The following is a 57,671-nucleotide window of genomic DNA, read 5'->3' as shown; positions in this document are numbered from 1 at the left end:
TCCGGTCGTGAGACCGCCATCCGCTCCCTCCAGGCTGCTGGCCTCGAGGTCTCGAGCATCCAGGACAAGACCCCCATTCCGCACAACGGCTGCCGCCCCAAGAAGCGTCGCCGCGTGTAACTGAAAGGATCGTATCAATATGGCAATCGACAGGACTCCTGTTCTTAAGCGCTGCCGTCAGCTCGGGATCGATCCCGCTGAGCTCGGTTACAGCAGCAAGAAGGAATCTATCCGTCAGCCCAAGCGCCGTCGCAAGGAATCTGAGTACGGCATGCAGCTGCGCGAGAAGCAGAAGGTCAAGTTCATCTATGGCGTTCTGGAGAAGCAGTTCCACGGCTACTTCAACAAGGCCCGCAAGATGAACGGCGTCACCGGTGAGAACCTCATGATCATCCTTGAGTCTCGCCTTGACAACGTCGTCTTCCGTCTTGGCTTCGCCCGCACCCGCAAAGAGGCTCGTCAGTCCGTCCGTCACGGTCACTTCACCGTGAACGGCAAGCGCGTGGACATCCCGTCCTACCGCGTCAAGGCCGGCGACGTCGTCGCTGTCGGCGAGAAGTTCCGTGACCTCCTCCCCATCAAGGAGGCCCTGATTTCCTCCGAGCGCTTTGAGGTCCCTGGCTGGCTCGAGGTCGATATCGAGAAGCTGTCTGGTAACGTGCTCGCTCTGCCGACGCGTGAGCAGATCAGCGGTGATATCAACGAGCAGCTCATCGTCGAGCTCTACTCTAAGTAGTCCATCCGGGCTGCTGAGGCTGGAGGTAATACATGTCAGAATTCATTAGGCCTCAGGTTCAGGTCGAAGAGATCAACGAGACGTCTGCTCGTGTCTCCGTTGAGCCGCTCGAGCGTGGCTACGGCGATACGCTGGGTAACTCCCTTCGTCGCGTTCTTCTGTCCTCGCTCGAGGGTGCCGCCGTCGAGGCTATTCAGATCGATGGTGCGCAGCACGAGTTCATGACCATCCCTAACATGGTCGAGGATGTCACCGACATCGTCCTGAATGTCAAGGGTCTTGTCTTCAGGGCTCTCGGCACGACCGACGAGGCGACCGCCACCATCTCGGTTGACGGCCCCTGCGAGGTCACCGGTGCGGACTTCTTTATTCCGTCCGAGTTTGAGCTGGTCAACCCCGAGCAGCACATCGCTACGCTCACCGAGGGTGGCCATCTAACCATGAGCATGCGCATCGGCTATGGCCGCGGCTATGTTTCTGGCGAGGCTAACAAGCGCGACAACGATCCCATCGGTGTGATCCACGTCGACTCGCTGTACTCGCCGGTTTCCCGTTGCGCCAAGCTCGTTGAGGCTTGCCGTGTCGGTCAGCACACCGACTACGACCGCCTTGTCCTCGAGATCGAGACCAACGGCTCCATCGCCCCGCGCGACGCCGTGGTCCAGGCTGCCAATATCATCAACCAGCATATGGCCGCCTTTATGAACCTTGCCGAGACCCCCGAGGTCGAGGAGGAGGCTTCGATCTTCGCTCCCGAGGTCACCAACGACAACGCCGAGCTGGACAAGCAGATCGAGGATCTGGACCTTTCCGTCCGTTCCTACAACTGCCTTAAGCGCGCCAGCATTCACTCGGTCCGTCAACTCGTTGAGTTCTCGGAGAACGATCTGCTCAACATCCGTAACTTCGGTGTTAAGTCGATCGAGGAAGTGAAGGACAAGCTTGAGTCCATGGGCCTGAGCCTGAAGGCTTAATGCTTCGCATATTTGAGGAGAAACTAGACCATGCGTCACAACGTTAAGAAGGGCCTGAAGCTCGGCACCGATGCGAGCCACACCAAGGCCATGAAGAAGAGCCTTGCTAAGGCCCTCTTCGAGAACGACCGCATCAAGACCACCGAGACCCGCGCTAAGGCGCTGCGTTCGGTCGTCGATCCGATCATCACTTGGGCCAAGAAGGGCGACCTGCACTCTCGTCGTCTGGCTATCGCCAAGCTCGGCGATAAGCAGCTCGTTGCCGAGATCTTCGACAAGGCTGCTCAGGGCATGTGGCAGGACCGCAACGGCGGTTACACCCGCATCATGAAGCTCGGTAACCGCAAGGGCGACAACGCTCCCATCGTTATCATGGAGCTCGTCACCGAGCCTTGCACGCCTAAGGCCAAGAAGGCTGCTCCGGCCCCCAAGAAGGCCGCTGCTCCCAAGAAGGTCGAGGCTGTCGAGGAGACCGCTCCCGAGGAGGCTCCTGCTGAGGAGACCGCTGAGTAGACATTCCGTCTGCATAGGCTATATTCGAGGGGTACGTTCGCGTACCCCTCTTTTTTTGTCGCGATACCGTTGCTTGTTTGTTGGGAGCGCCCATGACTGCGCCGTCTGATTTCAATTCGATTTCCGAGCTTGACGCCACGCTCGTATTTCGCGTGGCCTATGATGGCTCATCGTATAGCGGATTTGCCGAGCAGCCGGGACAGACGACGGTTGCGGGTGAGCTACGTCGAGCCATCGAGACGCTGCTTCGCCGCCCGATCGATCTGACGTGCGCGGGGCGTACCGATGCCGGCGTGCATGCCGTGGCTCAGTACATCAGCGTGCCCGTAACGGACGCTGAGCTCGCCTGTACGCGCCGTAGGTGGCTGCGGGCTATGGATGCCCTCCTGCCTAAAGATATCGCCATAAACGAGGTCTACAAGGCCCGTAGAGGCTTTTCTGCACGTTTTGACGCGCGTTCCCGTACGTATACGTACCGTATTGCCGATCGAGATGCGCGCCCCGTGCTGTCCCGCGGTGCCGTGTGGTGGCATCGCTATCCCTTGGATGTAAAGGCTATGTCTGCTGCCTGCCCCGCTCTGCTGGGCGAGCAGGACTTTAAAAGCTTTTGCAAGGTTGCCTCGGCCGTTGGCAAGCCCACGCATCGCTGCGTGATGCGTGCCGAATTTGGCCATGAGGTTGCGTTTGGCGAGGACATCCTGACGTTCACCATCGAGGGCAATGCGTTTCTGCATTCGATGGTCCGTACGATCGTGGGCACGCTTGTCGAGATTGGCATGCATCGCCGTGAACCCGAGTGGATGCGTGAGGTTATCGATGCTTGCGACCGTACCACTGCGGGCCCCACGGCTCCTGCCTGCGGCCTTACGTTTATGGGCGTGGATTACGATCCCGCCGAGCTTGTCGTGCTCGACTAGGGGAGGGCTCGACGTCTCGTGCGTCGACACCTGTCATCTGTGGGCTGCGCGTGTGCAACATCTGTTCTTGGCGTGCAATGCAACCGGTGTCTCATTGCTTTTATTGCCGGGGTGTACCATGAACCACGGTTTGATTCATTGCTGTCGAGAGGACGGATAATTTGGTTCGACGTGGCTCGCATCCGCGACTTTCGGTGATCCTTGTGGTAGAAGGCTCGCCCAGCTATGCGATGCGTGCGCTCGAGAGTATCCAGAACCAAGACCTCTACGATTTGCAGATTGTCGTTGTCTGCCGCGATGCTGCGCCCGGTGTGCGCCATTCGCTTCAAGTTGCTGCCGACAGGGACATCCATATTGATTTGATTGACGTCGAGGACGCGAAGCACGGCGCTTGTCTTCGTGCCGGTTTTGCTGCCTCGCGCGGCTCTCAAATCATCGCTATGAACGCCGATGAGTGGTTTGCTCCGCAGTCCCTTTCCAAGATGGTCGATATCGCGTGCGATACTGCGGCAGACATAGTGTTCCCCACGGTGTCGCTCGACCGCTATGATGCACATCGAGAGCGCCATTCGCGTGTCTTGGATGCTGCCTCTATTGTCATTGAAGACAAGTCTTCGATGGTGGCCGGGCTGCCCCAGTTGATTTTAGGCGGCTTGGTTGCTCAAGTTTCTGGCGTGATGTACAGCCGTCCGCTGTTTGAGGCATGTCTTTTGTGCGATAAGACGTTTCGCACGGTTGGGTTTATGGCGTGTGCGCTCTCGCAGGCACAGCGCGTCTCCGGATGCGGCGACGCTTGTTTCCACGCGGCGGCGCCTAAGCTTACAGATGCCTTTGATCCCACCATGTATGCCAAGGTATCCGATGACACCCGGGCGCTCGACGAGCTTGCGGACTCACTCTCGGAAGCAGATAGCGGTGGTCGGCTCAAGCTGGCAAGCCAAAAGTTCTACTTTGCCGGACTGGTCGCCTGCATCGAGAATTTGTGTCTGAGCCCGCATGGAGTGTCGTCAATCGAGCGTTCCGCCCGCATGCGTGATATGCTCGAGGCGCCTCGAACCCGTCAGATGGTCGCCGCGCTCAAGGACAACCATCGGGGACTCGGTCTGTTGTTTGGGCCGATCGCCAGCGCCAAGCCTGCGCGCTGCGTGATGTGTACGCATCTGGCAGCTTTTCTTAACCGGACGGGCGCAAAAACCGCCTAAACGGCTCATTTCGAAACAAATTTGCATAGAATTGTTTCGAAATGCGTTCTTATACACAAAAGCCTTCAAATAGCGTTAAACTATTCAATCACTGATTGATTGTCTCCGCCATCTTTTGGAGAGAGGGTTTGTATGGCTAAAAAACGCAATGGGCGCCAGGATGCCATTAGAGTTATTGTGCGCAATAAGGACGTCCGCACGCAGCGCGTGCTGGTCGATGAGCTCCGCGCTATGGGCTTTGATTGCACGCAAGCGACTGTCTCTCGCGATATTGCCGATATGGGGCTGCGTAAGCTCCCTGAGGGCATCTATGTTCTGGCAGAGGACCTACACCTGCAGCGTATGGTTTCCGAGCTCGTAACGGGCGTTCTGCGTACCGATAATCTGGTTATGATCAAGGCTCAGCCTGGCACGGCTTCCGGCATCGCCGCCGCCGTTGATGCGGCAGAGTTGCCCGATGTGCTTGGCTCGCTTGCCGGCAACGATACGATTTTGGTTATTGCCCAGACGGCCGAGGACGGCGAGCGTCTCGAGGCGCTGATCAATAAGCTGAGCAATTCTCGCAAGTAGGCGTGCGGGTCGTGCGCTCGGCACTGCGTGCGCTTACATAGTGGCTTGTAAGGGGTATCGACGTTGGTCGGTACCTCTTTTTGTTTGCCGGTATAAAGACCGCCCACCAGGTCGCTTCAAACTAAAAGGCCCCGAGCAGTTCAATAAGCTGCTCGGGGCCTTGTTGGCTTTAGTCGCGTACTTCTTAGCCGACCGTATCGTCAGGCGTGGGCGAGGGGTCGGGAGTGGGCGTAGGCGTAGGCGTGCCGCCATCGCCGCCGGTCGAACCACCAGTGGAGCCGCCCGTCGAGCCACCGGTCGTACCGGTGCCGCCGGTGGTGTCGCCGCCCGTGGTCTCGGTGGTCGTGGTCGTCGTGGTAGTCGTTGTGGTGGTTTCCTCTTCCTCTTCCTCTTCGTCCTTGTCCTTGTCGTCGTTCTCCGACTTCTTGGTGTTGTTGGTGCCGTAGAACTTCCAGACGCTGTTGTTCTTGTAGGTGGGCGCCGTTCCGGTCGCAAACTCCTCGCGCTCGGTACCGGTCAGAACGGTGTTCATAAACCGCTTAAAGACAGGCAGGTTGGTGCTGTCTCCCAGCAGGTCCGTGCCGTACTTTTGGATGGGGATCTCGCCCGCGGAATAGCCGGTCCACAGGGCGCATGCCAGCTGCGGGGTATAGCCGCAGAACCACAGGTTGGTGGTGTTGTCGGTGGTGCCCGTCTTGCCGGCATAGGGCTGGTTGACACTCAGGGCGCCGGCAGCACCCGTACCGCTGCCCTTCATGACGCCGGACAGAACATCGGTGACCGCGGCGGCCTCGCCCTCGGTAAGCACCTGTGAGGGATTGTCGGTGTGCTGGTACAGCACCGAACCGGTACGAGAGTCAATCTCGGTGATGGCGATCGGCTGGCGATAGTAGCCGCCGTTGGCAAACGTCGCGTAGGCGGCGGCCATCTCGAGCGGCGAGATCGAGCCGGTGCCGAGGGTCATGACGGGAACGTCCTCGATGTTGTCCTTGGCGGGGTCGATGCCGAGCTTTTTGACGAGCGAGATGATCTTGCTGTTGCCGACGGCTTCCGCCACCTGGATGTAGCCGGTGTTGGAGGAGTATGCCGTCGCCTGCTTAAGCGTGATGTTGCCATAGCTCTGGTTGGCGTAGTTTTGTACCTCGGTTGTGGTGCCCTTGGCCTTGAGCGGCGAGTTGCAGTTGAGGGTGACGTTGGGGTTCATGCCGTTTTGGATGGCAGTTGCCAGCGTAAAGGCCTTAAAGGTGGAGCCGACGGGACGCTTGGCCGTGGCATGGTTTACGTGGTTCTCGTCGGCGTTGTAGTCGTAGCCGCCCACCATGCACTTGATGTAGCCGGTCTTGGGGTCGACGACGACCATGCCCATGTCCAGGCCGTCAAGCGAGAGCGTGTCGAGCTGCTCGCGGACGGCATTCTCTGCCACCTGCTGCATCGTGGGGTCGATGGTGGTCTTGACGGTCAGGCCGCCCTTAAAGAGCACGTCGGTCGAGAACTCCTGCTCCAGTAGCTGCTTGACGTAGGAGACAAAGTAGGGCTGCGAGTATACGTCGACGCCGCTGCCCGAGATTTCGGTCACGTTGAGGGTGATGGGCTCGGCCTGTGCGGCATCGTGCTCCTCCTGGGTGATGTGGCCCAGGCGCAGCATGTTGTCGAGAACCTTGTTGCGGCGAGACAGTGCCAGATCGGGGTTGACCGTGGGGTCGTACTGCGAAGGCGAGTTGGGAAGGCCGATGAGCAGCGCGGCCTCGCTGAGGGTGAGGTCGGCGGCGCTCTTGGACAGATAGGTCTCGGCTGCGGCCTCGATGCCGTAGGCGCCGTGGCCGTAATAGATGGTGTTGAGGTACATCATGAGGATCTCGTCTTTGGAGTACATGTCCTCCATCTTGATGGCGATGTAGGCCTCGCGCACCTTACGCTCAATGGTCGAGTCGAACTGCTCCTCCTGCAGGATGGTGTTGCGCACAAGCTGCTGGGTGATAGTCGAGGCGCCTTCGTGCCCGCCACCGAGGGTTGCCACCGCAGCACGCGCGATACCCCACAGGTCGATACCGCCGTGCTCGTAGAAGCGCTCGTCCTCGACGTCAACGGTGCCCTGCAGCACGTAGGGGGAGACCTCGTCCTTGGTGATAGACTTGCGGTTTTGCGTGTAGAAGCTCGCGATCTTGTTGCCGTTGCAGTCGACGATCTCGGTGGGCTCGCTCACCAGATACGCGTTGGCGTCGGTGTAGTCGGGCAGATCGGACAGCCAGCGGTTGACGTTGCCGACCATGCCGATGCCAAATGCCACGCCCGCAATCAGCAGAAAGCCCAAAAACGAGAGCAGGATTATGGGCAGAGCATGCGTCTTTGAACGGCTGCGTCCCTGTCGTTGGCGAGGACCCATATATTGACCTCCAGGTATGTCGTGCCGGACGGTGGATGTGCCGTCGGGGCAGGATGGACATAAGTTATTACACGATAAACCAAACGGGGCGCGCGAGGCCTCGTGTATGCTGGAAGACGGCATTTTTCAGAGTGAATGCATACCTTGGTAAGGAGTTTGTCGATGGCGATTCGGACGATGGGGCCGAGCGGACAATACGAGACTGGATTGGATGCTGCCGGTGCGGCGCTGCCCGAGCTGCTGGCGCCGGCGGGCGGACTCGACCAGATGCTTGCGGCCATCGCCGCGGGTGCCGATGCCATCTATGCGGGGTTGGGCGGCTTTAACGCCCGTGTGAGCGCCCATGGCTTTACGGATAACGAGTTTGCGCGCGGCTGCGCCGTGGCGCATGCCCATGGCGTGCGTGTGTACGTAACGCTCAACGTGTTCGTGTTTGACGATGAGTTGTCCGACGCGGTGGCGTTGGGAGCTCATGCACTGGAGCTGGGCGCCGATGCTCTGATTGTCGCCGATGCCGGGTTGGCCTGCGCGCTGCGCGCGGCGATTCCCGGGGTCGAGATTCACCTGTCCACGCAGGCGGGCGCTCATAGCGAGGGTGCCGTGCGGCTTGCCGCCGATGAGCTGGGGGTCGAGCGCGTGACGACGGCACGCGAGCTGACGGTCGACGAGATTGCGGCGCTATGTGCCACGGGCGTGCCCATCGAGGTATTCTGCCACGGTGCGATTTGCATCGGCTATTCGGGGGCGTGCGAGTTCTCGGTCCTGCGGCGTGGGCGCTCGGCGATGCGCGGCGACTGCACGCAGCCGTGCCGTCTGGCGTACGACCTAGTGGACGAGGCGGGACAGAGCGTTGTCGCCGTCGAGGGGGATCGTCTACTGTGTCCGCGTGACTATCTGGGTATCGCGCACCTGCCCGAGCTTGTTGCCGCCGGCGTGGCATCGCTCAAGATCGAGGGACGCATGAAGAATTCCGATTACGTATTCAACGTGGTGAGGGTGTGGCGTCGGGCACTCGATATGCTGTGCGACGGCGCGTGGGACTCCGGTGCCGTGGAAGAGCTTGAACGCGAGCTGGGAAGGTCGTTTAACCGTGGGTTTACCGATGCTTACCTGCGGGGTCGTTCGGGTGCCGAGCTCATGAGCTTTGAGCGCGCGATCAACCAGGGCGTGCGCGTGGGCCACTTGGTGGCGGTGGGTCACGAAGAGGTGACGGTTGAGCTTGATGCCGCCGTGGCGGCGGGCGATACGCTCGAAATTCGATTTTACCCGGGTGCCGACGCGCGTCCCGATGTGCCCAAGCGCTGGCCACAGGTGCCTTGCCCCGTGGATGCCGCTGCGGGAGAGCGCATCGTCGTGCATTGCAAACGTAAGGTGGACGCGGGCTGCGAGGTCTATCTGATTCGCAGCGCCGGCGTGTTGGATCAGGCGGCGGCGGTGTTGGAGCGCATGCGGGCCGAGGCGGATGCGATTGCGCCCGTTGCGCGTGCCGTTGAGGTGCTGCCCTTTGAGGACGCTGCGGTGGATGGCGGTGCGTCGACGGAGTTGGCGGGGTCGGCGGGGCCGGCAAAGCGCGAGGATTTTGCTCGTATGGTCTTTGCCTGGGAGCTGATGGATGTGGGTCCGTGCGATGAGCGAGATCTGTCCGATACAACGGTGGTGCTCGACGAAGTGTGCCGCGCGGGCGACGCCGAGCGGACTCGGGCGCTTATGCAGCGTGCCGGGCGCGTCGTCTGCCGCAATCTGGGACAAGTGGCGATGGCCCGCGAGCTGGGCACAACGTTTGACGTGGCGGCGCCGGTGTTCTGTGCCAATCGGGCCACGCTTACCTGGCTGCGCGGACTCGGTGCGGGGCGGGTGTGCTTGTCGGCCGAGTTGCTCGGCAATGATGCGGAGCGTGTTGCCGAACTTGCCGCTTGCCCCGGTGTCTTGGGGCCTGTCGATGCCGACCGTCCCGAGCTCATGGTGTGCGAGCACTGCTTGCTGACTGCCGAGGGCGCCTGCGCCACGGATGCAACGGGGCAGGTCCGTTGCCGTGACTGCTCGCGCCGTCAGCAGGCGCGCTTTTTGGTCGAACGTGACGGCACGCGTTTGCCGGTCGTTATCGACGCGTGCGGCAGGACGAGGATTTTCCTGTCGTAGGTGCCGCGTCGCGCTGTTTTGGTTATTATTAGTGGGTTTATGAACTTCCAGCACCGCCGTATCCGGTGAGGGTGCTATAGCAAAAGGAGGATACCCAATGCTGTCTGTTGACGAGCAAATGCGTATCATCACCTCGGGTGCAGCGCAGATCGTCCCCGAGGCCGACCTTCGCAAGAAGCTTGAGAAGGGCGAGCCCCTCAACATCAAGCTCGGCGTCGATCCCACCAGCCCCGACCTGCACCTGGGCCATGCCGTGCCCCTGCGCAAGATGCGTCAGTTCCAGGACCTGGGCCACAACGTCACCCTTATCATCGGCAACGGCACTGCGCTGATCGGCGACCCCTCGGGCAAGAACTCCACCCGCCCGCAGCTTTCGCAGGAGCAGATCGAGGCCAACGCCGAGACCTACGTGAGCCAGGCCATGAAGATCCTGGACCCCGAGAAGACCACCATCGTGCACAACGGCGACTGGATCCTTTCGATGGACCTGGCCGGCCTGCTGCAGGTGTGCTCCAAGTTCACCGTCGCCCGCATCCTCGAGCGCGACGACTTTACCAAGCGCTACCAGTCCCAGACGCCGATTGCCCTGCACGAGTTCCTGTACCCTGTGATGCAGGCCTTCGACTCCGTGCAGATCAAGGCCGACGTCGAGATGGGCGGCACCGACCAGCTCTTTAACCTGCTCGCCGGCCGCGAGCTCATGGAGAAGATGGGCATGGAACCGCAGATCGCGCTCACCATGCCGCTGCTCGAGGGCACCGACGGCGTCCGTAAGATGTCCAAGTCCTACGGTAACTACATCGGCCTGACCGATGCTCCCAAGGATATGTTCGGCAAGACCATGTCCATCCCCGACGAGATGATTGGCAAGTACTATCGTCTGGCCAGTTCGCTCACCCCGGCCGAGGTCGACAAGATCGATGCCGCCCTGGCCGATGGCTCCGCCGACCCCTACGAGCTCAAGCGCGCTCTAGGCCGCGACCTGTGCGACACCTACCACGGTGCTGGCGCCGGCGACGAGGCTCAGGCCGAGTTCGACCGTGTGTTCAAGGAGGGCCAGCTTGCCGACTTCCCCGAGAAGCACGTTGAGCTGACCGTCAACGACGAGGGCCAGATTTACCTCGCTGGCCTGCTCAAGGACCTGGGCCTTTCGGCCAGCGCCGGTCAGGCCCGCCGCGACATCGACGGCGGCGGCGTCAAGATCAACGGCAAGGCTGTGGCTCCCAAGAGCTACAACATCGATCCGAGCGCCCTCAAGCTGGGCGACACCCTCTCAGTAGGCAAGCGCAAGGGCTTTAAGTTGGTCTAGCAAGTAGGTCAACCTAACATGTGCAATAGGGCCGCAGCCGGAACGATTCCGGCTGCGGCTTTTTTGGCACTTGGGGACGTTCCTTTTGTGCCGGCACTTTGGGACACTCCTTGTCATTGGTGCAAAGTAACCTGTCCCCATTGCGCCAAGCGGCGTGTGCCGTTAAGCGGACGGGGTGTTAGCGGGACCTTCTTTTGGGCATACAATTGCTATTGGCTTGCTGCGGTGAAGGCTCGTCCGCTCCGCAGTTATTTCTACAGTTAAAGGAGAATGTATGTCCGTTGAGGTCATGAGGTCTGTGATCGAGGCCGCCGAGGGCCGCGTGCCCGTCGACACGCTGTTTACCAATGCGCAGATCGTCGACGTGTATGGCCAGCGTGTGGCGCCCGGTAGCGTTGCCGTCAAGGGCGGCGTAATCGTCGGCGTGCTCTACGACGGTCGCGACGATGCCGCTGGCACCTACGAGGCAACTGAGGTCGTCGACTGCCAGGGTCGCTATCTCGCCCCCGGCTTTATCGACGGACATCTGCACATTGAGTCCTCGAACATCCGCCCCGCCGAGTATGCGCGCATGGCGGCGACGCGCGGTACCACCACCGCCATTGCCGACAGCCACGAGATCGCCAACGTGGCGGGGCTCGACGGCCTGCGCTTTATGATCGAGGACGGCCGCCGCGCACCCATCTCCATCAAGTACATGATGCCTTCGTGCGTGCCCGCGCTGCCCGACGAGCAGGCCGGTGCCGTTATTTCGGCTGTCGATATGCAGGCGTTTTTTGCCGAGCATCCGGGCGATGTCTTTGGTCTGGGCGAAATGATGAACCTGCCGGGCGTCTTTATGGCCGACCCCGAGACCTGTGCTCGCATCGATGCTGCCAACCAGACGCCATCCAAGCAGGTTGACGGCCATGCGCCACTCGTTGCCGGTAAGGACCTCAACGCCTATGCCGCAGCGGGCATTATCGCCGACCACGAGTCGACGATTCCCGAGGAGGCGCTCGACAAGCTGTCCCGCGGCATGTATGTGATGCTGCGTGAGGGTACGTGCAGCCACGACCTGGCCAATTTGTCTCCGATGCTGCTGGAGAACCCTGCCCGCGCCCGCCGCTGCTGCTTTGCGACCGACGACCGCGCTCCCTCCGATGCTCTTTCGGCCGGCATGATCGACAATGCCTGCCGCGTGGCCATCGAGGCCGGCATCGACCCGGTGGTCGCCATCTCCATGGCGTCCCTTTCCACGGCTGAGGCATTTGGCCTGGACCACGGCTGTCGCGACCCGCATGAGCTCCGTGGCGCGATCGCCCCGGGCAAACGCGCCGACCTGCTGTTGCTCGATGACCTGACGTTTGCCAAGGCTCCGCATCGCGTATATGCCGCCGGTGCTCTGGTGGCGCAGGACGGCACCTTTGTGGGCGAGATCGCACCCGAGATGGCCGAGGTTGCGGCCCTTGCCGATGAGCTGCGCGCCTCCGTTAAGCTGCCGAAGCTTTCGCTCGACGTGTTTGACTATGCCTTTAAGCCGGGCGAGGCCGTTATCGATGTCATCCCGGGTATGGCTATCACGGGTATGGCCCGCCCCGAGAGCGCCGAGGACTTGCGCCGCATTATGCTGATCGAGCGCCATGGCCGCGGCGTGTCGCTGCAGGCCGAGGGCGCCGATGGCGACGGCCCCGCTGGCTTGGGCCTGGTCGGCAAGCATATCGGTCGCGGCTGGGTGCGCGGTTTCACCATCACCGGTGGTGCCATTGCCTCCACGATCGGCCACGACTCGCACAACGTGTGCGTGGTGGGCGACAATGCGGCGGATATGATGGCTGCCGTTGAGGCCGTGGGCCAGGGCGGCCACGTGCTGGTGCGTAACGGCGAGGTCGTGGCGCGCATTCCGCTGGCGCTCGGTGGCCTTATGAGCGAAGGCACGGCCGAGGACGTTGCCGCGCAGCACGACGACTTTATGGTCAAGGCACGCGCCATGGGTATTGAGCCGCCGCTCGACCCCATCATGGGCATCATCTTCCTGCCCCTGCCTGTTATCCCGACGCTCCGCATCCGCCCCGAGGGCATGTTCGACGTTACAACCTTCACCTACGCCGACTAGTCATCGGGGACGTTCTTAAACGACTAGTCATCGGGGTGGCGTGTCGCCTGACGCCGCGACCGTGAGACCTCTGGCATGTGTGAGCTATTTGCCAGGTCCTTGTAACGTTTACGCCCGCGGAGTCTTATTTGAGCTCCCTTTGGGTACGTTGGAATCGGATACACGTTCGATTCCAACAAGCCCGAAGGGAGCTTTTCTATGTTTAAACTGATTGCATCCGATATGGACGGCACGTTGCTTGACGAAAACGGCCAGGTGCCTCCCGAGACCTACGAACTGATTCTGGCGCTACACGAGCATGGAGTGCATTTCGCCGCATCGTCAGGTCGTCGCTACGATCGCCTGTGCGAGTTCTTTGCGCCCGTTCGCGACAAGATGGACTTTGTCGCCGCTAACGGCGCCCAGGTCTACGCCGACGGTAAGATGGTAGACCGTGAGGTGTATTCCCACCTGGCGATTCGAAGGCTCGCCCAAGCCGTCAGGACGTTTCCCAATCTGCATCTTGCGCTCTTTGACCGAACCAAGTCCTTCCTGCTCGATGACGAGTGCAAGTTCGTGCGTGAGGTCGATAAGGACCTTCCCAATGCCGAGCGTATTTGGGAGCTGCCCGATCCCAGCGTAAATATCATCAAAGCGAGTATCTTTTGCGACGACAGTGCGGTTATGGACAGTGCGTACGTGCTACAGCGCGAACTTGGTCAGCTCTTTACTTTTGCGCCTTCGGGCAACGCGTGGATCGATGCCATGCAGCCTGGTGTGTCGAAGGCCTCGGGTATCGCGCAGCTCGCGGAGCATTACGGCATTGGGCGCGACGAGGTCATGGCGTTTGGCGACTCGATGAACGACTACGAGATCATTCGCTTTGTCGGCACGGGCTGCGCGATGGAAAACGCGCGCCCCGCGCTTAAGGCGGTGGCCGATCGCGTGGTGGGTTGCAACCGCGACCACGCCGTCCAGCAGGAGCTCCGTCGCGTGCTGGAGAGTCTCTCCTAATCCGGCAGATGGGGACGTTCCTTTTCTGCCGACAGTGGGGGACAGTCCTTGCAGCTTTTTGCGAAGAGTGTCCCCAGTGACTAGTCGTTTAAGAACGTCCCCAATGACTGACCAATGACTAGGCGAGGGCGGCCATGATGGTGTGGGCGACGCCGTCGTGGTCGTTGTCGTATCCGGTGACGGCGTCGGCGGCCTCGCGGTCTTCGGGCTCGGCGTTGATCATGGCCATGCCGTGGCCCGCTGCCTGCAGCATGGGGATGTCGTTGATGTTGTCGCCGAACGCCCAGGCGTCGGCGAGACGCTCGCCCAGGTGCTCGCATAGCCACGTGAGGGCCGTTCCCTTGGTGGCGCCCTCACCCATGACCTCGATATTCATGGCGTAAGAACGCGTGACCTCAATGCCTCCGAGCGTGTCGAGCTCAGCCGCGATGGCGTCGCGATCGGCCGGGTCGTGCCAGTACATGGCGATGCGTTCGAGCGTCTCGACCCAGTCGATCTTGCTGTCGATATCCATGTCGATCGGTGTTCGTGTGCGCTTGAGCGAAGCCGCGATGTGGGGGTCGCCGCCGCAGAATTCGTCCAGGCGCGTGTAGAGCGAGCGGGGGAGGAAGCACTGCCCATCCGCGAAGATATCGAAGGTCACATCGTGGCCGGCGGCGATGCGATGGACGCGATGAGCAATGCCGCGATCGAGCGGACGGCTCAAAATGCGCGTGGCGCGCGAGGCATCGTTGGGCACATCGTCGTCGAGCTGCCAGACGCTGGCGCCATTGGCGCAGACGGCATAGTGCACGGAGGGATGGGCGAGGATGGGCTCAAAGATGCCCGACAGCGGACGTCCCGTGCAGGGCACAAATTCAATTCCGCGTCGAGCGAGTTCGTCGAGCATCGACCAGGTGGCATCGCTCATTTGCTTATCGCTCGTCAGCAGCGTTCCGTCCATATCGGAAAACACAATCATTTGATACAGCCCTTTCTGCTGGCATAAAAAGCGTGGCCGAGGGCGGCGATGCCCTGGCCACGCTCGAGTTCTATAACGGTTCGCGTCCTAGCGGTCGGCGAGCGGCTTGTACGCTAGCGGCTCGATCACCGGACGATAGGCCGGGCGAATAATACGGTGCGCGCAGAAGAGCTCTTCCATGCGGTGCGCCGACCAGCCTGCCATGCGGGCGACGGCGAACAGCGGCGTAAAGAGCGTCTCGGGTACGCCGAGCATCTTGTAGATAAAGCCCGTGTACAGGTCAATATTGGCGCAGATGGGCTTGGTCATGCCATGGTCGCGCATGACCTGGGGCGCCAGGCGCTCGATGCGCTCGATGAGTGCGAACTCTTCGCCCAAGTCCTTCTTGGCTGCCAGTGAGCGCGCGTAACGGCGGCAGACCTCGGCGCGCGGGTCGCTGAGCGTATAGACGGCGTGGCCCATGCCGTAGATGAGGCCGGTGCCGTCGAAGGCCTGCTTGTCGAGGATCTTGCCCAGGTAGGCCGCGACCTCGTCCTCGTCCTCCCAGTTGGAAACATGCGCGCGGATGTCCTCGTGCATAGACACGACCTTGGCATTGGCACCGCCGTGGCGCGGGCCCTTGAGCGAGCCGATAGCCGCGGCGTAGGCGGAATACGGGTCGGTGGCCGAAGACGACAGCACACGGCAAGCGAAGGTGGAGTTGTTGCCGCCGCCGTGCTCGGCATGCAGCATGAGCATCACGTCGAGCAGCATCGCCTCATCGCGGGTGAACGCCATGCCGCCGCGCAGGACCTGCAGAATGGTCTCGGCGGTGGAGAGGCCGGGCGTGGGGTGCGGCACGTGAACCTCGGAGCCGCGAAGCTTGGCAATCGAGGCCATGTGGGCGAAGGCGGCGATGCGCGGGAGACGTGCGAGCATGGAAATGGCGACGTCGATTTCGTGCTCGGGCGTGATCACGTCTGGTTCGGCATCGAAGGCGTAGAGCAGCAGCACGGCGCGCTGGAGCACGTTCATGATGCTCGACGACACCGTGGTCATAGGGAACTCTTTGACGTACTCGTCGCTCAGATGTCTAAAGGCGCCCAGGCGCTCGCAAAAGCCGTCGAGCTCTTCCTTGTTGGGCAGCGAGCCCGTGATGAGCAGGTAGGCGACCTCTTCGTAGCCATAGCGATTCTCGGCCTGGGCATTGTTGACCAGATCCTCGATGCTGTAGCCGCGAAGCGTGAGCTTGCCCTGATCGGGCACGACCTTTCCGTCGACCTTGTTGTAGCCGTGCACATCCGAGATGCGAGTGAGGCCCGCGACCACGCCCGAGCCGTCGGCATTGCGCAGGCCGCGCTTGACATTGTGCTCAACAAACAGGCCCTCGTCATAAGGGTCGGTCGGCAGGCCGTGGTAGAGGCTTTCGCTCTCAGGCGAAATCTGGCGGCTTGCTTCGTAATCCAGAACCAGGCGGCTCAAGTGGTCATCGAAGCGGTAATAGATTTTCTTGGCGTCGTAGGCCATGCGCGCTCCTCTCCGGGCCGCATCGGGGTGACTTGCATGGGCATGCGCGCGTCAGGCTATCCCCAGCGGCCTGTTCGCTACAGGCGGTACATAAAGTTAAAGACGTCCTCGCGCTGAATGGACACGTTGACGCCCGAAAGCTCGCCGGCCTCGGCCAGGGCCTTCTGCAGCTCGGCGAAGTCGAGCTTGGACTCGGCGGTGTCGGCCAGCATGGTCATGGTGAAGATGTCCTCGATAATGGACTGCGTAATGTCGCGGATGTCGACATTGGCTTCGCCCAGGACACGGGTGACGCCGGCGACGATGCCGGGGCGGTTCTTGCCAAGGACGGTGATGACGATACGGGAGGACGAGATCTCGGCCATGGGAAACCCTTTCGCGTGTTGGCGGCGCGCGACGGCGCTCCGCTACGGTACAGTGTTCATCATTGTACCTGTCTGGCGCAAAAAAGGCGCGCTCGCTGCGGCGTTACATGCCTGCAACATGAGCGTAAGGGGGAAGGCCGTACGGGGAAGAGCCGTCTGGCGCGTGTCCGGCTCGTGTTGGGTTGATTTCCGATCTCAGCCGAACACATTGAGCGGACAGGCCGTTCCCGCAGTCAGCCGAACGCCTCCGACGGCTGATTCCGAACTGGAAGCGGAGGGCATCCCCGCCCTTCGGTAGGGGATACCGCTCCGCGGCGCATGCCGCGGGCGGCGCCCCTATCGGACCACCGTGACATCAGTTGGGATGGGCCCAGCACTGCCGCGTACTCGGTGAGCTAGAGCCAACTGTTCGTCTTCACGTCGCGTATGGCGATATTTCGGTCGTCCGGCTCGGTGATGCCGTAGCCGAACGCCTGGATCCTCTGTTGGAACATGGGACCCGGATCGACCCTCGGCCCGAGGTGCCCGCGCCAAAGGCACGGCGTGGCGCGCAGCATGTTATGGATTTTGGAGATGGGCTCGATGTCGGCGTAGACGTTGAGCGTCGCCATGGCGTCCTTGTGGCCGAGGATCGATTGGAGCGCCTTGATATCGCCGCCTTGGCGGATCCACTGCGTTGCGAACGTGTGGCGAAGGCCGTGGAACGTGATCAGCTCGTCGTTGGTGCCCATGAGGCCGTTGGTCTCCGAGAACGTCTTGAACGCCCTGCGGATATAGCTTGTCGTCGCGAAGGTCGCGCCCGGCTCCGACAGGATGTAGCAGTCCCCGATCTCGACTGCCCCGGTAAGGCCGCGCAAGCGCAGCTTTCCGCAGTCGATCTCGTGGGTCTCCTTCAGGAAGGGGAGTAGGCCGACCAGGTCGATGGGGATACCCCTGGCGTCATGGGTCTTGGTGTCCTTGATGAACGAACCCATTCCCTTCGCGTACGCCACCGAGTGTCTGATCGAGATCAGGCCTGTCTCGAAATCCACATCGCACCACCGAAGGCCGCAGACCTCGCCGATTCGCATCCCCGTGTGCAGGGCGAGTACGACCGCCCTCTAATCCTCGGCGGACCAATCGAGTCCGAACTCCTTTCGGGCATCCTCTTCGCTCATGACTTCGAGAAGGTCTCCGGGTTGGCAACGAAGGGCGAGGCATAGCTGCTCGAGTGTGTTGAAGCGAATGCCGCGAATATGCCCTTTTTTAATACGGGACAGGTTCACGGGCGTGGTTCCAATCCTTTCGGCAAGTTCGTTCGAGGAAATCTTTCGCTCGGCCATGATCTTGTCGAGGCGAACAATTACGGGCATGGCGTTTCCTTACGCAATCTCGTCGGAGTCGAGGTACAGCTCTCGGGCGTACAAGAAGAGCTGGGAAAGCATGAACAGGACGATGCCGAGAACCAGAGAGGTCCAATCGAATGATGAAGCGATCTCTTGGGCGCCGACGGCCCCCTCGCCGCCAAACATCGAAACGGAGGTTTTGAGTGAGCCGGCGTAGAGGCTGGTGGCAGCTTGAACAACGAAGAGAATGCCGAGCACCTTCAAGCATGTCGCAGACCCTTTCTTGAAGGGGTCTCCGCTCTTGATCGTCCACACGAGAACGGCGCTGAGGATGGTCGTAGCGATACCGATGACGGCAGGGACCAATGTCGAGATCGCAAGGGCTGGATACGCGGGGGAGTCTGCAATTACAGGGTTGTCGAGCGCTTCGATTGCTGGCTTTAAGGAGAACGCCACTTGTGCGATGGCGGTGGCGCAAAGGGTCGCAGAGGCTATCGCACATGCGATGCGGAAGGAATGAAGCCGGGGAGTGCGATTGTCGGAACTCATAATAACCTCCGAAGAATTTAAAAAACTCAGGTTACTTTTTAATAGTTTATGTTAAATTGACTTTGCCGGCAAGTAATAAGGGCCGAGCATTTTGTTCGGCCCCTCTGTTCCGACTGGATGAGGTTAAGGTTGGCGATGAATATGCTCAAAATCTCGAAGGCGATCTTTAGGTCGCTTCTCTCCTCCAGGTCGCTCTGTGTTGTCGTTGTTGCGTTGATGGTTCTTTGTGCTCTGCCCGTCTTCAGGAGCGCGGCTGGCATCGACGGACGGGTCGAATACCTCGAGTCGGGAATAACCCGTGTTGAGCAGGAATTGTCAGCATCCTATGCGGATGCGCTTGTGAATGCGGGGGAGGACGGTGTCTATACCTCTTCATCAAGCATGCCCGCGCTTCTGTACCCTCTTGCCGCGGGACGTCTTATCTTGGCACCGCTCTCTCCCCTACTTCCGTTTCTGCAGATATCGGATGGAGAGTACACCTATTATGACGGATCGAAGGAGTACTTGCTATGGGTCGCAACGGCCGTTGCCGTCTCGTTCCTTGCCGCGCGTCTTAACAAACGTGAAAAGCTCATCATCCAGGCACCGATGGGCGAGCTGGGTAGACTTGTTGCATCGAGCGTATGGGCGAGTGTTTTTGCAATGCTTGCCGTCCTCGCCATCAATCTTCCAGGGATAATCGCCGCGCTTGTGAAGAATGGCCCGGGCTCGCCGTTCTATCCGATAGGCTACATTCAATATGCGACTCCGGTTATCAAACCGGCTTGGCTGGTGTTCGCGCAGACGGCCATCTTGCAATTCTTGGTGGCAGCGTTCATCTCGCTTGTCGTTCACCTTGCCGTGAAGATTGCCAATAACCCTACGCTTGGAATCGTGTTCGTATGTGCCCTGATGGGGGTGACGATGGTTCCCGGGTATTACGGAAGATCCATCGCTTTACGTGAGTTCGCCCTGTTGAATCCCCTTACGTATGCGAACACTGAGTTGACCGTCGGCGCCTATAGCCCGTACCCGACAACGCAGATAGTGAATCTGCCTGGACTTTGCTTCGAGCGTGGCGCGATTGCCCTCGTATGCGCAATCGGGATCGAGGTGCTGGCAATTAGCCTGCTTTGCGTTGCTGGAAAGAGCGGCTGCGCGTGCCCGATATCCCCGATTTGTCTTGAGAGAGGTTCCTTCACTGCATCGAGAACGGCAACTCGTTCGAGCGCTTGTGCCTCCGCCGTTGCATACGTAAGAACGATGGGGAAACTGCTCCTGCGTTCTCCTACCCTCGCCGTATGCGCGATTGCAATGTCGACGACGATGCTGGCCCCGGCTCTGGTCGAGATGTTTCCTGACGCTGATAACGTTTCCGCTGTTCGGTATAGGGATGGGGAGCTCCGTTCAATAGATCGGTATCTAGAGCAGAACGCTGCGAATATGGACGTCGAGGGCAAAGCGGCCCTGGAAGACATGCGGGATGCTCTTTCGGGTTTCGTGTACGCGCCTATGCCTGCGGAGGGGTTTCGAAGCCTTGCGACGTACGAGCGCGCTCGAGGTGAGCTGGGCGCGGCAGATGCGACTCTCCTGCAATCGATCGGAATCGAGCCGGAGACTCCTTCTCGTGCGGAGGCGCGCGCCCTTCTGCTTGAGTCGATCGCGAGCTTGCCGGACCCCAAGGTTTACGAGTTAAGTACGAAGATGCCCCTATTAATCCTCCTTTCGTATCTCCAGGCAGCGCTTCCCTCCTTATTTTTGCTGTTGCCCGTGGTTGTCACATCGCTCGCGTGCACCCACCTGCAGTGTCGTTCCCTTCTGGTTCTCCAGATCCCCGCAACAGCGCATGTGCGTTTTCTGACGGCTGTTGCGCTGGCTCTCCTGCTTGGCTTGGTGCTGCTTTTGGTGTCGATGGTTCCCGCTGTCGTTGTGTCCGTGATTAAGAACGGTGCGGGTGGATCGGAGTATCCCGTCGCTCTCATTCGGGCGGGAGCTTCGACAACGTCCATGGTGGGGGAGGCGGTGTTGTGCAGTATTCCGTTGCTGGTCATGGCATACGGCGTGATTTCCGTCGTCGCTGCGTTGACAGCAGCGATTAGCCGCAACCCCGTTGTCACCGGAATGGTTTGCGCGGTTCTCTTGGTGTTGGGTTCGTTGAGCGCTCATGTTGAAAGCGTGGGCATGGGCGTCGCGCTGCTGGCTCCATTCGCCTCGTTTGATCCCGCTTCCCAGGTGGGGACGATTGGGTTCCTTGGGCGAGGGACGAACGCGATGCCTTTTGGAGAGGTCGTCGGCGCATCGGGCGCTCTGCTGGTGGTCTTGGGCGCCGTATCTCCGTTGATGGTGTGCCTGAGTGTTCCAAAGATCGAAAGGGGATGATCTCGATGATTGACCTTCAAACGCTGACGATCTCTTATGGAAAGAAGGTGCTCGTAGATTCGGTGAACGCTGAGTTTGCCCCGGGTACGGTCTACGGTCTCGTCGCTCCGAACGGGCATGGAAAGACGACGTTGCTGCGTGCGATGGCAGGTTTGCCGGGTCCTCGCGTGGACGGGAGCATCGTTCTGGATGAGGTGCAGGGTACGGGTGCGAGAGAGGTCCGTTCTATGATCTTCTATGCACCTGGTGAGGGGACGCTGCTGTATCCCGGATTGCGTGCGGAAGATCACCTCAAGATGGTTTGCGATATGTGGCCGCATGCTCGCGATATCGAAGAGATAGTGGAACAAACGCAGATAGGCGAGTTCGCGAAGATGAGGATCCGCACTCTGAGCCAGGGCATGAAGCAGCAGCTTACCCTGGCGATTGCGTATGCGACGGGCGCGCGGTACCTTCTATTAGATGAGCCCATGAACGCGCTCGACCCCAGCAGGGTGGACTTGCATTCCGAGATTCTCAGGAAGCTGGCCGATTCTGGTACGTGCATCATCATGTCATCCCACATCTTGGATTCGGTCGATAGGCTGTGCGATGAGATTCTGTTTTTGAAGGATGGGAGGCTCATTAGAAGCATTCCGCAAGATGATGCTGCGCCGAAGTCTCCTGGATCCCATTTCGCAAAGCCTGCCGGACGCGCCGAGGGTGCGCTAAGCACGTATCGGCGACTCTACGAAAAGGGCGGGTAGAAATGCAAGTTAAAAATCTATGTGGCCAATGTGATACCGTTGAACCCGCGTATCGATACCGCTCAGCCATTCGCCTCGCCCCCGTCGCACGTATCTTCATCCGGTCTGTTACTTTTAATCTAACGATTCTTTGAGGAACGTAGGTGCTTCCAAATGTACTGTCGACTTCTTCTCAAACTGATCCTAAGAGACAGGGCCGCATGGATTTGTACGCTCGTTCTCGCTGCAGCCTTTTCCGTCCCCATTGCGTTCAATTCACCCATCTACGGGCCCTTCTTTATGAAGCAGGGCATGCAGAGCTTTGTCGACGCATTCAATACGCGCGCACCCCAGGCCAACGGCACAGACCTATCGCCAGAGCAGCAAGCTGACGCGGAGCTTGCAAGATACGCGAACGCCGCCCTCGCCGCTCAAACCGACGCCGCCTTTCTCGATTCTGCCGAGAGCTACTACGCGCTCATGGACGAAGGCTTCCAATCCGGGTCCATCGTGGGAGACCGAGAGACCAATGACGCAGACCTCGCGTATTGCCGTGCCCTGAGCAGCTCCGGCATCACGGATATCCCAGCCTCCGCAAACGACCTGCCATTCCTTTCCTTCCTGCCTTACGCCATTGCCACGGCGCCGTCTTTCCTTCCCTTCATCCCCTTCCTCCTCTCGTCGATACTCGTGCTCGGCGCCACAAGGCCCGGGACCCTGGCGGCAAAGGCGCCCGCGCCCAAATTCCGGCGCCTTATCCAGATCGTGTTCTCGATAATCGTCGCGGGGACCGCGATGCTCCTCGCCGGCCTCGCACCCGGGGGCATTTACGCCTTGGTCCTAAACGGCTTCGGGCAAATTGGGTACCCGATCGCCTTCTTCCATGACGGCGCGCTTACCACCACGACTGCGGGAAACGTCTTCACAGCCCTGCTTATCGCGCTTCTTGCGGGCGGAACCTTGATATCCGTCTGTTCCGTCGTCCTATCGACCGCAACGAGGCGCGTCCTCGCGGGCCCCCTTACCTCCGCGCTGCTTGTCGCGGCCCCGGCATTCCCGTTGCTGTCCGATTCGGCGCTGGAGCATAATGCCGTGCTCGGGCTCCTGCCGCTGCCCGTGTTCTCGCCTATCGAGGCAACGGGTTACGTAGGATGCTTCCCGACAGAATTCATTGGCTCCGGTTCAGGCAGCGCATCGATGCTTGCCGTGGCCCTGGCATACGTCGCGGTCTTTTTTGCGGTCGGCGCCGTTGCGACACGTTCCCCCAAACAGCCTGGACCCGCGAAAAAGCGCCATGGGCTCGAGCTTCTGGACGCGAGCGTGGGATACGGAAGCACGACGATACTTTCAATCGGGTCGCTTTTCCTGAGCCCGGGAACGGCGGCGGGCCTCGTTGCTCCCAACGGCTCGGGGAAAACCACCCTTCTTGAAGCGCTGTCGGGCCAATTTCCCACCCGCATCCGCTCGGGAAGCCTGGCGGCAGACGGAATCTGCCAACGTCGATCAGCCGAATTTGCAGAACTCGTCTACCTGAGCTCTTCGGGCGGCGCGGATCTCTATCCCACGCTATCGGCCATCGAGCACCTTGCTTTCGTTAGGGAGGCGTGGAAATCGGCCGCCGACATCGACTCGCTCTGCGACTCCCTCGGAATCTCCCCATATCTCGACAAGCCGACCCGTAAACTCTCGACAGGAATGAAGCAGCAGGTAAAGCTTGCCATGGCGATAGCGACCGATTGCCCGTACCTCATCCTCGATGAACCGCTGAACGGCCTCGATCCGGGAAAACGGAAAACCTCCTGCGACGCGATGCGCAGCGAAGTGGCGCGGGGACGCAGCGTGCTCATTTCAAGCCATCTACTCGACGACCTGGCAGACCTCACCAACTCGTTCTACTTCATCGAGGCCGGCACGCTCGTGGAAAAGATCGAGTCGTCCTCGCAGACGCTCAAGCAGGAATACCTCGATACATACGAGAGATGAATGTGGGGGAGTGTTCGGATGAAGTTGATATTTAAGGTCCAGCTCGTGTTGTGCCGAAAAGACCGTGAACCTTTTGTGGGACACGCGGCGCCGTGGTACCATAGCCGAGTTTGTTGTCTTGGTCGGAAACCAAGACGCCTTATGCGCTGATCGGTAACCAGCGCCTGACTAATAAGGAGTCCTACCATGAAGCAGGGTATCCATCCCCAGTATGTCGAGTGCACGGTGACGTGCTCCTGCGGCAACACCTTCAAGACGCACGCTACCGTGTCCGAGATGAAGGTCGAGCTTTGCAACGAGTGCCACCCGTTCTACACCGGCCAGCAGAAGTTCGTCGACACCGGTGGACGCGTCCAGCGCTTCGCCGACAAGTTCGGTGGCGCCGCTGCCGCCCAGCTCAAGAAGGCCGAGGAGGCCAAGGCTGCCAAGGCCGCCAAGGCTGCTGAGGCCGAGGCCGCTCGCAAGGCCGCCGCTGAGGCTAAGGCTGCCGAGAAGGCTAAGCGTGCCGCTAAGTTCGCCGAGGAGGCTGCCAAGCAGGCCGCCGAGGCTCCTGCAGAGGCTCCCGTCGAGGAGGCCGCTGCCGAGGCCGAGACCACCGAGGCTGCTGAGTAAATAGCTCGCCGCGGAATCGCTCGCATTCATGGCATGAGGGCCGTGCATCCATTTGGGTGCGCGGCCCTTTTCTTTTTATTGGTGCAAGCTAACCTGTCCCCGTGGCACCAAATGGCAGAGTGACGGCGTTTTCCCAGATAAAACCTGCCAAAATAAACCAGTCCCTTTTTGGCAGGTCGGTCGGGTCGTAGTTATTACGTGGCGGTCGAGGTCGACCGTATAGGCCGCGTCCTGTTTGGCTAAAGTACATTTATCTGTGTTTAACTCGCCCGAGGCTGCATGGCGTGGGCGATGGCCAAAAAGGAAAACCACATGGGATTCATGTCAAAGCTGCTGTCCTTTGGATCCGATAAGGACCTTAAGCGCTACTACAAGATCGTCGATCAGATCAACGGTCTTGAGCCCCAGTTTGAGAAGATGACCGAGGAAGAGCTCCGCGCCCAGACCGATAAGTTCCGTGAGCGTTACGCCAACGGCGAGTCGCTCGACGACATGCTCCCCGAGGCTTTTGCCACCGTGCGTGAGGCTTCCAAGCGCATCACGGGCATGCGTCACTTTGACGTGCAGCTCATTGGCGCCATGGCACTGCACGAGGGGCATATCGCCGAGATGAAGACCGGCGAAGGCAAGACCCTGGTCTCCACGCTGGCCGGCTACCTCAACGCTATTGCCGGCAAGGGTGTACACGTCGTTACCGTCAACGATTACCTGGCCAAGCGCGACTCCGAGTGGATGGGCCGCATCTACAAGTACCTGGGAATGACCGTCGGTCTGCTCCAGAACAACATGCCGCTCGAGCTCAAGCGTCCGGCCTACCAGGCAGACGTCACCTACGGCACCAACTCCGAGTTCGGTTTCGATTACCTGCGCGACAACATGGTCACTCGCCCCGAGCAGCGCGTGCAGCGCGGCCACCATTACGCCATCGTCGACGAGGTCGACTCCATCCTGATCGACGAGGCACGTACCCCGCTCATCATCTCGGGTGCCGGCACCAAGTCCGCCAGCACCTACAAGGACTTCGCGCGTGCCGTGCGCGGCCTTGAGCGCGGCGAGGACGTCTCGCACGACATGCTCACCGCCACCGAGGACGTAGAGCCCACGGGCGACTACGTCATGGACGAGGCCAAGCACACTATCGCCGCCACCGAGCGCGGCCTTAAGAAGATTGAGCGCCGCCTGGGTATCGATGACATCTATGCCGATCTCTCCGGTCAGCTGGTCAACCACCTGCAGCAGGCGCTGAAGGCCCAGTACATGTTCCACCGCGACAAGCAGTACGTGGTCACCAACGGCGAGGTCAAGATCGTCGACGAGTTCACCGGCCGCATCATGGAAGGCCGCCGCTACTCCGAGGGCCTGCATCAGGCCATCGAGGCCAAAGAGGGCGTGCTCGTGCGCGAGGAGAACCAGACGCTGGCCACCATCACCTTGCAGAACTACTTCCGTCTGTATGACAAGCTCTCCGGCATGACCGGTACGGCACTCACCGAGGATGCCGAGTTCCGCGAGATCTACAAGCTGCCCGTCGAGGTTATCCCCTCCAACAAGCCCGTTCAGCGTGTCGACCACGAGGACCTGGTGTACCGCACCATCCAGGCCAAGTACAACGCCGTTGCCGACGACGTCGAGCGACGTCACGCCAAGGGCCAGCCGGTCCTGGTGGGCACCGTCTCCATCGAAAGCTCCGAGAAGCTGTCGGCCGCCCTTACCAAGCGCGGTATCGCGCACGAGGTCCTCAACGCTAAGCATCACGAGCGCGAGGCTCATATCGTTGCCCAGGCCGGACGCTACGGCGCCGTGACCATCGCTACTAACATGGCCGGTCGTGGTACCGACATCCTGCTGGGTGGCAATCCCGACGAGCTGGTGCGCGAGCGCCTTGAGTACGAGGGCCTGACCATGGAGGACGTGACGCCCGAGCAGCTCGAGCAGTTTAACGCTGAGGCCAAGGAGACCTGCAAGGCCGAACGCGAGCGCGTGCTTGCCGCCGGCGGCCTGACCGTCATCGGCACCGAGCGCCATGAGTCCCGTCGTATCGACAACCAGCTGCGTGGCCGCTCCGGTCGTCAGGGCGATCCGGGCGAGACTCAGTTCTACCTGTCGCTCGAGGACGACCTCATGCGCCTGTTCGGCGGCGACAAGATGGACCGCGTTTCCAAGATGATGGTTACCGCCGACATGGGCGACGACATGCCCATCCAGCACAAGATCATCTCCAAGGCCGTCGAGAACGCCCAGCACAAGGTCGAGAGCATCAACTTCTCCATGCGCAAGAGCGTTCTTGAGTACGACGACGTCATGAACAAGCAGCGCCAGGTCATCTACGCCGAGCGCAACAAGATTCTGGACGGCAAGGACCTGACCGATCACATCACCGAGGTCATGCACGATACCGTGTACCGCTGTGTTCAGGAGTTCTGCACCAAGGACAGCCACGATGGCGAGCGCGATCTCGAGGGCCTGCGCAAGTGGGTCGTGGAGCTCACCGGGCATATCGACACGCCCAAGTTCCCCGACGAGGACTTCGAGGCCCTGGCTGCCGATGTCCTGGCCTACGTTGAGAAGTGCTACAACATGAAGGCCGAGCGCCTGGGTGAGGACCTCATGCGCGAGCTCAACACCCAGGTCATGCTGCGCGTCATCGATACCCGCTGGATGAACTACCTGCAGGAGATGGACTACCTCAAGACCGGTATCGGACTGCGCGGCTTTGGCCAGCGCGACCCGCTGGTCGAGTACAAGACTGAGGCTTATGGTGCCTTCCAGATGCTCGTTGACACCATGTACGAGGATTACCTGCGCACCGTTCTGCGCATCGAGATCAAGGCCGCCCCGCAGGCCGTGGAGCACAAGGAGGACCCCGCGCTCGAGGGTGCGCGCTTCTCCGGCCCCGCCGACGTCGATGGCGACAACGGCAGCTCGGTGCTGCGCAAGCAGGCACAGGTTCAGGCTCGTACGGCCGTCCAGGGAGGCCCGGCTGCTGTCAACAACGGCGGCAAGGTGACCACCTACCGCAAGTCCGAGAGCGATGACCCTTATGTCAACGTGGGCCGCAACGACCTTTGCCCCTGCGGCAGCGGCAAGAAGTTCAAGTACTGCCACGGCAGGAATCGTTAATGGCCGAGGCTTTAGAGGTAACGCCCGCCGAGCTGGACGCGTTTGCGGACCGGCTCGGCGAGGTCGAGTCGTATCTTCATTTGGACGAGAAGCGCACGCGCGTGACCGAGCTCGAGGCAAAAAGCGTGGCCCCCGGCTTTTGGGATGACGCCGACGCCGCTCGCGCCACCATGGAGGAGATCGCTCGCGCCAAGGAAGATATCGCTGCCGTGGATACCGCGCGCGGCGAGCTATCTGACGCCCGCGCGGCGCTGGAGCTTGCCGAGGAGATGGGCGACGACCCCGATGCCGCCGCATTGCGCGAGGAGGCTGCCGCTACGGCAGAACGCCTGGCCCGCGCTATCGACGAGCTCGAGCTTTCGAGCTGGTTTACCGGTGAGTTCGATCACGGCGACGCGATTGTGACCATCAAGCCCGGACAGGGTGGCCTGGAGGCACAGGACTGGACCTTCATGCTCTTTAAGATGTACATGAAGTACTGCCAGCGTCGCGGCTGGAAGGTCACCATTAACGACTGCCCCGCGGCTGAGGTCATCGGCATCGACCGTGCGACCTTTACCGTCGAGGGCAAGGACGCGTTTGGCATGCTGCGCGCCGAGGCCGGCGTTCACCGCCTGGTACGCATCAGCCCCACCGATGATAAGAAGCGCCGCCAGACCACGTTTGCCGGCGTCGAGGTCATTCCCGTGTTGCCTGACGATATCGACATCGAGATCAGTCCCGACGATATCCGCGTGGACGTGTATCACGCGAGCGGTCCGGGCGGCCAGGGCGTCAACACCACCGACTCTGCCGTACGCGTGACGCATTTTCCCAGCGGCATCGTTGTCACTTGCCAAAACGAGCGCAGCCAGATTCAAAACAAGGCCGCGTGCATGCAGATTCTCAAGGCCCGTCTGTACGAGATCGAGCTCGAGAAGCGCGCCGAGGCCCTGGATGAGATTCGCGGGCCCAAGACCACGATCGGTTTTGGCAACCAGATTCGCAGCTACGTGCTCTACCCGTATCAGATGGTCAAGGACCTGCGCACGGGCGTGGAGACCAGCAACGTCGAGGCCGTTCTCGACGATGGCGATCTGGATCCGTTTGTGATCGGCTACCATCGTTGGGCAACCGGCAACGCCGATGCGGAAGCATCGTCTGCCTAGGCACATGATTGGCTCCGGGTCGATGCAAACACTGCGCAGGGGTGGTATTTGCCCGGTGAATCGGTAGAATCGAATACAGCAAGAAGTTCAAAGCGCACTCGTTTGGGTGCGCTTTTTTGAGGGAGGCAGCATGGCATATCGTCTGGACATCAAGCGCATTCTTTCGATGAACTTCTTTCATGACTTGCCCAAGATTATGTTTGGCTGCGCCCTGGCAGCTATCGCGACAGACTTGTTTTTGATCCCCAACGGCCTTGCCGCCGGCGGCGTCACAGGCCTTGCCACCATTATTCAGGCGGTCGGCGCCTCGCATGGCATATCGCTTCCCGTCGGTATCCAGACCATCGTGATGAATGCCTTGCTGCTGCTGGTTGTTATGCGCGAGGGTGGCATGTTCTACGTGGTGCAGACGGCGACCGGTTTTGTGCTGCTGGGTTTTTTCACCGACCTGTTCGCTCCGTTTGTGGCGCCGCTGGCACATGCCGACCTGATGCTGCCCGCTATGTGGGGCGGCATTATCACGGGCATCGGGTATGGCATGGTGTTGCGCGCCGGTGCCAACACTGGCGGCTCTGACACGATCGGCCAGATCATCTCGCGCAACACATCGCTGCCGGTTGGCTCGACCGTCATGGCGATCGATGTTGCCGTGTGCGCGCTGTCGGCCCCGGTCTTTTCGGTCGAAAACGCGCTGTATGCGGGCCTTTCGATGGTCATTAGCGGCTACGTGATCGATGCCGTGGTCGACGGTGGCAACAGGCGCCGTATGGTGCTCATCATCTCGGACAAGTTTCCCGATATCGCGGCCGACATCATGTATGGCCTGGGCCGCGGCTGCACCAAGTTTAGGGCGACCGGCATGTACTCGGGTGCCGAGAAGCCGGTGATCATGGTCATTGTGAGCCGCCGCGAGCTCAACACCCTCAAAACGATCGTGCGCGAGCGCGATCCTCACGCCATTGTGACGGTCGCCGACGTTACGGAAACCTTCGGTGAGGGATTCAAGGACATTAACGCGTAGGGCCGACTGTGTTCCATCCAAAAGACGTTCACATTGATAAACCGTTTCATCAGCGGTTCTGCCTGCTCAATTGTTCAAATAATGATAAATACTCTGGTAAAGCTTCCAGTTTCCAGCATAATGAATGACGTACGTGCATCGCGGCTGTGTTGGGACTACCTTTCCGTGCCGTGCGCATCTTGTCTTAAGAGGATGAAAGGAAGGCACAATGAGCGACGAAGAGCTCAAAAAGGTTGCCAACGAGGTAAGGAAGGGCATCGTCACCGGCGTGCACGCTGCCAAGTCCGGCCATCCGGGCGGTTCGCTCGGCGCTGCCGACATCATGACCTATCTGTACTTTGAGGAAATGAACGTCGACCCGGCCGACCCCCGCAAGGCCGACCGCGATCGCTTCGTGCTTTCCAAGGGTCATTGCGCGCCTGGTCTGTACGCTGTGCTCGCCGAGCGCGGATTCTTCCCCAAGGAGGATCTCGAGACGCTGCGCCACATCGGCAGCCACCTGCAGGGTCACCCCAACATGAACGACACCCCGGGCGTCGATATGTCCACCGGTTCGCTCGGCCAGGGCATCTCCGCCGCCGTGGGCATGGCCGTTGCCGCCAAGCACTGGGGCGACGACTATCGCACCTACGCCCTGCTGGGCGACGGCGAGAGCGAGGAGGGCCAGGTTTGGGAGGCCGCCATGTTTGCCGGCAACCAGCAGCTTGACAACCTCTGCGTGATCGTCGACCACAACGGCCTGCAGATCGACGGCCCCGTCGAGGAGGTCAACGACCCCATGCCGCTCGCCGACAAGTTCCGCGCCTTCAAGTTCCACGTGGTGGAGCTCGCCGACGGCAACGATTTCGATCAGATCCGCGCCGCCTTTGCCGAGGCCCGCGCCACCAAGGGTCAGCCGACCGCCATCATCGCCGAGACCACCAAGGGCAAGGGCGTTTCCTTTATGGAGAACCAGGTGGGTTGGCACGGCAAGGCCCCCAACGATGAACAGTTTGAGCAGGCCATGGCAGAGCTCACGGCCGCCGGAGAGGAGCTCTAGGATGGCAGACGTCAAGAAAATCGCCACGCGCGTAAGCTACGGTGAGGCCCTCGTCGAGCTCGCCAACGAGCACGATGACTTTGTGGTCCTCGACGCCGACCTGGCCGCCGCCACGCAGACCGGCAAGTTTAAGGCAGCCTGCCCCGACCGCTTCTTCGATGTGGGCATTGCCGAGAGCAATCTGATGGGTGTTGCCGCCGGTATCGCGACCACCGGCCGCGTTGCTTTTGCGAGCACCTTTGCCATGTTTGCCGCTGGCCGCGCCTTTGAGCAGGTCCGCAACTCCATCGGCTATCCGCACCTTAACGTTAAGATCGGTGCCACGCACGCCGGTATCTCGGTGGGCGAGGACGGCGCCACGCACCAGTGCTGCGAGGATATCGCCCTCATGCGCGTCATCCCCGGCATGACCGTTATCGTTCCCGCCGACGACGTGGAGGCTCGTGCCGTGACGTGCGCCGCCTACGAGTGCGACGGCCCCGTGTACATGCGCTTTGCCCGTCTGGCCTCGCCGGTCATCAACGACCCCGAGACCTACAAGTTCGAGGTAGGCAAGGGCATCGTCATGCGCGAGGGCACCGACGTCACCATCATCGCCTGCGGCCTAATGGTCGGCGAGGCCCTCGAGGCCGCCGAGCAGCTCGCTGCCGAGGGCATCGATGCCGAGGTCATCAACATGCACACCATCAAGCCCATCGACGCCGACCTGATCGTCAAGAGCGCCACCAAGACCGGTCACGTCGTGACCGTCGAGGAGCACTCCGTGATCGGTGGCCTGGGCAGCGCCGTTGCCGACGTTCTGTGTGAGCAGTGCCCGACGCCGCTCAAGAAGATTGGCGTCAACGACACCTTCGGCGAGTCCGGCCCGGGTGCCGAGCTCTTGCACAAGTATGGCCTGGACGCCGCCAACATCGTGGCGACCACCAAGGAGTTCTTGGCATAAGGCAAGACGAGGCAAAGTATCGCGTCGACAACCGCAAACAAGCCAGAACAGGGGCATCCCCAAAGAGGGCGCCCCTGTTTTTGTTGAATTTAAATTAGAGTCCTGCCAAGCAAAGTTCCCATGGGGAAACGGGCCCATCCCAACAAAGTGCAATTCAGACCCTTCCAACTTTGTATGCGCAGCATCTCAAGTTGGTGCGTCGGCCCCATAGTAGCCGCAGGCCGGGCGCAGGGTTACCTCCCAAATCTTTCCGCAGCGCAGGCCGGCGTTTGTCCGCAGCTCCGCAGGAGCAGGACAAATGCCGGCCATGCGCGAGGACGATTTGGGAGGTAACCCTGCGCCCGGTCGGTGAGACCCAAACCCCGCCATGCTTCTTATGTGCAGTAAAGCTAATGCTGCTAAAATACAAAGCGCTCATGTAGTTTAAACGCACGACGATAAGGAGCACCAGTGGGTAACCACTTCCGTACCTCCGGTGCGGGCGATGATGCCCCCAAGACGCAGACGGGCGTCCAGGGCAGTCGTTTCGCCACTCCGGATTCAGAGGGCCAGCCTGTTGCTCAGGCCCCCGCTCAGCCGGCAGATCAGGCACAGCCGGCATCCGATCCCTTTGCCTACAATCCCACCAGCGATGTCGCGCTTTCCGGCACGGCGGGTTTTGAGCCCGTTCAGGCCGTGACCGCTCGCGTGGAGCAGCCTCAGGCTGGCGCCGCCACGCCGCAGCCTACCATGGCCGGCATTCCCGACCCCATGGCCCCTGCGACGCCGGTTCCTCAGCCTGCGCAGTCCGGTCTCTTTGCCGCTATTCCCGATCCCACGCAGCCTGCTGCCCCGGTGGTCGAGAGCGATCAGGCAGCCGAGGTCGCAAGCCTCGATAACGCGCTCAACAACCCCGATTTTACGTCGGTGTTTGCGCCCATCGATCCGCAGGCCAGCCGCAAGAAGATGGCCAAGCAGGCCGGTGTCGAGCCCGTCATCCTTATGGAGCATGTCACCAAGATCTATCCGGCACAGCCCAACAAGCCTGCACTCGACGACATCAACATCGAGATCTATCCGGGCGAGTTCGTCTTCCTGGTCGGTCATTCCGGCTCGGGTAAGACCACGCTGCTGTCGACGCTCAACCGCGACGTCAAGCCGACGAGCGGCCGCATCTTGGTTGCCGGTCAGGACCTCATGAAGATCAAGAACCGCAAGGTTCCGTTCCTGCGCCGCCAGATTGGCGCCGTGTTCCAGGACTTTAAGCTTCTGCCGCAAAAGACCGCCTACGAAAACGTGGCGTTTGCCCTGCAGTGCATCGGCAAGCCCAAGGGCGTCATTCGCAGCCAGGTGCCGGAGGTGCTGCGTCTGGTCGGTCTGGCCGATCAGATGGACTCGCTGCCCGACCAGCTTTCCGGTGGCGAGCAGCAGCGCGTCGCCGTCGCCCGCGCTATGGTCAACCGTCCGCCGCTGCTGATCTGCGACGAGCCCACGGGTAACCTCGACCCGGCGATCTCGCTGGGCATCATGAAGCTGCTCGAGCGTATTAACCGCACCGGCACCACCGTGATCGTCGCCACGCACGACCGCGAGATGGTCGATAGCATGCACCGTCGCGTGATCGCCCTCGAGGGCGGCCACGTTATCCGCGACCAGGAGAGGGGAGGTTACGGCAACTATGGCACCAACTAACGTGGGCTACTCCTTCAAAGAGGCAATCAGTCACTTCTTCCGTAACTGGACTACCTCGCTCGGCGCCGTCATCACGATCTTCCTTTCGCTGTTTATCATCGGCCTGTTCATCATGGGCTCCGCGATGCTGAACTCCGTGATCGGCACCGTCGAGGATCAGGTCGTCATCAACGCCTTTATTAGCGATGACGCCGACCAGGCAGATGTTCAGGCCTTTGAGGCTGAGCTCAAGACGTGGAGCAACGTCAAGTCCGTGACGTACAAGGACAAGGACGACGCGCTGGCCGAGTATACGAGCAAGATGTCGGGCAACGCCGACGCCACCATGAGCGCGCTCGATGGCCAGAACCCGCTGCCGGCTTCGTTTGCAATTGAGATGGACGATCCGTCCAAGGTCGAGAGCACGGCCCAGAAGCTCAAGAAGAACGCCGACTTCCAGAAGATCGCGGATGACGGCGACGTCAACGCGAGCGTGCTGTACGGCCAAGAGGAAGTGAGCCGCCTGTTCCAGGTGACCAACTACATCCGCATCGCCGCCGTGGTGCTCGTTGGCCTTTTGACCTTTATCGCATTCATCTTCATCAACAACACGATTCGCCTGTCCATCACGGCGCGTCGTCGTGAGATCGCGATTATGCGTCTGGTCGGCGCCAGCAACGGCTTCATTCGCGGCCCGTTTATCACCGAGGGCGTACTGCAGGCCATTTTGGGCTCGCTGCTTTCCATCGGCGTTCTGGAGCTGCTGCGCAATCTGATGATTCCGCGTTTGCAGGAGAGCATCGGCTGGATGTCGTTTGCCCTGCCGATGCAGTACTACCTGGTGACCTATGCTGCGCTGATTCTGGTCGGTGTGATTATCGGTCTCTTTGGTTCTGCCATAGCCATGCGCCGCTACCTGCGCGTGTAGGCATGCCTGGAATTCATCCCTTCCAACGGGTCGTCTCTTATGGGGCGGCCCGTTTTTTGATCTCTAGGGGACGGCAGGAAAGCGAATCATTTGGGTAGACTCTTTGGAGTTCGTCATCGATAGCAAGGAGGCGCCATGGGGCGCAATAACAAGCATAAGCGCGGTGCTCGCAATAAGCGTGGGCCGGTGCGCAGCGAACGCCGTCCGAGCCTGACCGGGCGCGTGCAGCTCCATGAGCATGGCGCCTATGTCATAACCGAGAGCGGCGACTACAAGGTTATGGGCCGCGGTAAGCGCGAGATCATGGACGGCGATACCGTTGCCGTGAGCATTAAGAACAGCCCGCATGGCGAGCGTCGCGCCGTGATCGAGGGCGTGGTTGAGCGCGCAGCTATAAGCGTGGTGGGCACGTACCAGACCGCCGGTCCGCTCGGTGTGATTGAACCGCTCGATTCGCGCCTGAAGGCCGACTTCTTCATTCTGCCTGAGGATACCTCGGCGGATCGTCTGGGTGTCCACCCGGGTGATGCCGTTGTCGCGCGCATTTTGACCTACCCGACGCGCCTGGAATCGGGCACCGTGACGATCGAACGCCGCATTGGCGGAGATGACGCGCCCGATTTGGGCGTTCAATATGTGATGGCGCGTTATGGCTATACCGATAGCTATCCCGAGGCCGCGCTGGACGAGGCCGAGGGGCTTTCGCTCGATGTGTCCGCGGCGCTTAAGGACCCGCTCCGCCGCGATCTGCGCGACCGCTTTGTCATCACGATCGACCCGGTCGACGCGCGCGACTTTGACGATGCCATTTCGCTTGAGCGCACGCCCGAGGGTGGCTACAAGCTGGGCGTGCATATCGCCGACGTTTCACACTATGTGGCTTGGGACGGGCATATCGATCTTGAGGCTCGCCATCGTACGACATCGGTGTATCTGGCCGATCGCGTGCTTCCCATGCTGCCCGAGCGCCTGTCTAATGACCTGTGCTCGCTTCGCCCTGACGAGGACCGTCTTGCGTTTACCGTCGATATCGAGCTCGATGCGCAGGGTCGCGTGCGGCATTACGATCCGTACCCCAGCGTGATTCGCTCGCGTGTGCGTATGGACTATGACGGCGCCGAGGCGCTGCTGGTGCGTGCCGGCGCGGTGGAGTATGGGGTGCTGGAGGGTGCCGCCGAGGATGTTGCGGCTGCCGAGGCCTCGCGCGAGGAGGCGCTTGAGCGTGGGCTTGCATGCGAAGAGGCAGCCCGCGGCTATAACGTCGACCTGGGTGATTTTTTGGTTGCCGCCAACGAGCTTGCGGAGCTCCGCCGCCGCATTCGTCGCGCGCGCGGTTCGGTCGACTTTGATACGGCCGAGATCCGCGCGCTCTTGGACGAGGACGGTGTGCCCGTGCAGATCGTGGCCCGCGAGCGCTCGTGCGCCACGTCGCTAATCGAGGAGGCCATGCTGCTCGCCAACGAGTGCGTGGCCGAGTGGCTGGCCGACCGCGACATTGAGGCTTGCTATCGCGTGCACGATGATCCCAGTCCCGATAGCCTGCACGGTGCCGCCGTGGCGTTGGCGCAGCTGGGCATCATCGATGATCGCCGCGCGGCCGGTATTGCCCTGGGGAGTCCCGATGAGCTGCAGGCTGCAGTCGATGCTGCCGCCGGTACGGCCAACGCACCGCTCGTCAACACGCTGCTTCTGCGCAGCATGCAGCGCGCGCTGTACAAGCCGCACAACGAGGGCCACTTTGCGCTCGCCGCGCCGTGCTACTGTCACTTTACGAGTCCCATCCGTCGCTACCCCGATCTGGTGGTGCACCGCGTACTCAAGCTGCAGTTGGCCTATGAGCAGCTCGGCGGCAAGGACGCCTTGGTCCGTACGCCGCGGCTGATCGGCAAGGGGCGCGAGTCGCTGCCGCGCATTCTGCCGCAGATCTGCCGCGCATGCAGCGATGCCGAGCGCGCGGCAGATGCCGCCAGCCATGCGACGCAAAAGATCAAGATTGCCCAGTACTATGAGGACCGTCTGGGCGAGCGCTATGCCGGAACGGTCTCATGGGTCAGCAGTATGGGCCTGTTCGTACGCTTGGACCTGACGCAGGTCGAAGGCTTGGTTTCGATCAAGAGCCTGGGCAACGAGTGGTTCGAGTTCGACGAGGACGCGCTTACGCTGACGGGCGCCGACACGGGGACTCGCTATGAACTGGGCCAGCGCGTGATTATCGAGGTCTCGCGCGTCAATACCACGCGTGGGCACTTGGACTTTAAGCTTATCCATTAGCCAAATCCCGACTCATGGCGGGAGAGCGGAGGGCGGTCTTTCGGGGCCGCCCTCCGCATTTGGATCATGGCTACCTTGCCGTTTGCTCGGCCGCCCGCTTACCTGCTATTCGAGAGGTAAAACCTACCAAAATAAACCTGTCCCTTTTTGGCAGGTTTACAAGAAAGCGGGGATGAGATGGCGACGGTGTACGGTTATGCGCGGGTGAGTTCGCGCGATCAGAATCTTAATCGGCAGCTGGATGCGCTGGGCGCCTATGGCGTGGGCTCGGCGAATATTTATGCCGACCATGCGAGCGGCAAGGACTTCGATCGCCCGCGGTATCGCGATCTGCTGCACGTCCTGGGAGACGGGGACGTGCTGGTGGTGCTTTCTATCGACCGACTTGGCCGTAATTACTCCGAGATTCTTGAGGAATGGCGACGCATTACCAAGGAGCTCGGGGTTGCCATTGTGGTGTTGGACATGCCATTGCTTGACGCGCGCGCCAGGGCCAGCGGCGCGCCGGATGTGACCAATACCCTGATTGCCGATATTGTGCTACAACTGCTGAGCTACGTGGCGCAGGTGGAGCGCGAGAATATTCATCGGCGCCAAGCGGAGGGGATTGCAGCGGCGCGGGCGCGAGGGGTCCGTTTCGGTCGACCTCGCAAGCCGTGCCCTCCTCAGTTTGAGCTGGTACGCGATAGCTATGAGGCAGGCGATATTACCCGCAGCCAGGCAGCAAAGTGCCTGGGCGTGTGCGTGGGGACGTTCGATCGCTGGATGCGCGAGGCGGGGTAGGGGTTTGCGTCGCTTTGTCGCTTCCTGTTGCGATTCAAATTTTGATACGGTGGCGATGTCATTTGGGGCTACACTCGCTGATATTCAAAAAAGGAGGTAGGCCCTTGGCGCGCGTAAAACAAATAATCGGATGGACCGCGATCGTTCTGTTCGCTGCAACGCTGGCGGGCATCTGGGTGCTGACGGAGCAAAATGCGGTGGAGACGTCGTTGCTGAGCGAGTCCACCGCGCGTGTGGTGGAGGGTCAAGCTACGGGCGTACAGGCTGCCGATGTCGCGGGCGAAGCTCAGACCGAGAACGGGATGACCGGGGGCACCGATTCGGCTGCTTCGAATGTCCGGTCTGGCCGACTTGCTTCCATTCGCATGTGGGTGGGCACGAACGTCCGTCGCGTTGCCCATACCGTAGAGTTTTTCTTCGTCGGATTGTTCGCCTCGGTGGTCGTGGTTTGCTTTTCCAGGCGTCCGTGGAGCGTATGCTCCCGTTGCGTGCCCGTGTTGCTCTTTTGCGCCGTCTGCTCCGTTGGCGATCAGGTACATAAGATCTTTGTTCCTGGCAGGCATTTCGACGTTATCGATTTAGGATTCGATGCTGCGGGCTATGTCACCGCCATGCTGTTGGTATTGCTGGCAGCGGCGTTGGTGCGCTATGCGACTCGGCCGATCGGCGCCCATGCGAGGCGCTAGCCGGTAACAAACCCGTTTCTGATAATGCGACCTTGTTGAATTATTTTGTGTCGCGCGTATTTCCGAGCGGTCGGATTTGAGGGGCGAGCGGTAGAACGCTCGCCCTTTGTGCGCCACGATGCGGCACAATGTACCGTAAAAGCTGTTTGTATCCGGTACGAATCATTCGTTGGTCTTTAATTCTTCTCAACGGAGGTGTTTGAGATGGCAAACGGATTGCTTTTGCGGCTTCGCGAGCGTGAGCTCAGCGCGAGCCCGGCGGAACGCAATGTCATCGCATATGTAAGCGCTCATCCGCACGAGGTGGTCGGGCTGTCCGTCCGCGGTCTTGCCGATGCCACGTTCTCCTCGCCCTCGAGCATTTTGCGCTTTTGCAAGCGCTTGGGTTTTGCGGGCTACAAGGAGTTCCAGCGCGAACTGATTGCCGAGCTGGCGCTCTTGGGTGACAAGAAAGACGTTGCCCTCGAGGACATCTCCATGGATGACAGCGTCGAACGTATCGTGGGGAAGGTGATGAAAAGCAACGTGCGCACGATCGAAGCGACGGCGCAAACGCTCGATTACACCGTCTTGGAGCGATGTGCGGCCTATCTTAAGCGGGCACGCGCGGTCAATCTGTTCGGTATCGGTGCCTCTCGTTTGGTCGCGCACGATCTGGCGCAAAAGCTCATGCGTGTCGACAAAGAGTGCCATCTGTACGACGACTGGCATGATCAGCTCTTGTGTGCCAAGAACATGCATGAGGGCGATATGGCGATCGCCTTTAGCTACTCGGGCTTGACGCAAGAGGTGCTGGACTGCACCGCCGAGGCTCAACGTCACAACTGTCCCGTTGTGGCCGTGACCAAAGTAGATGGATCATCCAAGCTTGCCACCATGGCCGATGCCGTGCTCGGCGTCGCTGCGAGTGAGCCCTTGGTCCGCAGCGGTGCCATGGCTTCGCGTATGGCCCAGCTTATGGTTGTCGATGCTCTGTACGCTGCTTACGTTGCCAGCGACTACGAACGGGCGACGCATGTCATTAAGCAAAACTACATCGAGAAACAGGAAAGATGAGGTGAATGAAATGCTCGATTTAACAAAATTCACGACCGAACAGCGTAATCAAAGGTCAATGGACCTCGATACGATGACATCGCTGCAAATCGTCACGACGATGAACGATGAGGATCTTCGTGCCGTCCAGTCGGTCACAAAAGTGCTGCCCCAGGTTGCCACAGCAATCGACTGGGCTGCTGAGGCACTCGAGCGCGGCGGGCGCGTCTTTTACATGGGCGCAGGCACCAGCGGTCGTCTGGGCGTACTCGACGCTTCGGAGTGTCCGCCCACGTTTGGCGTGTCACCCGATCTGATTGTCGGGCTCATTGCCGGAGGCGAGACGGCGTTTATCAAGGCTGTCGAAGGTGCCGAAGACAGCGAGGAACTTGGCGCGAGCGACCTGCGGGAGCGTGGACTCTCGGACAAGGATCTTGTCGTTGGCCTGGCGGCAAGCGGCCGTACTCCCTATGTGGTGGGCGGCCTTGTGTACGCCAAGGCAACTGGGTGCAAGACCATTGCAATTGCCTGCAACCAAGGGTCGAAGATCGGGGAGAGCGCAGATCTTGCCATTGAACCCGTGCCCGGTCCCGAGGTGCTGACCGGCTCAACGAGGCTCAAGGCGGGAACGGTTCAAAAGCTCATTCTCAACATGATTTCGACCGGTGCCATGGTCAAGATCGGCAAGGTATACCAAAACCTGATGGTCGATGTGCAGCAGACGAACGAGAAGTTGGTGGTGCGCGGCCAGAACATCGTGATGGAGGCGACCGGCTGCACGCGCGAGCGCGCTATTCAGGCGCTTGCAGATGCCGGCGGCCACGTAAAAACCGCTATTGTCTCGGTACTGCTGGACTGCGATGTCGAGCAGGCTGCGGTAGCTCTTGAGCGAGCGCGAGGCCATGTCCGCGCTGCGGTGAGTGGCCATGAGAAGAGCAATGCCGATGCCCAATAGGTGCGCGGCGTGAGCTGATATGACATCCAAACGAGATACCCAATACAAGGAGGAGTTATGACGAACAAAGAGCTGGCTCAAAAGCTGCTGGACCTTTTGGGCGGTAAAGACAACGTGCTCGCAAACGCGGCGTGCATGACGCGCCTGCGCGTGACCGTCAAAGACACGGGCAGCGTCGACACGGAGGGTATTAAGGCACTCGACGGCGTGATGGGCTTGGTCGAGGACGACACGATGCAGATCGTGCTGGGGCCGGGCAAGGTGAATAAGGTGCTCGAGGAGTTCTCCAAGCTCACCGGCCTTGCGAAAGGCGTTGCCGACGAGAGCGTGGTTGACGCTGCGGCCACAAACAAGGCCGCGCAGAAGGCAAAGTACGAGTCCAAGCCGGTTCAGGCCTTCCTCAAGAAGATTTCCAATGTCTTCGTCGCCCTGCTTCCCGGCATCATTGCGGCTGGCCTCATCAACGGTATCTGCAACGTCATTAACGTCTCGACGGCAGGCGCGCTTGCAGGCGAGTGGTGGTACCAGGGCATTCGTTCCATGGGCTGGGCCCTGTTTGCCTATCTGCCCATCTTGGTGGGCTATAACGCGGCACGTGAGTTTGGCGGCTCCGCTGCGCTGGGCGGCATCGCCGGCATGATGTGTATCGCCAACAGTGCCATGCCCCTGCTTGCGCCTGGCGCGGCTGATCCTGCCACTGCCATTTTGCTGCCGCTCACCAATGCGCAGTACAACCCCGCAGCGGGCGGCATGATCGCGGCTCTTATCGCTGGTGCATTTTTTGCCTGGATGGAGCGTCAGATTCGCAAGGTTATGCCCAACGCACTCGACACGTTCTTGTCCCCGCTGTTGGTGCTCATCATCGGCGCCTTTGCTCTGATGCTCGTCATCCAGCCGGTTGGCGCATGGCTGACGACTGTCATCTTTAGCGTTTTGACCTTTATCTTCGAGAAGCTGGGCGTCCTGGGCGGCTATATCCTGTCGGCAGGCTTCTTGCCGCTGGTTTCCGTCGGCCTGCATCAGGCGCTCACGCCGATCCACGCTATGCTCAACGATCCCGACGGTGCTACCAAGGGCATCAATTACCTGCTTCCCATCCTTATGATGGCTGGCGGCGGTCAGGTCGGTGCCGGTCTGGCGCTGTACTTTAAGACCAAGAACGCTAAGCTTAAGAAGTACGTCGCAGAGTCCATTCCCGTTGGAATCCTGGGTGTGGGCGAGCCTCTGATGTATGCCGTTACGCTGCCGCTCGTTCGTCCGTTTGTGACGGCCTGTCTGGGTGCCGGATTTGGCGGCGCGCTCGCAGCGCTGCTTCACATCGGCACGGTTTCTCAGGGCGTTTCCGGTCTGTTTGGCCTGCTGATCGTCGTTCCTGGCCAGCAGCTCGGCTACGTTGCCGCTATGCTGCTTGCCTATGTCGCCGGCTTTGTCCTGACGTGGTTCTTTGGCGTCGACGAGCAGAAGATCAACGAGTTCTTTGGCGAGTAGTTTGATATCGCGAGCCGTGTTGCTCAGGGCTCGCGGCGCGCGGCAGATTTCTTGATGCTATGGCTGTGCCGGCGGGGCTAACTGCTCCGCCGGCCTTTTTTAAAGGAGTGTTGAAGCGTGAAAACGGGTATTTCGATTTATCTTTCCAGCCCTTTGCAGGATATTGAGCGGACGATTGAGCGTGGTGCCGCGGCGGGTGCGCGCTACGCGTTCACCTCACTGCATATTCCCGAGGATGGGGGAGCGGCGTATGCCGATAAGGTCCGTCATGTGCTGTCGCTGCTCTCCGCCCGCGGCATTGCGCTCATTGCCGATGTGGGGCCTCGCACGTGCGATTTGCTCGGGCTTGAGCGCATCGAGGACCTGCGCGATCTGGGGTTGGAATACCTTCGTTTGGACTATGGCTTTAGCGCCCAGCGGGTCGCGGAGCTGTCCGGTGTATTTCGCATAGTGGTCAATGCATCGACGGTGAGTTCTGATGAAATCGCATCGTGGCGTGAGGCCGGTGCCGATGTGACTCGTTTTGCCGCCTGCCACAATTTTTACCCCAAGCCTTATACCGGTTTAGCTCTGGAGGACATTGCTCGGGTGAATCTTCGTCTTGCGGCGCTTGGATTCGAAATCATGGCTTTTGTGCCGGGTGATGCCAACGTTCGCGGGCCGGTATTCGAGGGACTGCCGACGGTCGAGGCGCAGCGCGGTCGCGCGTCAAAGGTTGCTCTCAATATGCTTGAGCTTGCACATGGCGCCGATTGCGACATTGTGTTGGTCGGCGACCCCGATCTTTCCGATGCGGGCTGGGCGCAGTTTGCTCAAGTTTCCGCCGGATACGTGGACCTGCAATGCGAGCTTGAGCCCGGTTATGCCTATGTGCGCGGGCAGATTCATCACGACCGACCCGATTCGAGCACCCTCATCTTTAGGTCTCAGGAGTCGCGTACGACGCTTAAGCCGGATTCCGTGCCGATGGATGCCGGTGCCGGCCTGCCGCGAAAGGCGGGGTCGATCGCTGTGAGCAATAGCGGATATGGGCGCTACGAAGGCGAGCTTGAGATTGCGCGGGTCGATCTTCCCGGTGACGAGCGCATGAACGTTGCGGGCCATATCACGCCCGAGGCAATGGAGCTGCTGCCGTTCATCAAACGCGGATTCGGGGTACGGTTCGTTTAGCGTGTGACCCGTGGGCTACAATTGGCCCATCATACGAAGGCGCCTCGTGTGGCGTGTGCCTGCGTTGGCCGATCTATATTCGGAGGATTCCCATGACCGTACTGTTTGTTGAATATCCCAAGTGCTCGACCTGTAAGAAGGCCAAGGCATGGCTGGACGAACACGGGGTAGAGTATATCGACCGCGATATCGTTTTGGACAATCCCACGGCTGATGAGCTTGCGACCTGGATTGCTCGTTCGGGACTGCCGGTGCGGCGCTTCTTTAATTCGTCGGGCATGAAATATCGAGAGCTGGGCCTGAAGGCGCGTCTAGATGCGGGCATGACGGATCGGGAGTGCTACGAGCTGCTGGCGACCGACGGCATGCTGGTTAAGCGTCCGCTGTTGGTGGGCGACGACTTTGCGATTCCCGGCTTTAGGGAAGCAGCTTGGACCGAGGCACTGCTGTAGCGGCTGCGGAAAGTGCGACCCGTTTTGAGCGCTCGGGGTGGGACGTGTTTTCCATCGGAGGGCTCGCTCGGCTCAATCCTTGAGCTGTGCCCATTCGTGCGGACCGTAGACCTTTACGTGCTTGTTGGGCTTGCCGCTCCAGTACTCCTCGTCCATAAAGGGCAGATATGCCTGAACACCGGGGCAGATAAAGGGAATCCGCTGCTGTTGCAGTCGCTCGCGTTGGCGCAGCTCCAGGTGCGCCTCGGATATGACAGTCGGCATACCGGACAGCTCGACGAGGCTTGCCTGGATTCGCTTAAGGTCGGGGAGTCCCGCGTGCCATGACATCCGCATGATCAAAAAGGATGCACGGCGGTATTTTGCCTGCACCACCGTGATGGCGGGGCGCAGGGTGGGATGGATTTTGTCCCGTTCGGGCCAAAGGTCAGCAGTGATCTCGAGGCCCAGGGTCTCCCATAGGTAATCAAGCTCTTCGTCCATGGCGCCTCGATATCCGTGTAATGATGACGGTTTGATTGTGCCATCAGCCGTGAGTGCTGCATTGTTGTAATCTACCAGCGGTAGATGTGGGATGTTTTACGGGCTTTGGCGCCGTACGTGTCGCTGGTGCTTCACAGGTCCTTCACGTGTCGGCCGTATTTGACTGAATTTCAAAAAAGTCAAAATTAGGGCTTGCGTCACGGCGGGACTTCCCGTATATTTCTTTCTTGCGCAAAGGCACAGCCGAGCGCAGCGATGCAGTCATTGGGATGTCGTCTAATGGCAGGACAGCGGATTCTGGTTCCGTCAATGGGGGTTCGACTCCCTCCATCCCAGCCATTGCATTTGCTACATATGGCCCGTTCGTCTAGCGGTTTAGGACGCCGCCCTCTCAAGGCGGAGATCACCAGTTCGAATCTGGTACGGGCTACCCACAAATGAATGCCCGGGCCTCGCAAGAGACCCGGGTTTTGTGTATCGACCGTATATACGGCGCCTGCCGTGTTTCGCTCAGATCGAGGAGTAGCCATGGATCTGCCCATCAGCTTGCAAGACATCACGTATGCCGAGAACTACCTGGCGCAGGGCGACCTGGCCACGGCGACGCCGCTGTTGGAGCGCCTGGTGGAGCTTGCCGAGGAGTATATCGACGCCGAGTGCAAGACGGAGGAGAAGCGCCAATACTTTAGCTTCGATAGCAAGTTTGAGCGTCTGGCCTATCGCCGCGTGGAGAAGGATCCGCGCGAGCTCGTGCAGGTCGAGGTGCCCTTTGACCGTCTGTACTCCGACATGGCGTTTGCCTACATTCGCCAGCAGGATTATGTGAGCGCTCGTAATGCCCTGATGCAGGCTGTGCGTTGGGATCCCATGAACTGCAACTATCGCTTGGACTTGGCCGAGCTGTTCCGCGCGCTCGAGGACAAGCAGGAATGGGCATCGCTTTCGTTCTCGGTGCTAGAGCGTGCGAGCGACGGCAAGTGTGCCGCCCGCGCCTATGCCAACTTAGGCCAGTATTTCCTTGAGCCCGAGACCGAGAATGTCTCGGCCGCCGTGGGTTGTGCGCGCCTGGCGTTGCGTCTGACGCCTGGCGATGCGCATACGACGCGTCTGCTCAACAAGATTCATACTGCCTACCCCGATGCCGCCGAGGAGAGCGATGAGCACGTGATGGGCGAGCTGAGTCTGCAAGGCGTGCCGACCTCGCCTTCGGCTGAGATTGCCATTTGCCTGATCATGTGTGCGACCGATGCTGCAAGCGACGGCGACAAGCAGGAGGCGACGCGCCTGACGGTGCGTGCTCGCGATTTGGTGGGCGAGGAGGCCTGCGCGGCGATTATCAAACTGGTGCGCGAGAGCGATGCCGAGCTCAATGCTGAGCGCAAGGCAAAGCGCGACGCCGCGGGATCAAACGCCGATGGCGCCAAGGAGGTCGGCGATGCCCAGTAAGCGCGAGCGCAAGCTCATCTCCAAGAATCGCTCGGCACACCACGAGTACTTTATCGATGAGACGTTTGAGTGCGGCATTGAGCTGAGTGGCACCGAGGTCAAGTCGATTCGCGAGCGCGCGTGCCAGATCACCGACACCTTTGCACTGATTCGTGGCGGCGAGTGCTGGCTCGTGGGCCTGCATATTCACCCTTATAGCCATGGCGGCGTGTGGAATCGCGACCCTGATCGCCGCCGTCGTTTGCTGCTGCACCGCAAGGAGATTGACTTTCTCGACGGCAAACTTCGCAACCGTGGTTATGCGCTGGTACCGTTGGAGCTCTACTTTAATACCGACGGCCGCGTAAAGCTGCTGCTGGGCCTAGGCCGCGGCAAGAAACTTTACGACAAGCGCGAGGATATGGCCAAGCGCGATGTCCAGCGCGAGATTGACCGCGCGCTAAAGGAGCGTAATCGCTAGGCACTCTGTATAAGTTGCGGTGGAATACGGACTGTTTTGCCTGTTTGAGGGGCTATTCAGTCCCTATTTCACCGCAACTGCGGGCGTCTCATCTTGCTTGCTGTTTTGACACATATATCTCAAAGGCGGCGTCCGTTATGGGCGTCGCCTTTTTTGTGGGTACATACATCCATGAGGTTCCAATCCGGGTTAGGGGAGTGATCGTTATGGACAAAACTGCGTTCTTTACCATGCCGAGCGGTCTGTACGTGGTGAGCGCCGCGGCAGACGGGCTGCGCGCCGGCTGCGTCATCAACACGGCGGTGCAGGTGACGTCCGCACCGCCGCGCATTTCGGTTGCCGTGAACAAGGACAACGTCACCTCGGGCGTTATCGCATCTGCCAAAGCGTTCGCGCTGACCGTGATCGATCAGACCGCCGACATGCTCTACATCGGTAACTATGGGTTCCGCACCAGCAGCGATTATGACAAGTTTGCCAAATACGAGACCCGCGAGACGGCTCTGGGCATGCCCTATGTGCCCGAGCACGCGGCGGCCCTGTTTAGCTGCCGTTTGATCGACACTGTGGATGTGGGCACGCATCTGCTGTTTATCGGCGAGGTCGAGGACGCCGAGCGCCTGAGCGACGAGACGCCGTTGACCTACGACTACTACCATAAGGTCCTGAAGGGCAAGACGCCTCCGAAGGCGTCCTCGTATCAAGGCTAGAAATGTTTTAAAAACACTTGCATTATATTATTGAGAACATATACTAATAAGCGAAGTACATCACCAGTCACGTTCGAGAGGAGAACATCATGGCTGAGGAGAAGAAGACGTATAAGTTCGTGTGCGTCGTTTGCGGTTACGAGGTTGAGGTCGATACGCCCGAGCTGCCCGAGGATTATGTGTGTCCGGTGTGCGGCGTCGGTCCCGATCAGTTTGAGCTCGTCGAGGAGTAGCTCGCAGACACACGGCGAAAGCCGAACATAGCTCTGTCCAAGGGCCCCGGTCGAATTCTCGGCCGGGGCCCTTTTCCTCCGTCGCCAAGGGATCACGGTTGCTGTTGACCGATCCTGTCTGTTGTGAGTCCGGCCGACCGTTTGTCTCAATCTGTAACATCTAGCAGTGAAAACGGTGTTTCCCAAACAAAAAGATATTAAGAAACAGCCCATGTTTACCTGCTTGCAAACAAAAGAATATTGCTACTAGACTAAGAGATACTACATAAGTGTGTTGGTATCTCTTTTTTGTTGCCGTGAAACAGCAGACTATTTCATTTCTGCTTGATTACCTTAAAACTTATTAGTCTATGGTTTGTCAAGGGCTTGTTGCGTGAGAAATGCTGAATATCACCCTTTACAAAACATAGGCTGATAAGTAACTTTTCAAAAGCAGAAAAGAAATGGCAATGCTTATAACAATATGATATAATGCAGATGAAGACAAAAAAGGAATTTTCTATTGTTTTTTGAGGTGTTATTTATTATGATAGATAATGTTAATATAGAATAAAAACTGCCAACGGGTAGTGAATGCGTAAAGCATTTGTTTGTACATCGTTAGGTCTTTGAAGATGTGCATTCAAATGCTTTTTCTTTTATAACATTAAAAGGAGAAGAACCATGTTTAGAGAAATGAGAAGATTTAAGCAGTTATTGCCATAAGAAACCGCTATAGAAATTTTGAACAGAAATACAAGCGGAACTTTAGCGTTAATCGGAGATAATGATTATCCATACGCCGTTCCTATAAGCTATGTTTATATAGATGGAAAACTGTATTTCCATTCTGCTAAAAGCGGACACAAAATTGATGCAATTATTAAACATGAAAAAGCATCTTTTTGCGTAATTGATCAAGATCATATTGTGCCGGAGAAATATACTACATATTTCAGAAGCGTCATTGCGTTCGGTAAAGTACATCTTGTAGAAGATATGAATGAAATGCGTCGTATTGCAACCTTGCTTTTTATGAAATATTCAGCAGATTACAAAGATGGAATTCCTAAAGAAATTGATTCTTCTATCAGAAACATGGCAATCATTGAAATGACAATTGAACACCTGACTGGTAAAGAAGCAATTGACCTGGTTAAAATGAAAAAAGTTGATAAAGAATAAGCACTGCCACCGGGTAGTAGATGCGTAAAGCATTCGACTGTACATCGTTAGGTCTTTGAAGATGTATATTCGGATGCTTATTTTTTTGGAGGTTATTATGAAAGAGTTTAAGGACTATTTTTCAAAAAGTGAAATTGTTTTGTGGAGTTCTTCTGTAATGGTTATGTACTGCGAGAAGAAAAAGTTCCGACAGCGTCTTGGCTGAATTTTACAAGGTATGGTACTTTTGCACATATCTTTGAGGGAAAGCCCGACAGCAAGCGTTATGAATGGACGATTGCTCATGTTAAGGCAATTTTAAAAAGTGAAGTCTATATCGGCAACAGCGTTCATAATCGACAGTCAACTATTTCTTTCAAAAGCAAGAAGAAAGTACGAAAACCCGAAAGTGAATGGTTTCGAGTAGAAAACACGCATGAGCCGATTATTGACAAAGAAGTATTCTATCGTGTGCAGGAACAGATAAAATCAAGGCGTAGACAGACAAAGGAAAAAGCAACGCCGATATTTGCAGGGCTTGTCAAGTGTGCGGATTGTGGCTGGTCTATGCGGTTTGCGACAAATAAGGCAAATAAAACGCCTTACAGTTATTATGCTTGCAGTTACTACGGACAGTTTGGAAAAGGTACTTGTTCTATGCACTATATCCGTTATGATGTGTTGTATCAAGCAGTATTGGAACGATTGCAATATTGGACTAAGGCAGTACAGCAGGACGAAGAAAAGGTGGTGAATAAGATACAAAAGGCTGGCAATGCAGAGCGAATACGGGCAAAGAAGAAAAAGGCAAGTGCTTTGAAGAAAGCCGAGAACCGACAAAATGAGATTGACCGCTTGTTTGCGAAAATGTATGAAGATAGAGCCTGTGAGAAGATAACGGAACGAAACTTCATCATGCTGTCGGGGAAATATCAAAAGGAGCAGATAGAACTGGAACAGCAGATAACCAACCTAAGAGAAGAATTAAGTAAAATGGAACAGGATATGATAGGTGCTGAAAAGTGGATTGAGTTAATCAAGGAGTATTCCGTACCAAAGGAACTGACAGCACCGTTATTAAATGCAATGATAGAAAAAATCCTTATTCACGAAGCAACAACGAATGAGGACAATGAAAGAATACAGGAAATAGAGATATACTACCGATTTATTGGAAAAGTAGACTGATAAATAGGGTTCATATCTTTAACTAAGGGAAACTGGGGTCTACGTGTTACAGATTGAGACAAACGGAGCTGTCCCTCGGAATGATCTCGATCTGTAACATCTAGACATTAAAAGCGGGTCTAGATGTTACAGATCGAGACGTTTGACTGGGTAAGTGCCCCGCCCCATTACATCCCTGTCAACAACACGATATCGAGAATCGTCACGATGGCACCGATCCCTACAAGCAGCGTGTTGAGCGGGCGCGAATTGGCGTATTTGCCCATGACGCGGCGTGAACTGGTGAGTCGTATGAGCACAAAGACCGTAATCGGCAGCTGAAGCGACAGCAGTGCCTGACTCCAGATGAGACCTTCAAAGGGATTTGGAACGACCAGGCACGCCGCCACTGCTCCGGCGAAACAGGCCGCCACCCCGACCGAGGAATGTCGGTCGTGGATGTCGTATTCCTCGTCGAACATGCCCGCAGTGATGGTTCCCGCCGCCATGCCCGCTGTCACGCTGCTCGAGAGGCCCGCAAACAGTAGCGCCACGGCAAAGATGGTCGCGCTTGCCGGGCCCAGAATGGGGGAGAGCGTGGCCGCTGCGACGGCGAGGTCGTCTACGACAATGCCGTGCGCAAAGAAGGTCGTTGCGGCCAGGATGACCATTGCCGAGTTGATTGCCCAGCCCACGCCCATCGAAAAGAGCGTGTCGAAGAGCTCGTAGCGCAGGCGTTCTTCGATAACTTGCTCGCCTTGGCCTTCGAAGTGCATGGATTGGATGACCTCGGAGTGCAGAAAAAGGTTGTGGGGCATAACGACCGCACCCAGGACACTCACGATAATCGCGGCAGAGCCAGTGGGCATACTGGGCGTGATCCAGCTTGCGGCGGCCTGCGGCCAGTCGACCTTGACCAGCGCAAGCTCGGCCAAAAACGAGAGTCCTACCACGCCGACGAAGGCGATGATCCATCGCTCGGCGCGCTTGTAGGAGCTCGTCATGAGCATCGCCATCGATACTGCCGCCACGATGACGCAGCCCGCGCGCACGGGCAGCCCAAAGAGCATTTGAAGGGCAATCGCGCCGCCCAGGACTTCGGCCATGGCGGTGGCGATGGTCGCGAGATAGGCGCTGCCGAGCACCGCGCGTCCCACGATGCGGGGGAGAAAGCGGGTCGTGGCCTCGGCAAGACAGGCGCCCGTGGCGATACCCAAGTGTGCCGCGTTGTGCTGCAGCACAATGAGCATAATCGTGGACAGCGTGACGATCCACAGCAGCGCGTAGCCAAACTGCGAGCCCGCGGCCATGTTGGAGGCCCAGTTGCCCGGGTCGATAAAGCCGACGGTTACGAGCAGTCCGGGGCCGATGTGCCGCGCAATGTCGAGCCCGCCATGACCGCCAGTGCGCGGGGAGCCAAAGTGTTGTTTGAGATGGTTGAGCATGGTGCGCTCCTGTGTATGGGCGGCGTGACGTCGCATCTGGGCCGTGCGGCGCCACGCGTCGGTTTTGGGTTGGGGCTACTTGTGTGCTTTGCCCTGATTGGCCACGGCGTCGATCTTGGCGGCGATGGTCGCCGGGTCGCCGATGTAGCGCTTGTCGAGGACGTTGAAATCGGTGTCGAAGGTGTAGACGAGCGGCACGCCGGTGGGGATGTTGACCTTGAGGATCTCCTCGGGCGTGAGGTGCTCGAGCTTCATGACGAGTGAGCGCAGGGAGTTGCCGTGTGCGGCGATGAGTACGCGCTTGCCGGCGAGCATCTGGGGGCGGATCTCGTCTTCGAAATAAGGCCAGGCGCGGGCGATCGTGTCCTTGAGGCACTCGGTATAGGGCAGCTGATCGGGCGCGACATCACGGTATTGCTCCTGGGTGTGGGGATCGCGCGCGTCGTCCGGTTCGAGTGCCGGCGGGCAGACATCGAAGGAGCGGCGCCAGATGAGCACCTGCTCGTCGCCGTGCTCCGCTGCGGCATCGGCCTTGTTGAGACCCTGCAACGCTCCGTAGTGGCGCTCGTTGAGCTTCCAGGATTTGATGACGGGCAACCACTCGCGATCCATTTGGCCGAGCACGATGTCGAGGGTGTGAATTGCGCGCTTGAGACGCGAGGTGTAGCAGACGTCGAAGTCGAAGCCCGCTTCTTTGAGGGCTCGACCGCCTGCTGCGGCTTCTTCGCGGCCCGTGTCGGTGAGTTCTACGTCGGTCCAGCCGGTGAACAGGTTGAGTTTGTTCCACTCGGATTCTCCGTGACGGATAAGGACAAGTTGCATTGTCTGTCGGTCTGCTCGGTGCGCCATAGGGGCCTCCTTGATCTGGCACGGTGTGCGTGCCGTTTGCTTGACGCCGCAAAGGATACCCGTTTTAGGCTAAAAAGTTAACCAAGACTAACAAAATTGTTGTATTTGAATGGGATGGTGAAAGGGGGCTGCCGAAATGTCTCGATCTGTAACAACTAGGGATGGAAATTGGGCCTAGCTGTTACAGATCGAGACAGGAAGAAATGGTCCTATGGAAAATCTCGATTTGTAACAGCTGACCGCCAAAACCGGCCTTTCGTGTTACAGATCGAGACAAACCAAAACCGTCCTGCAGAAAATCTCAATCCGTAACATCTAGGGGCCAAAATCGGCTCCTCCTGTTACAGATTGAGATGTTTGAAGCGGTGAACTTACAAGCTGAACTTGGGGACTGACGTACACGTTTGATGGCAAGACGTTGATGGCCGGCGTGCGTTACGCGATTGTTTCGAAACGGGCGGGAAACACAGCGGGCCGGCGATGCTCCTAGTATGCCTATTCAACTGACTGACTAATATCTAGGGGAGGATCGCGATGCAGGCAGATTCCGCTCAGCAGCAGGGCCTTTATCGCCCCGAATTCGACCACGATGCATGTGGCATCGGCGCGCTTGCCGATATCAACGGTGAGCGCCATCACCAGATTCTGGACGACGCGCTGTCCATTCTGGTCAACTTGGAGCACCGCGGCGGCACGGGACTCGAGAAGAACACCGGCGATGGCGCTGGCATCCTGTTCCAGGTTCCGCATCACTTTTTTCGTAAAGAGGCTCAAAAGTGCGGCCAGATTCTGCCGGCAGAGGGCGACTATGGCGTGGCCATGCTGTTCTTTCCGCAGGACGACAAGGGCGTAGAGGATGCCCGCCGCGTGTTTGAGGAGGGCTGTGCCGAGGCCGGCGTGCCGCTGCTCTTTTGGCGCGAGGTGCCGGTCGATCCGCACGACCTGGGCGAGACAGCCCGCGCCTGCATGCCTACCATCTTGCAGGCCTTTCTGGGCCGTCCCGACGACACGCCGGCGGGCGACGCCTTCGAGCGCCGTCTGTACGTGTGCCGCCGCACCATCGAAAAGAAGGCCGACGCCGAGTTTGCCCTGCGCGACAAGATCTTCTATGTGTGCTCCATGAGCTCGCGCACTATCGTGTACAAGGGTATGCTCGTCGCCACACAGATGCGCCGCTTCTTCATCGACCTCAACGACGCCGCCGTCAAAACGGCTGTGGCACTCGTCCACTCGCGCTACTCCACCAACACCACGCCCAGCTGGGAGCGCGCGCACCCCAACCGCTTTATCATCCACAACGGCGAGATCAACACCCTCAAGGGCAACGTCAACTGGATCCGCGCCCGCGAACCCAACCTGTACAGCCCCGTGCTGCAGCACGATCTTGAGCGTGTGATGCCCATCATCAACCGCGAGGGCTCCGACTCCGCGATTCTGGACAATGTGCTCGAGTTCCTGGTCATGAACGGCCGTCCGCTCACGCGCGCCGCGTCCATGTTGCTGCCCGAGCCGTGGGACCATAACGACAGCCTGAGCGAGGAGCGCCGCGCCTACGACGCTTACCAGTCCATGCTCATGGAGCCGTGGGATGGTCCGGCCGCCATCGCCTTTACCGACGGTCGCACGCTGGGTGCCGCCCTCGACCGTAACGGCCTGCGTCCCGCCCGCTACTATGTGACGCGCGACGGTCGCTTTATGCTGGCGAGCGAGGTGGGCACCATCGAGGTGAGCCCCGAGAACATCCTGACGAGCGGCTGTCTGGGGCCGGGCCAGATGCTCGAGGTCGACTTTGCCCGCGGGCGCGTCATCTACAACGATGAGTTGCGCGCCCGCTATGCCAAGGAAAAGCCCTACCGTGATTGGATTGCCGAGGAGACGCTGACCGTTGACGCGCTCGATGAGCCCGTTGCGGCAACGCCCGCCGAGGACGCCGAGGTGCCCGCCGCCGTGCGTATGGCCAAGCTCGGCTACCACTGGGATGACGTCGACGAGGTCGTGCGCCCTATGGCCCAGCAGGGCAAGGCCCCGCTCGCCTCGATGGGCATCGATGCGCCGCTGGCCTGCCTGTCCAAGAAGACGCGCTCCTTCTACGACTATTTCTATCAGCTGTTTGCTCAGGTCACGAACCCGCCGATCGATGCCCTTCGTGAGCATATGGTCACCTCGACCACGCTCTACCTGGGCAACCACGGCAACCTGCTCGAGGACTCCCGCACGGCCTGCCAGCTGGTGCGCTTGGAGCGCCCGTTGCTCAACGAGGAGGAGTTCGACCGTATCTGCGCCATCGACCGCGTGGGCTTTAAGACCCGCCGTTTCCGTGCCGTGTACCGCCGCGATGCCGGCGAGGGCGCGCTGCAGGCTGCGCTTAAGCAGCTTGCAGAGGACGTCGAGGCTGCGGTCCGCGACGGCGTGAACATCGTGGTGCTGAGCGATCGCGCCGGAGCGGGCGAGGTACCCGTGCCGTCGCTGCTTGCCGTGGGCTGTGTGCACAATCACCTGATCCGCGCCGGCGTGCGTACCTTTGCCGACATCGTGGTGGAGTGCGGCGACGCCGTGTCCCCGCACGACTTTGCGGCACTGGTGGGCTACTCCGCGAGCGGCATCTATCCGTACAACGCGCATGCGTGCATCCGTGATCTGGCGGCACGCGGCGACCTGGATGTGACGGCCGAGCAGGGCATCGCCAACTACAACAAGGCTGCGACCGCCGGCATCGTCTCCATCATGTCCAAGATGGGCATCTCCACGGTGCAGAGCTACCATTCGGCGCAGATCTTCGAGGCCGTGGGCTTTACGCCCGAGTTCGTCAACGCGTACTTCGCCGGCACGGTGAGCCGTGTGGGCGGTATGGGCGTCGAGGACGTAGAGCGCGAGCAAAACGAGCGCTACGACGCCGCGCTCGCTATCCTTAAGAGCCCGGCTCCCGATCAGCTGCCCACGCTGGGTCTGACCAAGTGGCGCCCGCTCGGCGGCGAGGATCACCTCATCGATCCGCAGACTGTCTACTTGCTGCAGACCGCCTGCCGTGAGGACAGCTACGACACCTTTAAGGAGTACAGCGTCCGCCTGCACCGCACCGGCCGTGCCGTTCGCCTGCGCGACTTGCTCGACTTTAATGCCAACGGTCGCACTCCGGTGGCACTCGACGAGGTCGAGCCCGCGCTCAACATCGTCCGCCGCTTTAACACCGGCGCCATGTCGTACGGCTCCATCAGCAAGGAAGCCCACGAGTGCATGGCCATCGCCATGAACCGCCTGCACGGCCGTTCCAACTCGGGCGAGGGCGGTGAGGATCCGCGTCGCGAGACCCCGCTGGCTAACGGTGACTCCAAGAACTCCGCGATCAAGCAGGTGGCAAGTGCGCGCTTTGGCGTGACGAGCCGCTACCTGTGCAGCGCCTTCGAGATTCAGATCAAGATGGCCCAGGGCGCCAAGCCCGGCGAGGGCGGCCATCTGCCCGGCAAGAAGGTCTACCCCTGGATTGCCGAGGTCCGTCAGTCCACGCCCGGCATCGGCCTGATCTCGCCTCCGCCGCACCACGACATCTACTCCATTGAGGACCTGGCGGAGCTTATCTTCGATCTTAAGAACGCCAACCCCGGCGCGCGCGTGTCGGTCAAGCTGGTCAGCGAGGCCGGCGTCGGCACCATCGCCACCGGTGTGGCCAAGGGCGCTGCCGACAAGATCTTGATCAGCGGCCACAATGGCGGCTCGGGTGCCGCTGCTCGCGATTCGATCTGGCACGCGGGTCTGCCGCTGGAGCTCGGTCTTGCCGAGGCCCAGCAGACGCTGCTGCAAAACGGCCTGCGCTCGCGCGTAGTGCTCGAGGCCGACGGCAAGCTCATGGACGGCACCGATGTCGCCGTCGCCTGCCTGCTGGGTGCCGAGGAGTTTGGCTTTGCGACCATGCCGCTCATCTCCATGGGTTGCCTCATGCAGCGCGACTGCCAGCAGGATACCTGCCCCGCCGGCATCGCTACGCAAAACTGCCGCCTGCGTCGCGGCTTCCGCGGCAAGCCCGAGCACGTTGAGCACTTTATGCTCTTTGTTGCCGAGCAACTGCGCGAGGTCATGGCGAGCCTGGGCTTCCGCACCGTCGACGAGATGGTCGGCCATCCCGAGTGCTTGCGCCAGATTGAGGTCCCGGGCAACCGTAAGGCCAACCTGCTCGATCTGTCGCCCGTGCTGGCGAGCGCGACCTGCGAGTTCGGTGCCCATATCCCGGGTGCCGACGGTCGCCACTTCCTGCCGCAGATGGCTGCCGACAGCGAGCTCGACAAGACGCTCGACTCCACGTTGTTCGTGCCCTATACGGCCGATGCCCGTGCGCACCTGCGTCCGATTCGCTTCCATGCCGACATCGCCAACGTCAACCGTTGCGTGGGCACCATCCTGGGTAACGCGGTGACCAAGGCACATCCCGAGGGCCTGCCCGCCGGCTCCATCACCATCGATTGCGATGGATCGGCCGGTCAGAGCTTTGGCGCCTTCCTGCCGCGCGGCATTACGCTCAACGTGTGCGGCGACGCCAACGACTACTTTGGCAAGGGCCTTTCGGGCGGCGAGGTATTGGTGCGTCCCAACCCGCATGCGACCTACAAGTTCGACGAAAACATCATCGTGGGCAATGTTGCGTTCTTTGGCGCTACGAGCGGCCGCGGCTTCATTAACGGTCTGGCCGGCCAGCGCTTTGGCGTACGCAACTCCGGTGCCACCGTGGTGGTCGAGGGCTGCGGCAACCATGGCTGCGAGTACATGACGGGCGGCCTGGCGCTTATCCTGGGCGAGGTCGGGCAGAACTTCGCTGCCGGCATGACAGGTGGCGTGGCCTATGTCTTTGACCAGTACGGCACGCTCGATGCCCGCGTGAACCACGAGAGCGTCGAGCTCAAGGCCCCGACGGCCGGCGAGCTGGCGCAGATTCGCGAGCTCATCCAGGAGCACGTGGACACGACGCAGAGCCCGCGCGGCATCAAGCTGCTCTACAGCTTTGAGACGATGAGCAAGTACTTTGTGAAGGTCATTCCGACCGAGTACGAGCGTGTGCTGGCGATTGTCGCTGCGAGCGAGGCTGCCGGCAAGACACATGCGCAGGCCGAGGAGCTGGCGTTTGACATTGTGACCGGTCGCGCGAGCGCCGCGGATGTCGCTCGCTTCGATGTGGCGGGTGGTGTCGCTGGTGCTGTGCCCGCCGCCGCCAGCTCTGTTGCTTCGACCAAGAAGGAGGCGTAAGTGCCATGGGTAAGCCCGGTGCTTTTCTTGATATCGATCGCGTGACCCACGAGCTTCGCCCCGTGGAGGAGCGCAGTCATGATTTTGATCCCCTGTATGTGGAGCTCGATGACGACGCACGTCGCGCCCAGGCGAGCCGCTGCATGATGTGCGGCGTGGCGTTTTGCCAGATGGGCGCGAGCTTTGGCAAGGCGCGCCCGAGCGGCTGCCCGCTGCACAACTTGATTCCCGAGTGGAACGAGCTGGTGTACCGCGGCCGCTGGAATGAGGCTGCCGAGCGCCTGTCGCTCACCTCGCCCATGCCCGAGTTCACGAGCCGCGTGTGCCCGGCGCTGTGCGAGGCCGCGTGCAACCTGGGTTCGGTCGACGGCCAGCCCACTACGATCCATGACAACGAGCGTGCGATCAGCGACCATGAGTGGGCAAACGGTGGCCCGCGCCGCTTTGAGCCGGCGGGGGAGGGCGCACCCACGGTTGCCGTGGTGGGCTCCGGTCCTGCTGGTCTGGTGGCGGCATGGGAGCTTGCGCGTCGTGGCGCCCGCGTGACGGTGTTTGAGCGCGACGACCGCGCGGGCGGTCTGCTCATGTACGGCATTCCCAACATGAAGCTCGAGAAGTCTGTGGTCGAGCGTCGCGTGGCGCTCATGCGCGAGCTGGGTATTGTGTTCGAGCTGGGCGCCGACGTGAGCGATCCCAAGGTTACCGCCAGGCTCGACGACTTTGACGCCGTCGTGGTGGCTGCCGGCGCCCGTGCTCCGCGTGGGCTTTCGGCTGCGAACATTGATGCACCGGGCGTGGTGTATGCCGTGGACTACCTGACGGCTTCGACCGTCTCGGTGCTCGATGGCGGCAAGCCCGCGGTGAACGCGCGCGGCCTGGACGTCGTGGTCATTGGCGGTGGCGATACTGGAAACGACTGCGTGGGTACCGCCGTGCGTCAGGGCGCGCGCAGCGTGCGCCAGTTTGAGTTCTTGCCGGCTGCGCCCGATAAGCGCGCGGCGAGCAACCCCTGGCCGCAGTGGCCCAACGTGAAGAAGACCGACTACGGCCAGCAGGAGGCTATCGCTGCGATGGGTGGTGAGATGCGTGCCTGGGGCGTGGATACGCTCGAGGTGCTGCTGGACAAGAAGGGTGCGGCCGCGGGCCTGCGCGTGGTCGATCTGGACTGGTCGGCGGGAAAGCCCGAGCGCATCGCGGGCTCCGAGCACGAGGTGCCGGCGCAGCTGGTGCTCATCGCCTGCGGCTTTACGGGTCCCGAGCATGGCGTGTTCGATGCGGTGAGCGTGCCTGTTGCCACCGCCGGTCGTCCGCTGCCGGTGATGGCTGCTGAGGGCTCGCATCTCGCGGCTCGCGCGGAGGGTGTCGCCGCGGATGCCGCGCCGGTGTATGTGGCGGGTGATGCCCGCAACGGCAGCTCGCTCGTGGTGAACGCCATGGCCGACGCCCTGGCCTGCGCTGCCGAAGTCGCCGACGCGCTGGAGCTGTAAAGTAGTCACGGAGATATTCAACAATCGAATCGGCAAGGGCTGTTCCTAACTGCCGGCACAGACGATATGAGCAGGACATAAAACATTGAGAGCCCCTGCTGCATGAAAGACC

Annotated in this window: 47 protein-coding genes, 2 tRNA genes and 1 pseudogene (1 of these 50 running past the window's edge); 40 read left to right on the top strand and 10 right to left on the bottom strand. The window is 59.9% G+C overall.

Annotated features, from left to right (window positions below; all coding sequences use genetic code 11):
* From rpsK to DXB53_RS01395, 7 genes are all read left to right on the top strand, one after another.
* Positions 1–120 carry the 3' portion of a 30S ribosomal protein S11 gene (rpsK, locus tag DXB53_RS01425; protein WP_006235274.1) on the top strand. The gene continues 285 nt to the left of window position 1, outside the view, so only the last 120 of its 405 coding nucleotides appear in the window; the start codon falls outside the window, past its left edge; its stop codon occupies positions 118–120.
* Positions 121–139: 19 nt separating this feature from the next.
* Positions 140–736, top strand: a complete 597-nt coding sequence (gene rpsD / locus DXB53_RS01420) for a 30S ribosomal protein S4 (protein ID WP_006235275.1) — start codon at positions 140–142, stop codon at positions 734–736.
* Positions 737–768: 32 nt separating this feature from the next.
* Positions 769–1,710, top strand: a complete 942-nt coding sequence (locus DXB53_RS01415) for a DNA-directed RNA polymerase subunit alpha (RefSeq protein WP_006235276.1) — start codon at positions 769–771, stop codon at positions 1,708–1,710.
* A gap of 30 nt (positions 1,711–1,740) precedes the next feature.
* Positions 1,741–2,223: a 50S ribosomal protein L17 gene (rplQ, locus tag DXB53_RS01410; protein WP_117583040.1), complete on the top strand. Its 483-nt coding sequence runs from the start codon at positions 1,741–1,743 to the stop codon at positions 2,221–2,223.
* A gap of 92 nt (positions 2,224–2,315) precedes the next feature.
* On the top strand, positions 2,316–3,140 hold the full coding sequence (gene truA, locus DXB53_RS01405) for a tRNA pseudouridine(38-40) synthase TruA (protein ID WP_117583039.1): 825 nt from the start codon (positions 2,316–2,318) through the stop codon (positions 3,138–3,140).
* Between the two features lie 203 nt (positions 3,141–3,343).
* A complete protein-coding gene (locus DXB53_RS01400; RefSeq protein ID WP_147330887.1) occupies positions 3,344–4,342 on the top strand; it encodes a glycosyltransferase in 999 nt (332 codons plus the stop codon).
* Between the two features lie 132 nt (positions 4,343–4,474).
* The gene (locus DXB53_RS01395) at positions 4,475–4,912 is read left to right on the top strand and encodes an arginine repressor (protein ID WP_117583037.1); all 438 of its coding nucleotides are present in this window, start codon (positions 4,475–4,477) and stop codon (positions 4,910–4,912) included.
* A 184-nt stretch (positions 4,913–5,096) separates the two neighbouring features.
* Here DXB53_RS01395 and DXB53_RS01390 read toward each other — a convergent pair whose 3' ends face one another.
* Entirely contained in the window at positions 5,097–7,295 is a 2,199-nt protein-coding gene (locus DXB53_RS01390; RefSeq protein WP_117583036.1) for a transglycosylase domain-containing protein, read from the bottom strand.
* Positions 7,296–7,457: 162 nt separating this feature from the next.
* Between DXB53_RS01390 and DXB53_RS01385 the strand changes: the two genes are divergently transcribed.
* From DXB53_RS01385 to DXB53_RS01370, 4 genes are all read left to right on the top strand, one after another.
* Complete coding sequence (locus tag DXB53_RS01385; protein ID WP_158556476.1) at positions 7,458–9,434, top strand: U32 family peptidase; 1,977 nt, start codon at positions 7,458–7,460, stop codon at positions 9,432–9,434.
* 97 nt (positions 9,435–9,531) lie between these two features.
* Positions 9,532–10,743 carry a tyrosine--tRNA ligase gene (gene tyrS / locus DXB53_RS01380; RefSeq protein ID WP_035137437.1) on the top strand — a complete coding sequence of 404 codons (1,212 nt, stop codon included), beginning with the start codon at positions 9,532–9,534 and terminating at the stop codon, positions 10,741–10,743.
* Positions 10,744–11,017: 274 nt separating this feature from the next.
* Positions 11,018–12,838 (top strand): adenine deaminase, encoded by a 1,821-nt coding sequence (locus DXB53_RS01375; protein ID WP_117583034.1) that lies wholly within the window; start codon positions 11,018–11,020, stop codon positions 12,836–12,838.
* A 198-nt stretch (positions 12,839–13,036) separates the two neighbouring features.
* Entirely contained in the window at positions 13,037–13,831 is a 795-nt protein-coding gene (locus DXB53_RS01370) for a Cof-type HAD-IIB family hydrolase (RefSeq protein ID WP_006235286.1), read from the top strand.
* A 118-nt stretch (positions 13,832–13,949) separates the two neighbouring features.
* On the opposite strand, the gene DXB53_RS01365 is transcribed toward DXB53_RS01370, so the two are convergent.
* The 6 genes from DXB53_RS01365 to DXB53_RS09860 all read right to left on the bottom strand — a co-directional run bounded on the left by DXB53_RS01365 (position 13,950) and on the right by DXB53_RS09860 (position 18,537).
* Complete coding sequence (locus DXB53_RS01365; RefSeq protein WP_117583033.1) at positions 13,950–14,792, bottom strand: Cof-type HAD-IIB family hydrolase; 843 nt, start codon at positions 14,790–14,792, stop codon at positions 13,950–13,952.
* An 87-nt stretch (positions 14,793–14,879) separates the two neighbouring features.
* Positions 14,880–16,298, bottom strand: a complete 1,419-nt coding sequence (locus tag DXB53_RS01360; RefSeq protein ID WP_117583032.1) for a citrate synthase — start codon at positions 16,296–16,298, stop codon at positions 14,880–14,882.
* Positions 16,299–16,375: 77 nt separating this feature from the next.
* A complete protein-coding gene (locus DXB53_RS01355; RefSeq protein WP_006235289.1) occupies positions 16,376–16,663 on the bottom strand; it encodes an ACT domain-containing protein in 288 nt (95 codons plus the stop codon).
* A gap of 395 nt (positions 16,664–17,058) precedes the next feature.
* A complete protein-coding gene (locus DXB53_RS01350) occupies positions 17,059–17,745 on the bottom strand; it encodes a site-specific integrase (RefSeq protein ID WP_255413545.1) in 687 nt (228 codons plus the stop codon).
* 18 nt (positions 17,746–17,763) lie between these two features.
* Positions 17,764–18,015 (bottom strand): helix-turn-helix transcriptional regulator, encoded by a 252-nt coding sequence (locus DXB53_RS01345; RefSeq protein WP_006235292.1) that lies wholly within the window; start codon positions 18,013–18,015, stop codon positions 17,764–17,766.
* A 9-nt stretch (positions 18,016–18,024) separates the two neighbouring features.
* On the bottom strand, positions 18,025–18,537 hold the full coding sequence (locus tag DXB53_RS09860) for a hypothetical protein (RefSeq protein ID WP_147330886.1): 513 nt from the start codon (positions 18,535–18,537) through the stop codon (positions 18,025–18,027).
* A 135-nt stretch (positions 18,538–18,672) separates the two neighbouring features.
* Between DXB53_RS09860 and DXB53_RS01330 the strand changes: the two genes are divergently transcribed.
* The 19 genes from DXB53_RS01330 to DXB53_RS01240 all read left to right on the top strand — a co-directional run bounded on the left by DXB53_RS01330 (position 18,673) and on the right by DXB53_RS01240 (position 42,904).
* Entirely contained in the window at positions 18,673–20,895 is a 2,223-nt protein-coding gene (locus tag DXB53_RS01330; RefSeq protein ID WP_117583029.1) for a hypothetical protein, read from the top strand.
* A 5-nt stretch (positions 20,896–20,900) separates the two neighbouring features.
* Positions 20,901–21,641, top strand: coding sequence for an ATP-binding cassette domain-containing protein (locus tag DXB53_RS01325; protein ID WP_117769450.1), 741 nt, complete (start codon positions 20,901–20,903; stop codon positions 21,639–21,641).
* Between the two features lie 279 nt (positions 21,642–21,920).
* Positions 21,921–23,603 (top strand): ATP-binding cassette domain-containing protein, encoded by a 1,683-nt coding sequence (locus DXB53_RS01320; protein ID WP_158556475.1) that lies wholly within the window; start codon positions 21,921–21,923, stop codon positions 23,601–23,603.
* A 186-nt stretch (positions 23,604–23,789) separates the two neighbouring features.
* On the top strand, positions 23,790–24,215 hold the full coding sequence (rpmE, locus tag DXB53_RS01315; RefSeq protein ID WP_006235303.1) for a 50S ribosomal protein L31: 426 nt from the start codon (positions 23,790–23,792) through the stop codon (positions 24,213–24,215).
* 312 nt (positions 24,216–24,527) lie between these two features.
* Positions 24,528–27,335, top strand: coding sequence for a preprotein translocase subunit SecA (secA, locus tag DXB53_RS01310; RefSeq protein WP_117583027.1), 2,808 nt, complete (start codon positions 24,528–24,530; stop codon positions 27,333–27,335).
* The gene (gene prfB / locus DXB53_RS01305; RefSeq protein WP_117583026.1) at positions 27,335–28,483 is read left to right on the top strand and encodes a peptide chain release factor 2; all 1,149 of its coding nucleotides are present in this window, start codon (positions 27,335–27,337) and stop codon (positions 28,481–28,483) included. The genes secA and prfB overlap by 1 nt, the downstream gene beginning before the upstream one ends.
* 130 nt (positions 28,484–28,613) lie before the next feature.
* Positions 28,614–29,504 (top strand): YitT family protein, encoded by an 891-nt coding sequence (locus tag DXB53_RS01300; RefSeq protein WP_117583025.1) that lies wholly within the window; start codon positions 28,614–28,616, stop codon positions 29,502–29,504.
* 208 nt (positions 29,505–29,712) lie between these two features.
* Entirely contained in the window at positions 29,713–30,543 is an 831-nt protein-coding gene (locus DXB53_RS01295) for a transketolase (protein WP_099432020.1), read from the top strand.
* A 1-nt stretch (position 30,544) separates the two neighbouring features.
* A complete protein-coding gene (locus DXB53_RS01290) occupies positions 30,545–31,486 on the top strand; it encodes a transketolase family protein (protein ID WP_117583024.1) in 942 nt (313 codons plus the stop codon).
* 450 nt (positions 31,487–31,936) lie between these two features.
* Positions 31,937–33,157, top strand: coding sequence for a cell division ATP-binding protein FtsE (gene ftsE / locus DXB53_RS01285; RefSeq protein ID WP_117583023.1), 1,221 nt, complete (start codon positions 31,937–31,939; stop codon positions 33,155–33,157).
* A complete protein-coding gene (gene ftsX, locus DXB53_RS01280) occupies positions 33,144–34,064 on the top strand; it encodes a permease-like cell division protein FtsX (protein ID WP_099432018.1) in 921 nt (306 codons plus the stop codon). Before ftsE ends, ftsX begins: the two co-directional genes overlap by 14 nt.
* A 135-nt stretch (positions 34,065–34,199) precedes the next feature.
* Entirely contained in the window at positions 34,200–36,335 is a 2,136-nt protein-coding gene (locus DXB53_RS01275) for a ribonuclease R family protein (RefSeq protein ID WP_117583022.1), read from the top strand.
* A gap of 177 nt (positions 36,336–36,512) precedes the next feature.
* A complete protein-coding gene (locus DXB53_RS01270) occupies positions 36,513–37,118 on the top strand; it encodes a recombinase family protein (RefSeq protein ID WP_117583021.1) in 606 nt (201 codons plus the stop codon).
* A gap of 104 nt (positions 37,119–37,222) precedes the next feature.
* Positions 37,223–37,804 carry a VanZ family protein gene (locus DXB53_RS01265; RefSeq protein ID WP_158556474.1) on the top strand — a complete coding sequence of 194 codons (582 nt, stop codon included), beginning with the start codon at positions 37,223–37,225 and terminating at the stop codon, positions 37,802–37,804.
* A gap of 204 nt (positions 37,805–38,008) precedes the next feature.
* Entirely contained in the window at positions 38,009–38,860 is an 852-nt protein-coding gene (locus tag DXB53_RS01260; RefSeq protein ID WP_117583019.1) for a MurR/RpiR family transcriptional regulator, read from the top strand.
* Between the two features lie 10 nt (positions 38,861–38,870).
* Positions 38,871–39,794 carry an N-acetylmuramic acid 6-phosphate etherase gene (gene murQ / locus DXB53_RS01255; RefSeq protein WP_117583128.1) on the top strand — a complete coding sequence of 308 codons (924 nt, stop codon included), beginning with the start codon at positions 38,871–38,873 and terminating at the stop codon, positions 39,792–39,794.
* Between the two features lie 57 nt (positions 39,795–39,851).
* Positions 39,852–41,282 carry a PTS transporter subunit EIIC gene (locus tag DXB53_RS01250; protein WP_117583018.1) on the top strand — a complete coding sequence of 477 codons (1,431 nt, stop codon included), beginning with the start codon at positions 39,852–39,854 and terminating at the stop codon, positions 41,280–41,282.
* Between the two features lie 117 nt (positions 41,283–41,399).
* Positions 41,400–42,452, top strand: coding sequence for a MupG family TIM beta-alpha barrel fold protein (locus tag DXB53_RS01245; RefSeq protein ID WP_117583017.1), 1,053 nt, complete (start codon positions 41,400–41,402; stop codon positions 42,450–42,452).
* 92 nt (positions 42,453–42,544) lie between these two features.
* Positions 42,545–42,904: an arsenate reductase family protein gene (locus DXB53_RS01240; RefSeq protein WP_117583016.1), complete on the top strand. Its 360-nt coding sequence runs from the start codon at positions 42,545–42,547 to the stop codon at positions 42,902–42,904.
* 72 nt (positions 42,905–42,976) lie between these two features.
* Here DXB53_RS01240 and DXB53_RS01235 read toward each other — a convergent pair whose 3' ends face one another.
* The gene (locus tag DXB53_RS01235; RefSeq protein WP_117583015.1) at positions 42,977–43,387 is read right to left on the bottom strand and encodes a hypothetical protein; all 411 of its coding nucleotides are present in this window, start codon (positions 43,385–43,387) and stop codon (positions 42,977–42,979) included.
* A gap of 265 nt (positions 43,388–43,652) precedes the next feature.
* On the opposite strand from DXB53_RS01235, the gene DXB53_RS01230 reads away from it, so the two are divergent.
* From DXB53_RS01230 to DXB53_RS01195, 8 genes and pseudogenes are all read left to right on the top strand, one after another.
* Positions 43,653–43,726, top strand: a tRNA-Gln gene (locus DXB53_RS01230).
* Between the two features lie 17 nt (positions 43,727–43,743).
* Positions 43,744–43,817 (top strand) — tRNA-Glu (locus tag DXB53_RS01225).
* A gap of 98 nt (positions 43,818–43,915) precedes the next feature.
* Complete coding sequence (locus DXB53_RS01220; protein ID WP_117583014.1) at positions 43,916–44,833, top strand: lipopolysaccharide assembly protein LapB; 918 nt, start codon at positions 43,916–43,918, stop codon at positions 44,831–44,833.
* Positions 44,823–45,293 (top strand): SsrA-binding protein SmpB, encoded by a 471-nt coding sequence (gene smpB / locus DXB53_RS01215; RefSeq protein WP_006235325.1) that lies wholly within the window; start codon positions 44,823–44,825, stop codon positions 45,291–45,293. The genes DXB53_RS01220 and smpB overlap by 11 nt, the downstream gene beginning before the upstream one ends.
* Before the next feature lie 206 nt (positions 45,294–45,499).
* Positions 45,500–46,003: a flavin reductase family protein gene (locus tag DXB53_RS01210; protein ID WP_117583013.1), complete on the top strand. Its 504-nt coding sequence runs from the start codon at positions 45,500–45,502 to the stop codon at positions 46,001–46,003.
* A gap of 89 nt (positions 46,004–46,092) precedes the next feature.
* Positions 46,093–46,236 carry a rubredoxin-like domain-containing protein gene (locus DXB53_RS01205; protein ID WP_055251878.1) on the top strand — a complete coding sequence of 48 codons (144 nt, stop codon included), beginning with the start codon at positions 46,093–46,095 and terminating at the stop codon, positions 46,234–46,236.
* 714 nt (positions 46,237–46,950) lie between these two features.
* Complete coding sequence (locus tag DXB53_RS01200; protein WP_369831531.1) at positions 46,951–47,400, top strand: pyridoxamine 5'-phosphate oxidase family protein; 450 nt, start codon at positions 46,951–46,953, stop codon at positions 47,398–47,400.
* Positions 47,401–47,565: 165 nt separating this feature from the next.
* Positions 47,566–48,567, top strand: a pseudogene (locus DXB53_RS01195) (DUF4368 domain-containing protein); the annotation flags it as partial.
* A gap of 167 nt (positions 48,568–48,734) precedes the next feature.
* Here the strand turns inward: DXB53_RS01195 and DXB53_RS01190 are convergent.
* On the bottom strand, positions 48,735–49,991 hold the full coding sequence (locus DXB53_RS01190; RefSeq protein ID WP_089572217.1) for an Nramp family divalent metal transporter: 1,257 nt from the start codon (positions 49,989–49,991) through the stop codon (positions 48,735–48,737).
* A 75-nt stretch (positions 49,992–50,066) separates the two neighbouring features.
* Complete coding sequence (gpmA, locus tag DXB53_RS01185) at positions 50,067–50,813, bottom strand: 2,3-diphosphoglycerate-dependent phosphoglycerate mutase (RefSeq protein ID WP_192934668.1); 747 nt, start codon at positions 50,811–50,813, stop codon at positions 50,067–50,069.
* Positions 50,814–51,374: 561 nt separating this feature from the next.
* Here gpmA and gltB point away from each other — a divergent pair.
* Positions 51,375–56,072 carry a glutamate synthase large subunit gene (gltB, locus tag DXB53_RS01180; RefSeq protein ID WP_117583011.1) on the top strand — a complete coding sequence of 1,566 codons (4,698 nt, stop codon included), beginning with the start codon at positions 51,375–51,377 and terminating at the stop codon, positions 56,070–56,072.
* Between the two features lie 5 nt (positions 56,073–56,077).
* On the top strand, positions 56,078–57,559 hold the full coding sequence (locus tag DXB53_RS01175) for a glutamate synthase subunit beta (protein ID WP_117583010.1): 1,482 nt from the start codon (positions 56,078–56,080) through the stop codon (positions 57,557–57,559).
* Positions 57,560–57,671 lie beyond the last annotated feature (112 nt).

The organism is Collinsella sp. OM04-5, from assembly GCF_003439125.1.
GTDB lineage: Bacteria > Actinomycetota > Coriobacteriia > Coriobacteriales > Coriobacteriaceae > Collinsella.
This window is presented reverse-complemented; position numbering and strand designations above follow the sequence as displayed.

Excerpts from the sequence above, each read along its gene's own strand:
- rpsD (WP_006235275.1), top strand. The coding sequence starts at position 140 with ATGGCAATCGACAGGACTCCTGTTCTTAAGCGCTGCCGTCAGCTCGGG.
- DXB53_RS01415 (WP_006235276.1), top strand. The coding sequence starts at position 769 with ATGTCAGAATTCATTAGGCCTCAGGTTCAGGTCGAAGAGATCAACGAG.
- rplQ (WP_117583040.1), top strand. The coding sequence starts at position 1,741 with ATGCGTCACAACGTTAAGAAGGGCCTGAAGCTCGGCACCGATGCGAGC.
- truA (WP_117583039.1), top strand. The coding sequence starts at position 2,316 with ATGACTGCGCCGTCTGATTTCAATTCGATTTCCGAGCTTGACGCCACG.
- DXB53_RS01395 (WP_117583037.1), top strand. The coding sequence starts at position 4,475 with ATGGCTAAAAAACGCAATGGGCGCCAGGATGCCATTAGAGTTATTGTG.
- DXB53_RS01390 (WP_117583036.1), bottom strand. The coding sequence starts at position 7,295 with ATGGGTCCTCGCCAACGACAGGGACGCAGCCGTTCAAAGACGCATGCT.
- DXB53_RS01385 (WP_158556476.1), top strand. The coding sequence starts at position 7,458 with ATGGCGATTCGGACGATGGGGCCGAGCGGACAATACGAGACTGGATTG.
- tyrS (WP_035137437.1), top strand. The coding sequence starts at position 9,532 with ATGCTGTCTGTTGACGAGCAAATGCGTATCATCACCTCGGGTGCAGCG.
- DXB53_RS01375 (WP_117583034.1), top strand. The coding sequence starts at position 11,018 with ATGTCCGTTGAGGTCATGAGGTCTGTGATCGAGGCCGCCGAGGGCCGC.
- DXB53_RS01370 (WP_006235286.1), top strand. The coding sequence starts at position 13,037 with ATGTTTAAACTGATTGCATCCGATATGGACGGCACGTTGCTTGACGAA.
- DXB53_RS01365 (WP_117583033.1), bottom strand. The coding sequence starts at position 14,792 with ATGATTGTGTTTTCCGATATGGACGGAACGCTGCTGACGAGCGATAAG.
- DXB53_RS01360 (WP_117583032.1), bottom strand. The coding sequence starts at position 16,298 with ATGGCCTACGACGCCAAGAAAATCTATTACCGCTTCGATGACCACTTG.
- DXB53_RS01355 (WP_006235289.1), bottom strand. The coding sequence starts at position 16,663 with ATGGCCGAGATCTCGTCCTCCCGTATCGTCATCACCGTCCTTGGCAAG.
- DXB53_RS01345 (WP_006235292.1), bottom strand. The coding sequence starts at position 18,015 with ATGCCCGTAATTGTTCGCCTCGACAAGATCATGGCCGAGCGAAAGATT.
- DXB53_RS09860 (WP_147330886.1), bottom strand. The coding sequence starts at position 18,537 with ATGAGTTCCGACAATCGCACTCCCCGGCTTCATTCCTTCCGCATCGCA.
- DXB53_RS01330 (WP_117583029.1), top strand. The coding sequence starts at position 18,673 with ATGAATATGCTCAAAATCTCGAAGGCGATCTTTAGGTCGCTTCTCTCC.
- DXB53_RS01325 (WP_117769450.1), top strand. The coding sequence starts at position 20,901 with ATGATTGACCTTCAAACGCTGACGATCTCTTATGGAAAGAAGGTGCTC.
- DXB53_RS01320 (WP_158556475.1), top strand. The coding sequence starts at position 21,921 with ATGAAGCAGGGCATGCAGAGCTTTGTCGACGCATTCAATACGCGCGCA.
- rpmE (WP_006235303.1), top strand. The coding sequence starts at position 23,790 with ATGAAGCAGGGTATCCATCCCCAGTATGTCGAGTGCACGGTGACGTGC.
- secA (WP_117583027.1), top strand. The coding sequence starts at position 24,528 with ATGGGATTCATGTCAAAGCTGCTGTCCTTTGGATCCGATAAGGACCTT.
- prfB (WP_117583026.1), top strand. The coding sequence starts at position 27,335 with ATGGCCGAGGCTTTAGAGGTAACGCCCGCCGAGCTGGACGCGTTTGCG.
- DXB53_RS01300 (WP_117583025.1), top strand. The coding sequence starts at position 28,614 with ATGGCATATCGTCTGGACATCAAGCGCATTCTTTCGATGAACTTCTTT.
- DXB53_RS01295 (WP_099432020.1), top strand. The coding sequence starts at position 29,713 with ATGAGCGACGAAGAGCTCAAAAAGGTTGCCAACGAGGTAAGGAAGGGC.
- DXB53_RS01290 (WP_117583024.1), top strand. The coding sequence starts at position 30,545 with ATGGCAGACGTCAAGAAAATCGCCACGCGCGTAAGCTACGGTGAGGCC.
- ftsX (WP_099432018.1), top strand. The coding sequence starts at position 33,144 with ATGGCACCAACTAACGTGGGCTACTCCTTCAAAGAGGCAATCAGTCAC.
- DXB53_RS01275 (WP_117583022.1), top strand. The coding sequence starts at position 34,200 with ATGGGGCGCAATAACAAGCATAAGCGCGGTGCTCGCAATAAGCGTGGG.
- DXB53_RS01270 (WP_117583021.1), top strand. The coding sequence starts at position 36,513 with ATGGCGACGGTGTACGGTTATGCGCGGGTGAGTTCGCGCGATCAGAAT.
- DXB53_RS01260 (WP_117583019.1), top strand. The coding sequence starts at position 38,009 with ATGGCAAACGGATTGCTTTTGCGGCTTCGCGAGCGTGAGCTCAGCGCG.
- murQ (WP_117583128.1), top strand. The coding sequence starts at position 38,871 with ATGCTCGATTTAACAAAATTCACGACCGAACAGCGTAATCAAAGGTCA.
- DXB53_RS01250 (WP_117583018.1), top strand. The coding sequence starts at position 39,852 with ATGACGAACAAAGAGCTGGCTCAAAAGCTGCTGGACCTTTTGGGCGGT.
- DXB53_RS01240 (WP_117583016.1), top strand. The coding sequence starts at position 42,545 with ATGACCGTACTGTTTGTTGAATATCCCAAGTGCTCGACCTGTAAGAAG.
- DXB53_RS01235 (WP_117583015.1), bottom strand. The coding sequence starts at position 43,387 with ATGGACGAAGAGCTTGATTACCTATGGGAGACCCTGGGCCTCGAGATC.
- DXB53_RS01220 (WP_117583014.1), top strand. The coding sequence starts at position 43,916 with ATGGATCTGCCCATCAGCTTGCAAGACATCACGTATGCCGAGAACTAC.
- smpB (WP_006235325.1), top strand. The coding sequence starts at position 44,823 with ATGCCCAGTAAGCGCGAGCGCAAGCTCATCTCCAAGAATCGCTCGGCA.
- DXB53_RS01210 (WP_117583013.1), top strand. The coding sequence starts at position 45,500 with ATGGACAAAACTGCGTTCTTTACCATGCCGAGCGGTCTGTACGTGGTG.
- DXB53_RS01205 (WP_055251878.1), top strand. The coding sequence starts at position 46,093 with ATGGCTGAGGAGAAGAAGACGTATAAGTTCGTGTGCGTCGTTTGCGGT.
- DXB53_RS01190 (WP_089572217.1), bottom strand. The coding sequence starts at position 49,991 with ATGCTCAACCATCTCAAACAACACTTTGGCTCCCCGCGCACTGGCGGT.
- gpmA (WP_192934668.1), bottom strand. The coding sequence starts at position 50,813 with ATGCAACTTGTCCTTATCCGTCACGGAGAATCCGAGTGGAACAAACTC.
- gltB (WP_117583011.1), top strand. The coding sequence starts at position 51,375 with ATGCAGGCAGATTCCGCTCAGCAGCAGGGCCTTTATCGCCCCGAATTC.
- DXB53_RS01175 (WP_117583010.1), top strand. The coding sequence starts at position 56,078 with ATGGGTAAGCCCGGTGCTTTTCTTGATATCGATCGCGTGACCCACGAG.